This window comes from Chimaeribacter coloradensis (assembly GCF_002858715.1).
Classification (GTDB): domain Bacteria; phylum Pseudomonadota; class Gammaproteobacteria; order Enterobacterales; family Enterobacteriaceae; genus Chimaeribacter; species Chimaeribacter coloradensis.
Genome location: NZ_PJZH01000014.1, coordinates 57672 through 115342 on the forward strand (window position 1 = coordinate 57672; position 57671 = coordinate 115342).

At 59.0% G+C, this 57671-nt stretch carries 52 protein-coding genes and 3 tRNA genes (1 of these 55 only partly in view); 18 read left to right on the forward strand and 37 right to left on the reverse strand.

Features of this window, described 5'->3' with window-relative positions; genetic code table 11:
* Together tamB and tamA are read right to left on the reverse strand one after the other, a co-directional pair.
* A protein-coding gene (gene tamB, locus CYR32_RS13915) for an autotransporter assembly complex protein TamB (protein WP_101825421.1) crosses the window boundary here: on the reverse strand, positions 1 to 3411 show its 5' portion. It extends 369 nt beyond the left edge of the window; only the first 3411 of its 3780 coding nucleotides appear in the window; the start codon lies at positions 3409 to 3411; the stop codon falls past the left edge of the window.
* Positions 3408 to 5144: an autotransporter assembly complex protein TamA gene (tamA, locus tag CYR32_RS13920; RefSeq protein ID WP_101825424.1), complete on the reverse strand. Its 1737-nt coding sequence runs from the start codon at positions 5142 to 5144 to the stop codon at positions 3408 to 3410. The genes tamB and tamA overlap by 4 nt, the downstream gene beginning before the upstream one ends.
* A 217-nt stretch (positions 5145 to 5361) precedes the next feature.
* Here tamA and msrA point away from each other — a divergent pair, with 217 nt between their 5' ends.
* Positions 5362 to 5997, forward strand: a complete 636-nt coding sequence (msrA, locus tag CYR32_RS13925; protein WP_101825426.1) for a peptide-methionine (S)-S-oxide reductase MsrA — start codon at positions 5362 to 5364, stop codon at positions 5995 to 5997.
* Positions 5998 to 6182: 185 nt separating this feature from the next.
* The gene (gene paeA, locus CYR32_RS13930; RefSeq protein WP_072927063.1) at positions 6183 to 7526 is read left to right on the forward strand and encodes a polyamine export protein PaeA; all 1344 of its coding nucleotides are present in this window, start codon (positions 6183 to 6185) and stop codon (positions 7524 to 7526) included.
* 117 nt (positions 7527 to 7643) lie between these two features.
* On the opposite strand, the gene CYR32_RS13935 is transcribed toward paeA, so the two are convergent.
* Positions 7644 to 7847, reverse strand: a complete 204-nt coding sequence (locus CYR32_RS13935; protein ID WP_072927062.1) for a DUF1107 domain-containing protein — start codon at positions 7845 to 7847, stop codon at positions 7644 to 7646.
* 335 nt (positions 7848 to 8182) lie between these two features.
* Between CYR32_RS13935 and CYR32_RS13940 the strand changes: the two genes are divergently transcribed.
* The gene (locus CYR32_RS13940; RefSeq protein ID WP_101825429.1) at positions 8183 to 8743 is read left to right on the forward strand and encodes a YtfJ family protein; all 561 of its coding nucleotides are present in this window, start codon (positions 8183 to 8185) and stop codon (positions 8741 to 8743) included.
* Here the strand turns inward: CYR32_RS13940 and cysQ are convergent.
* Positions 8740 to 9480 carry a 3'(2'),5'-bisphosphate nucleotidase CysQ gene (cysQ, locus tag CYR32_RS13945; RefSeq protein WP_101825432.1) on the reverse strand — a complete coding sequence of 247 codons (741 nt, stop codon included), beginning with the start codon at positions 9478 to 9480 and terminating at the stop codon, positions 8740 to 8742. The two genes, CYR32_RS13940 and cysQ, sit on opposite strands and share 4 nt — an antisense overlap.
* A gap of 235 nt (positions 9481 to 9715) precedes the next feature.
* On the opposite strand from cysQ, the gene CYR32_RS13950 reads away from it, so the two are divergent.
* Positions 9716 to 11665: a bifunctional 2',3'-cyclic-nucleotide 2'-phosphodiesterase/3'-nucleotidase gene (locus CYR32_RS13950; protein WP_420912840.1), complete on the forward strand. Its 1950-nt coding sequence runs from the start codon at positions 9716 to 9718 to the stop codon at positions 11663 to 11665.
* 113 nt (positions 11666 to 11778) lie between these two features.
* Here CYR32_RS13950 and CYR32_RS13955 read toward each other — a convergent pair whose 3' ends face one another.
* Entirely contained in the window at positions 11779 to 12399 is a 621-nt protein-coding gene (locus tag CYR32_RS13955; RefSeq protein WP_101825435.1) for a BamJ family beta-barrel-assembly machinery protein, read from the reverse strand.
* 291 nt (positions 12400 to 12690) lie between these two features.
* On the opposite strand from CYR32_RS13955, the gene CYR32_RS13960 reads away from it, so the two are divergent.
* Positions 12691 to 13380, forward strand: coding sequence for a LysM-like peptidoglycan-binding domain-containing protein (locus CYR32_RS13960; RefSeq protein WP_101825437.1), 690 nt, complete (start codon positions 12691 to 12693; stop codon positions 13378 to 13380).
* A 91-nt stretch (positions 13381 to 13471) separates the two neighbouring features.
* Here the strand turns inward: CYR32_RS13960 and rplI are convergent, their stop codons facing one another.
* The 5 genes from rplI to yjfP form a co-directional block, all read right to left on the reverse strand.
* The gene (gene rplI / locus CYR32_RS13965) at positions 13472 to 13921 is read right to left on the reverse strand and encodes a 50S ribosomal protein L9 (protein WP_101825439.1); all 450 of its coding nucleotides are present in this window, start codon (positions 13919 to 13921) and stop codon (positions 13472 to 13474) included.
* Between the two features lie 39 nt (positions 13922 to 13960).
* A complete protein-coding gene (gene rpsR, locus CYR32_RS13970; protein WP_000135199.1) occupies positions 13961 to 14188 on the reverse strand; it encodes a 30S ribosomal protein S18 in 228 nt (75 codons plus the stop codon).
* A 4-nt stretch (positions 14189 to 14192) separates the two neighbouring features.
* The gene (gene priB, locus CYR32_RS13975; RefSeq protein WP_165698246.1) at positions 14193 to 14510 is read right to left on the reverse strand and encodes a primosomal replication protein N; all 318 of its coding nucleotides are present in this window, start codon (positions 14508 to 14510) and stop codon (positions 14193 to 14195) included.
* 5 nt (positions 14511 to 14515) lie between these two features.
* The gene (gene rpsF / locus CYR32_RS13980) at positions 14516 to 14911 is read right to left on the reverse strand and encodes a 30S ribosomal protein S6 (RefSeq protein WP_072927046.1); all 396 of its coding nucleotides are present in this window, start codon (positions 14909 to 14911) and stop codon (positions 14516 to 14518) included.
* 494 nt (positions 14912 to 15405) lie between these two features.
* Positions 15406 to 16158 carry an esterase gene (gene yjfP / locus CYR32_RS13985; protein ID WP_101825443.1) on the reverse strand — a complete coding sequence of 251 codons (753 nt, stop codon included), beginning with the start codon at positions 16156 to 16158 and terminating at the stop codon, positions 15406 to 15408.
* Between the two features lie 168 nt (positions 16159 to 16326).
* Here yjfP and CYR32_RS13990 point away from each other — a divergent pair, with 168 nt between their 5' ends.
* Complete coding sequence (locus CYR32_RS13990) at positions 16327 to 18249, forward strand: methyl-accepting chemotaxis protein (RefSeq protein ID WP_101825446.1); 1923 nt, start codon at positions 16327 to 16329, stop codon at positions 18247 to 18249.
* 69 nt (positions 18250 to 18318) lie between these two features.
* Positions 18319 to 18627 (forward strand): biofilm peroxide resistance protein BsmA, encoded by a 309-nt coding sequence (gene bsmA / locus CYR32_RS13995; protein ID WP_101825452.1) that lies wholly within the window; start codon positions 18319 to 18321, stop codon positions 18625 to 18627.
* Positions 18628 to 18667: 40 nt separating this feature from the next.
* Here the strand turns inward: bsmA and CYR32_RS14000 are convergent, their stop codons facing one another.
* The 15 genes from CYR32_RS14000 to nnr form a co-directional block, all read right to left on the reverse strand.
* Positions 18668 to 20296: an isovaleryl-CoA dehydrogenase gene (locus tag CYR32_RS14000; protein WP_165698247.1), complete on the reverse strand. Its 1629-nt coding sequence runs from the start codon at positions 20294 to 20296 to the stop codon at positions 18668 to 18670.
* A gap of 118 nt (positions 20297 to 20414) precedes the next feature.
* The gene (gene rlmB, locus CYR32_RS14005) at positions 20415 to 21155 is read right to left on the reverse strand and encodes a 23S rRNA (guanosine(2251)-2'-O)-methyltransferase RlmB (protein WP_101825455.1); all 741 of its coding nucleotides are present in this window, start codon (positions 21153 to 21155) and stop codon (positions 20415 to 20417) included.
* A 99-nt stretch (positions 21156 to 21254) separates the two neighbouring features.
* Positions 21255 to 23708 (reverse strand): ribonuclease R, encoded by a 2454-nt coding sequence (gene rnr, locus CYR32_RS14010; protein WP_101825457.1) that lies wholly within the window; start codon positions 23706 to 23708, stop codon positions 21255 to 21257.
* Between the two features lie 44 nt (positions 23709 to 23752).
* Positions 23753 to 24178: a nitric oxide-sensing transcriptional repressor NsrR gene (nsrR, locus tag CYR32_RS14015; RefSeq protein ID WP_101825459.1), complete on the reverse strand. Its 426-nt coding sequence runs from the start codon at positions 24176 to 24178 to the stop codon at positions 23753 to 23755.
* A gap of 222 nt (positions 24179 to 24400) precedes the next feature.
* Positions 24401 to 25699 (reverse strand): adenylosuccinate synthase, encoded by a 1299-nt coding sequence (locus CYR32_RS14020; RefSeq protein ID WP_101825542.1) that lies wholly within the window; start codon positions 25697 to 25699, stop codon positions 24401 to 24403.
* Positions 25700 to 25843: 144 nt separating this feature from the next.
* Entirely contained in the window at positions 25844 to 26044 is a 201-nt protein-coding gene (locus CYR32_RS14025; protein ID WP_101825462.1) for a DUF2065 domain-containing protein, read from the reverse strand.
* A 57-nt stretch (positions 26045 to 26101) separates the two neighbouring features.
* Positions 26102 to 27109, reverse strand: a complete 1008-nt coding sequence (hflC, locus tag CYR32_RS14030) for a protease modulator HflC (protein WP_101825464.1) — start codon at positions 27107 to 27109, stop codon at positions 26102 to 26104.
* A 3-nt stretch (positions 27110 to 27112) separates the two neighbouring features.
* Positions 27113 to 28354, reverse strand: a complete 1242-nt coding sequence (gene hflK / locus CYR32_RS14035; RefSeq protein WP_101825467.1) for an FtsH protease activity modulator HflK — start codon at positions 28352 to 28354, stop codon at positions 27113 to 27115.
* 57 nt (positions 28355 to 28411) lie between these two features.
* On the reverse strand, positions 28412 to 29692 hold the full coding sequence (hflX, locus tag CYR32_RS14040) for a ribosome rescue GTPase HflX (RefSeq protein ID WP_101825469.1): 1281 nt from the start codon (positions 29690 to 29692) through the stop codon (positions 28412 to 28414).
* A gap of 98 nt (positions 29693 to 29790) precedes the next feature.
* Positions 29791 to 30102 carry an RNA chaperone Hfq gene (gene hfq / locus CYR32_RS14045; RefSeq protein ID WP_101825472.1) on the reverse strand — a complete coding sequence of 104 codons (312 nt, stop codon included), beginning with the start codon at positions 30100 to 30102 and terminating at the stop codon, positions 29791 to 29793.
* Positions 30103 to 30215: 113 nt separating this feature from the next.
* Complete coding sequence (miaA, locus tag CYR32_RS14050) at positions 30216 to 31157, reverse strand: tRNA (adenosine(37)-N6)-dimethylallyltransferase MiaA (RefSeq protein ID WP_101825475.1); 942 nt, start codon at positions 31155 to 31157, stop codon at positions 30216 to 30218.
* Positions 31150 to 33060, reverse strand: coding sequence for a DNA mismatch repair endonuclease MutL (gene mutL / locus CYR32_RS14055; RefSeq protein WP_101825477.1), 1911 nt, complete (start codon positions 33058 to 33060; stop codon positions 31150 to 31152). Before mutL ends, miaA begins: the two co-directional genes overlap by 8 nt.
* Before the next feature lie 43 nt (positions 33061 to 33103).
* Entirely contained in the window at positions 33104 to 34801 is a 1698-nt protein-coding gene (gene amiB, locus CYR32_RS14060; RefSeq protein ID WP_101825479.1) for an N-acetylmuramoyl-L-alanine amidase AmiB, read from the reverse strand.
* Between the two features lie 6 nt (positions 34802 to 34807).
* Positions 34808 to 35278: a tRNA (adenosine(37)-N6)-threonylcarbamoyltransferase complex ATPase subunit type 1 TsaE gene (tsaE, locus tag CYR32_RS14065; protein WP_101825481.1), complete on the reverse strand. Its 471-nt coding sequence runs from the start codon at positions 35276 to 35278 to the stop codon at positions 34808 to 34810.
* 13 nt (positions 35279 to 35291) lie between these two features.
* Positions 35292 to 36803, reverse strand: a complete 1512-nt coding sequence (gene nnr, locus CYR32_RS14070) for a bifunctional ADP-dependent NAD(P)H-hydrate dehydratase/NAD(P)H-hydrate epimerase (protein WP_101825484.1) — start codon at positions 36801 to 36803, stop codon at positions 35292 to 35294.
* Here nnr and queG point away from each other — a divergent pair.
* A complete protein-coding gene (queG, locus tag CYR32_RS14075) occupies positions 36802 to 37956 on the forward strand; it encodes a tRNA epoxyqueuosine(34) reductase QueG (RefSeq protein WP_101825487.1) in 1155 nt (384 codons plus the stop codon). The two genes, nnr and queG, sit on opposite strands and share 2 nt — an antisense overlap.
* Before the next feature lie 297 nt (positions 37957 to 38253).
* Here the strand turns inward: queG and CYR32_RS14080 are convergent.
* The 4 genes from CYR32_RS14080 to orn all read right to left on the reverse strand — a co-directional run bounded on the left by CYR32_RS14080 (position 38254) and on the right by orn (position 39344).
* Positions 38254 to 38329: transfer RNA gene (locus CYR32_RS14080), tRNA-Gly, on the reverse strand.
* A 47-nt stretch (positions 38330 to 38376) separates the two neighbouring features.
* Positions 38377 to 38452, reverse strand: a tRNA-Gly gene (locus CYR32_RS14085).
* An 81-nt stretch (positions 38453 to 38533) separates the two neighbouring features.
* Positions 38534 to 38609 (reverse strand) — tRNA-Gly (locus tag CYR32_RS14090).
* Between the two features lie 189 nt (positions 38610 to 38798).
* Complete coding sequence (gene orn, locus CYR32_RS14095; protein ID WP_101825489.1) at positions 38799 to 39344, reverse strand: oligoribonuclease; 546 nt, start codon at positions 39342 to 39344, stop codon at positions 38799 to 38801.
* Between the two features lie 187 nt (positions 39345 to 39531).
* Here orn and rsgA point away from each other — a divergent pair, with 187 nt between their 5' ends.
* The 3 genes from rsgA (at position 39532) to mscM (ending at position 44981) form a co-directional block, all read left to right on the forward strand.
* Complete coding sequence (rsgA, locus tag CYR32_RS14100) at positions 39532 to 40572, forward strand: small ribosomal subunit biogenesis GTPase RsgA (protein ID WP_101825491.1); 1041 nt, start codon at positions 39532 to 39534, stop codon at positions 40570 to 40572.
* A gap of 167 nt (positions 40573 to 40739) precedes the next feature.
* Positions 40740 to 41618: an archaetidylserine decarboxylase gene (asd, locus tag CYR32_RS14105; RefSeq protein WP_101825493.1), complete on the forward strand. Its 879-nt coding sequence runs from the start codon at positions 40740 to 40742 to the stop codon at positions 41616 to 41618.
* A 24-nt stretch (positions 41619 to 41642) separates the two neighbouring features.
* The gene (gene mscM, locus CYR32_RS14110; protein ID WP_101825495.1) at positions 41643 to 44981 is read left to right on the forward strand and encodes a miniconductance mechanosensitive channel MscM; all 3339 of its coding nucleotides are present in this window, start codon (positions 41643 to 41645) and stop codon (positions 44979 to 44981) included.
* Positions 44982 to 45043: 62 nt separating this feature from the next.
* On the opposite strand, the gene epmA is transcribed toward mscM, so the two are convergent.
* Positions 45044 to 46021, reverse strand: a complete 978-nt coding sequence (epmA, locus tag CYR32_RS14115; protein WP_101825498.1) for an elongation factor P--(R)-beta-lysine ligase — start codon at positions 46019 to 46021, stop codon at positions 45044 to 45046.
* A 339-nt stretch (positions 46022 to 46360) separates the two neighbouring features.
* Here epmA and frdA point away from each other — a divergent pair, with 339 nt between their 5' ends.
* From frdA to blc, 5 genes are all read left to right on the forward strand, one after another.
* Positions 46361 to 48136: a fumarate reductase (quinol) flavoprotein subunit gene (frdA, locus tag CYR32_RS14120; RefSeq protein WP_101825501.1), complete on the forward strand. Its 1776-nt coding sequence runs from the start codon at positions 46361 to 46363 to the stop codon at positions 48134 to 48136.
* Complete coding sequence (locus tag CYR32_RS14125) at positions 48129 to 48854, forward strand: succinate dehydrogenase/fumarate reductase iron-sulfur subunit (protein WP_101825503.1); 726 nt, start codon at positions 48129 to 48131, stop codon at positions 48852 to 48854. Before frdA ends, CYR32_RS14125 begins: the two co-directional genes overlap by 8 nt.
* Before the next feature lie 13 nt (positions 48855 to 48867).
* Complete coding sequence (gene frdC / locus CYR32_RS14130) at positions 48868 to 49272, forward strand: fumarate reductase subunit FrdC (RefSeq protein WP_101825506.1); 405 nt, start codon at positions 48868 to 48870, stop codon at positions 49270 to 49272.
* 1 nt (position 49273) lies between these two features.
* Complete coding sequence (frdD, locus tag CYR32_RS14135) at positions 49274 to 49630, forward strand: fumarate reductase subunit FrdD (RefSeq protein ID WP_101825509.1); 357 nt, start codon at positions 49274 to 49276, stop codon at positions 49628 to 49630.
* A gap of 110 nt (positions 49631 to 49740) precedes the next feature.
* Positions 49741 to 50265, forward strand: coding sequence for an outer membrane lipoprotein Blc (gene blc / locus CYR32_RS14140; protein WP_101825512.1), 525 nt, complete (start codon positions 49741 to 49743; stop codon positions 50263 to 50265).
* 57 nt (positions 50266 to 50322) lie between these two features.
* Here the strand turns inward: blc and CYR32_RS14145 are convergent, their stop codons facing one another.
* The 3 genes from CYR32_RS14145 to efp form a co-directional block, all read right to left on the reverse strand.
* Positions 50323 to 50454 (reverse strand): entericidin A/B family lipoprotein, encoded by a 132-nt coding sequence (locus CYR32_RS14145; protein WP_072926995.1) that lies wholly within the window; start codon positions 50452 to 50454, stop codon positions 50323 to 50325.
* Positions 50455 to 50554: 100 nt separating this feature from the next.
* Positions 50555 to 50686 (reverse strand): entericidin A/B family lipoprotein, encoded by a 132-nt coding sequence (locus CYR32_RS14150; protein ID WP_101825515.1) that lies wholly within the window; start codon positions 50684 to 50686, stop codon positions 50555 to 50557.
* A 74-nt stretch (positions 50687 to 50760) separates the two neighbouring features.
* Positions 50761 to 51327 carry an elongation factor P gene (gene efp / locus CYR32_RS14155; RefSeq protein WP_101825516.1) on the reverse strand — a complete coding sequence of 189 codons (567 nt, stop codon included), beginning with the start codon at positions 51325 to 51327 and terminating at the stop codon, positions 50761 to 50763.
* 43 nt (positions 51328 to 51370) lie between these two features.
* Here efp and epmB point away from each other — a divergent pair, with 43 nt between their 5' ends.
* A complete protein-coding gene (epmB, locus tag CYR32_RS14160) occupies positions 51371 to 52399 on the forward strand; it encodes an EF-P beta-lysylation protein EpmB (protein ID WP_101825518.1) in 1029 nt (342 codons plus the stop codon).
* Between the two features lie 72 nt (positions 52400 to 52471).
* Here the strand turns inward: epmB and CYR32_RS14165 are convergent, their stop codons facing one another.
* The 4 genes from CYR32_RS14165 to CYR32_RS14180 all read right to left on the reverse strand — a co-directional run bounded on the left by CYR32_RS14165 (position 52472) and on the right by CYR32_RS14180 (position 55796).
* On the reverse strand, positions 52472 to 52816 hold the full coding sequence (locus tag CYR32_RS14165; protein WP_101825544.1) for a DUF4156 domain-containing protein: 345 nt from the start codon (positions 52814 to 52816) through the stop codon (positions 52472 to 52474).
* 273 nt (positions 52817 to 53089) lie between these two features.
* Positions 53090 to 54733, reverse strand: a complete 1644-nt coding sequence (gene groL / locus CYR32_RS14170) for a chaperonin GroEL (RefSeq protein WP_101825520.1) — start codon at positions 54731 to 54733, stop codon at positions 53090 to 53092.
* 45 nt (positions 54734 to 54778) lie between these two features.
* Positions 54779 to 55072 (reverse strand): co-chaperone GroES, encoded by a 294-nt coding sequence (locus CYR32_RS14175; RefSeq protein WP_036103188.1) that lies wholly within the window; start codon positions 55070 to 55072, stop codon positions 54779 to 54781.
* 241 nt (positions 55073 to 55313) lie between these two features.
* Positions 55314 to 55796: an FxsA family protein gene (locus tag CYR32_RS14180; protein WP_101825523.1), complete on the reverse strand. Its 483-nt coding sequence runs from the start codon at positions 55794 to 55796 to the stop codon at positions 55314 to 55316.
* 356 nt (positions 55797 to 56152) lie between these two features.
* On the opposite strand from CYR32_RS14180, the gene aspA reads away from it, so the two are divergent.
* Positions 56153 to 57589, forward strand: a complete 1437-nt coding sequence (gene aspA / locus CYR32_RS14185; RefSeq protein WP_101825525.1) for an aspartate ammonia-lyase — start codon at positions 56153 to 56155, stop codon at positions 57587 to 57589.
* Positions 57590 to 57671: the final 82 nt, after the last annotated feature.

Here is a 57671-nt window from a genome sequence, read left to right on the forward strand (position 1 = left end):
CGCCGGATCGGAGAAGATCTCCAGCTTCGGCTCATCGGCAGTGCCGGTGACTTTCACCCCGGCCACCACATCATTCTCGGTGGATTCCGGGTTACGGATCGCCTCGATGTTCAGCAGCGGTTGCGCCGGCGGGCCGGAGAAGAGCAACTGCCCTTTGCGCACCAGCAGATCCTGCCCATAGGCGTGGAAGCGGCCGGATGGGATATCGATCTGCCCGTTCAGCCCCAGCCCCTGCTGATCCTGTACCACTTTCAGCGCACCTTTCAGCTTGGCCCGCAAACCAAAGGCATCGAGCCGCACATTATCCCCGATGTTAACCGTCAGGTTGCTGTTGATCGGGATCGACGCTTTTTTGGTTTCGATCGGCTGATGTTGATCGTTGAGCATCACCTCATCCGACGAGACGCCCACCGCGCTCTCCGGCAGATCCTGCACCGTGATGCGCGCCCACGGGATGTCCACGTTGCCGCTCAGGGAAAAGAGCTGCGGCGTGGCCTCAAACACCAGATCGGGCGAGACATCCAGCCGCACCATCGGCGGCACGGTGACGCGCACCTTGTCCCCTTTCGCGGCGATGCGCGCACGCCAGGCATCAATCTGCGCCCAGTCGGCGTTACCGGCCAGCGACAGCTGACCCTGCGTGGTCTGGATCAGGCCGTTCAGCGTGGAATTATCGCCGTTGAAGGTCAGGCCCAGGCGGCCGCTGCTGATGTCGAACGGCATCCAGGCACCGTCAATATCCACATCACTCAGCGCCATCTGCCCATACACCAGCGGGCGCTGGGCCGTGCCGCCCAGCCGCAGAGTGGCGTTCAGCAGACCCTTCGCTTTCTCATCGCTTGAGAGCACCGGGTTAAGCATCGCCAGCGAAATATTATTGATGCTGACATTGCCTGAAATGCCGCGGCGGCGCTGTGGGTCAGTGATCTGCACATCCCCGGCCAGCTGGCCATTGTTGGCAATCTTAATCAGCCAGCCGAGCTGCGCCCGGCCATTCACCAGCCCGGCAGAGAGGTTGAGCGTGTCGAAGTCCACCGGCAGGGTTTTGCCCTGCACGTTCTGGCGCACTTTCACCCCTTTGCCGGAGAGGGAGACCGTGGCCTGCGGCAGCCCGCCCGTGGCTTTCCAGCTGACATCGGCCTTGCCGTTAAAGATGCCGCTGAGCTGGGTGTCATCGGTCAGGTAAGGTTTGGCTATCGCCAGATCCAGGCGGTTGAGCACCACACTGGCCTGCCCGCTGGCCCCGGCCTCGATGGTTTTCGGTACGCAGAGTTCCACATTCGGGTTCAGCCAGCAGTGCGGGCCGACGGTGACCCGTTGTTCGCTGTTGAAATACTCCAGCGCCAGGGTCCGGCTGAGGCGCACTTCGCCGACCGGCGTATCAAAGCGGGTATTGTTCAGGGTGCCCTGCCAGCGCTGGGTCTGGCGGTCAAAACTGCCTGCCAGCGCCAGCTGGCCGGAGACCGGTTTGCCGTCGATGCGCAGCTGCATCTGGTGCTGTTTCTCACTGCCTGTGGCCTCCAGCGTTAACTGGCGGATCGCCAGGGAGGCCTGCGTCAGCTGCTGCACCCGAACCGCCAGTTCGCCCTGAATCTGCTCGCCGGAGCGCACGTCCCCTTTCACGTTCACGCTGTTGATGCGCAGTTCCTGCCAGCGTAACCGGCTGGCGGTGAGATCGGCCAGCACCTGCGGTGCCTTGAGGTTACCGCGCAGTTTCAGGCTGCCCTTCGCCACGCCGCCCAGCCCCGGCAGGGCGTTATCCAGTGCAGGGGCATCGATCAGCGCGTCCAGCGCCCAGTTCTCATCCAGCTTGCCCTTCACATCCACCACGTTGCGGCCGAGCGCCAGGTGCATCTGCGGAATGTCCCACTGCCCGGCGGCGTTGCCGCTGAGCTGGCCGCGCGCCTCGACCTTGTTCTGCCGCACGTTACCGTCAAGTTGCAGTTCAGGGATGCGGAACTGCATGTTGCCGCCATAGAGGCTGCCCCGGGTCACGATCTTGCCGCGCAGGGTCGCCGGCCACTCCGGCCACTGTTTCGCGGTATTGATGCCGTCCAGCGTCAGCACGGTGTTCCAGCTGATCGCCTTGCTCCAGTCCACCACCCCGCTGAGGTCGGTATTGCCCTGAAGCGCCGCCACCCGCAGCCGTGCCAGCCGGAACTGCTCAACCGTGCCGCTGCCGTCCAGCGTGACCGTGGCAGGCGGCAGCCCGGCACCGCGGATGTCAGAACGCAGGCCAAGCCGGTAATCCACCGCCTTGCCGCTGAGGCTGAGGTCGATGTCCTTCACCTGATACTGCGGCTCCCCCACCAGCGGCCAGCGCAGTTCCTCACTCTTCAGGGAAAGCGCCAGCGGCAGCCCCGCTTCAGCCAGCTGGGTTTGCACCGTCAGCGTGCTGCGCACCGGGCCGGAGAGGTTCAGCGCCACGTTCAGTTTGTCACGCAGGCCACCGCCCACCGTCAGCCGTGCTTTCTCACCCTTGACCGGGTCGACGTTCAGCGTGCTGTTAACGTTCATCGCCAGCGGCCAGTTACCGCTGAGCGTGGCCTGGCCGCGGGCATTCAGTGTGCCCTGCGGGGAGTCCACATCCAGCGTATCCAGTTGCAGGTGCTGATCTTTGGTGCTGGCCTGCAGCAGCAGCGATGTCACCGTAACATCCGTATCGCCGGTGAGCCGCAGCTGGCGGCCGCGTATCGACTTCACGGTAATGTCCAGCGGCAGGCGGAATTCCGGCAGGTCCGGCAACAGCGGTTTGGCAAACAGCTGTTTCAGGGTCTCGCCCAATGGCGGCCCCGGTGGGGCCGGCGTGGCCGGTTCAGCCGGTTTGGTTTCAGTGACCTTCTCCAGCGCCAGCTGGGCGGCCGTCGGCAGCGCCACCAGCAGCGAGTTAATCTCTGTCGGCATCAGCGTCAGGGCGCGATCCTGCCACTGCAGCCCGGTGCGGAACTCACCCAGCGCAATGGCGGTGTTGTCTACCGTGACCTTGACGTTATTAAGCCGCAACATCCGCAGGGTCACCGGGTAAGGCGTGCTCAGGTTACTGCTGCCGGCCTCTTCTTCCGGCTGCGGGGCAGCGGGCGTCATCTCTTTGGTATTGACTGCCACATTCACATCCTGCGCCGTCACGGCGTTGACGCACAATTGGCTGCGGCGGAAACAGGAGAGATCCAGCGAGAGATGGAACTGCCCGGCGTTGACCGTGACACCCGGCATTTTATAGCTCACGCCGGTCAGCGTCAGGGAGCGCCAGCCCCCCTCCACGCGACCGATATCCAGCCCCGGCACCCAGCGGGCGGCACTGTTGATCACCAGATGCAAACCGGTTCGTGTCCCTACCAGGAAGGCCACGCTGCTCAGCAGCAGGAGCACGACGATCAGCACGCCGAGGGAAATCTTTTTCAAGCGGCTCATAATTCAGGCCCCAAACCAATGTAAAACTCCATGCCGTGCTCTTCCTGGTCGCCAATCGGGGCGGCGATATCCAGTTTCACCGGGCCGACCGGTGAGGCCCAGCGCACACCCACCCCGGCACCGGTCTTCACGTTACTCTGTTTAATGTCGTTGACCGCTTCGCCGGAATCGACAAACACCGCGCCCCACCACTTGCCGGTCACGTTGTACTGGTACTCCAGCGAGCCGGTGGCCAGCTTCGAGGCCCCGGTGAGTTTGCCTTCATCGTCCCGCGGTGAAATGGATTTGTACTGGTAGCCGCGGATGCTGCGGTCGCCCCCGGCAAAGAAGCGCAGGGAGGGCGGCACGCGTTCGAAGTCATTGGTTTCGATCCAGCCCAGATTGCCGCGCACCACAAAGCGGTGTTTCTCCGCCAGGGTACGGATCCAGACGTTTTGCGCCTGTACCACCGCAAAATCGATGTCGGAACCCCAGCCGGTATCGGAGACGTCAAGGGAGTAGCGCTGCGAGTCGCCCCAGTCCGGCATCAGCCCGCCGCGCTGGCGCGTGCGGCTGACGCTGAGACCGGGGTAGATCAGCATGGTGGTGTTGGTGACGCTGCCCTGGGTAAAGTGATCCAGGCTCCAGCGCAGGTTGATCGCTTTTTTCCAGCCGCTGGAAGCATCCCAGTAGCGCGCCACGTTGAGGGTGGTGCCGTCGGACTCGGTATCGTTGAGATCTTCGCGCTTAAAGCCGCCCTGCACCACGTAATACTGCTCGATCGGATTTTTCAGCAGCGGGATCTTGTAGCTGAGGTCCAGCTCCTGCTCCGGCCCCGACAGGTTCAGGGTGCTCTCCAGGCTGTGGCCGCGTGAGTTGAGCCACGGCTTTTTCCAGTTGGCTTTGATGCGCGGCCCGACGTCGGTGGAGTAGCCCACCCCGGTTTCCAGCGTATTCCGGGTACGCGGCGTGACCACCGCGTTTAACGGCAAGACCTTGTGCTCTTTGGCATTCTTGAATTCAGGGGCCACCACCACCGAGTTAAACCAGTTGGTGGCAGAGAGGCGGCGGTTCAGCTCAGCCAGGTCGCTGGCGCTGTAGTAGTCGCCCTCACGGAAGGGGACAAGGTTTTGCAGATAATCATCACGGATTTGCGCGCCCTCAAAGGTGACGCGGCCGAAGCGGTAACGCTGCCCGGTATCGAAGTCGATGTCCCAGAACGCCTGGTGCTGGTCCTGGATAATGCCGAGCTGGCTTTTGCGCATGGCGGCATCGAAATAGCCTTTGCGCACCGCCACGTTGGTAATGGCGCTTTTGAAACTGTCGTAGGTGCCGTGGTTAAGCTGGGTGCCTTTGACCGGGATGCTGTTTTTCTTCAGCGTCTGGTAATCCTCATCGTCTTTGCCCTGCCCTTCGATCACCACCGAGGTGCCGGCGATTCTCACCGGTTCACCGGGCGTGACACGCGCAATCAGCACCGGCCGGCCGGGCGGCGGCGTGGCACGGTATTCAAAGTCGATGGTGGGATCGTAATACCCGAAGGGCCGCAGCCCCTGGCGGACCGCCTTATCCACGCTGGCGCGGAAACGCCCATCAGCGGTGACTTCATCACTGCCGATGGCAGAAAGCCGCACCCGCACATTTTTCTCTAACTCCCCGCTTAACCCCTCTACCTGCAACCGCAGCGTCGCTGCATGTGCCAGAGGGGACGCCAGCAGTACACATAAAAAACTCAGTACCCGGTTTTGTCGCACACGTACTCCTGGGAATGTTCACTGTCCTGTAAAGCAAAACACGCTGGCATAAAAACAGCATCAGTATGGGCGAAATCATCCCGGCTGGTAGCCGTTTACCCCTGAAATTTTGATTATCGTAAGAAAATTAATCAATAAGAGCCGATGTATTGTGTGCAAAGACGCAATCAGATACAACTAACGATCCTTACCCTGCTATTGAACGGAGCGCCGCACGGTGCAAAATTTCGACAAAACTCAACCTGTTACCCCAGAAAACGCCCTGCCGGGGCGAACGACGCCGATGCCGGTCGCGCCACTGCATGCCGTCACCGGTCACGCCATGACCCACGTCCCTGACGGCATGGAAGAGGCGATTTTTGGCATGGGCTGCTTCTGGGGCGTTGAGCGCCTGTTCTGGCAACAGCCCGGCATTCACAGCACCGCAGCCGGTTACAGCGGCGGCTATACCCCGAACCCGACTTACCGGGAAGTCTGTACCGGTGAAACCGGCCATGCGGAAGTGGTGCGGGTGGTGTTTGATCCGGCGGTGGTGAGCTACCCGCAGCTGTTACAGTTGTTCTGGGAAAACCATGACCCGGCGCAGGGGATGCGCCAGGGCGGGGACATCGGCACCCAGTACCGTTCAGCCCTCTACCCGCTCTCCCCGGCGCAGCAGGCGGCGGCGGAGCAGAGCCTCGCCGCTTTCCGCCAGGCGATGCTGGCCGCAGGGGACGCCCGCCCGATCACCACGGAGATCGTGCCGGCGCTGCCCTTCTACTATGCCGAGGATGAGCACCAGCAATACCTGCATAAGAACCCGGAAGGGTACTGCGGCCTCGGCGGCATCGGCGTCTGCCTGCCGCCGCACTAAGCCCTGAACGGCCGCCTGGGTCACCTCTTCTCCGCTGGCGGCCTTCTCGGCGCTGCTGCTATACTATGCGTGCTGCAAATGTAGGCTGTTTGCAGCATTTCTGTCTGTAATTTTAGAATTTTTCACTCAGTGTTACCCCCTGCCTTAAACGCGCCGGTCGGGAACCGGAACTAAGCGGATAAACTATGCTAAACAGTATATTACTGATTCTTTTATTAATCGCCGTGAGCGCCTTTTTCTCCCTGTCGGAGATTTCGCTGGCTGCCTCACGAAAAATCAAACTTAAACTCCTGGCGGATGACGGCAGTATCAATGCCCTGCGTGTACTGAAGCTCCAGGAAACCCCCGGCATGTTCTTCACGGTGGTGCAGATTGGTCTGAACGCGGTGGCGATTCTCGGTGGTATTGTCGGTGATGCGGCATTTTCCCCAGTCTTCGAAACCTTCTTCATCCGCTTTATGTCACCTGAGCTTGCCGAGCAAATCAGCTTCATCTGTTCCTTTGTGCTGGTCACCAGCCTCTTCATCCTGTTCGCGGACTTAACCCCGAAGCGCATCGGTATGATTGCACCAGAGACGGTTGCCGTCCGGATCATCAACCCGATGCGTTTCTGCCTGGCGGTCTTCCGCCCGCTGGTCTGGCTGTTTAACGGGCTGGCGAACTGCATTTTCCGTCTGTTCAAGCTGCCGATGGTGCGCAACGATGACATCACCTCCGATGACATCTACGCCGTGGTGGAAGCGGGCGCGCTGGCCGGGGTGCTGCGCAAACAGGAGCACGAGCTGATTGAGAACGTGTTCGAGCTGGAATCGCGTACCGTGCCCTCCTCCATGACCTCGCGCGAAAGCGTGATCTTTTTCGACCTGCGCGAAAGTGAGGAGAGCATCAAGCAGAAGATCGCGACCCACCCGCACTCCAAATTCCTGGTGTGTGACGGGCATATCGATCAGGTGGTGGGCTATGTGGACTCCAAAGATCTGCTGAACCGGGTGCTGGGCAACCAGAGCCTGATGCTGAGCAGCGGTGTCCAGATCCGCTCTGCGCTGATCGTGCCGGATACCCTGACGCTTTCTGAAGCCCTGGAGAGCTTTAAAACCGCCGGTGAAGATTTTGCGGTGATCCTGAACGAATATGCGCTGGTGGTCGGCATCATCACCCTGAACGACGTGATGACCACGCTGATGGGCGACCTGGTAGGCCAGGGGATGGAAGAGCAGATTGTGGCGCGTGATGAGAACTCATGGCTGATCGAAGGCGGTACGCCGATCGACGACGTGATGCGCGTGCTGCATATCGATGAGTTCCCGCAGTCCGGCAACTATGAAACCATCGGCGGCTTTATGATGTTTATGCTGCGCAAGATCCCGAAACGTACTGACTTTGTGAAGTTCTCCGGTTACAAGTTCGAGGTGGTGGACATCGACAGCTACAAGATCGACCAGTTGCTGGTCACCCGCATCAGTGACAAACCGCTGACGCCGCTGCTGCCGAAAACGCCGGAGGAGCTGGCGCGCGAAAAGAGCCTGTAACGGCACCCTGCGCCCTCTTGTCTGCAAACAATAACGGCCCCAACAGGGGCCGTTATCTTTATCTGGGTAAGAGAACACATTACGGGGTGTTACCTGACCAGCGCTATGCGCCCGTCATTACATCTCAGCCTGCAGACTCATTACCTGGCGGTTCACTTCAGACATCACGCTGAAATGGCGCTTGTCGCGTACTTTCGGCAATAAGATTTTGCCGTTATCAAACTCAAATGCGCCTACATCTTTGATGTAGATCCGACCGCGGAACAGCGTTTTTACATATTTAGCCACTTTGAGCGGATTATAACGCTGAAAGATTCTCATTTTCTTACTCTCTCCATGGGGGGTTCGTTGCGCTCCTGCCAGATAAATAACCAGACTAGGGGCAGCTCTTCGAAACGAACGCAACGTAATAGACTTTAAAAATAGTCGTTAGTTCTGAAAATGCCACTCTGTTTTGTTACTTTTACAGAAGCTGACAGTTACTTGCGTGTAATCGATACAACGAAAATTGGGTTAACCGGTCTGGCTCCGGTTACCTTGCCGGAAAGCGATCCTTATCACGCTTACCAACAGGACAGATCACTGATTACAGCTTATGATGCTGCTTTCTACTATCAGAGCGCTCTTAAACCTGCAGCGGTCGCCAAGGAGAAAGCATGTTCAAGCATAGTCTGCTGACTATAGTGTTATTGGCTTCATCATTTATCGCCTCCGCCCACAATTTTACAATTATGCAACCTGTTCCGCCGGTCTATGTCAGTGACAAAGGTGAACTGCTGCTTGACCACGGCACCTTTCGTTACCAGCGCTGGCAAAGCGCCGCGCTGGCCGGAAAAGTGCGCGTTATCCAGCACATAGCCGGGCGCACCGCGGCAAAAGAGATGAATGCGCCGCTGGTTGAGGCCATCAAGGCTGCCAATCTACCTGCCAAATATTACCAAACGACGACAATCATCAATTCAGATGACGCCATCATCGGCACCGGTGCATTTGTGCGCAGCAGCATTAAAGAGAGTAAAGAGAGCTTCCCTTGGTCGCAGTTTGTAGTGGACGATCAGGGCGTGGTCCGCAAGGCGTGGGCGTTGAAAGAGGCCAGCTCGGCCATTGTGGTACTGGATGCCACCGGCAAGGTGCAGTTTGCCAAAGAGGGCGCGTTGACACCGGATGAAGTGCAGCAGGTGATTGCCCTGCTGCACCGGCTCATTCCGGCAACTTAATAGAGCGACACGCGGAAGCCGGGGTTGAGGAAGGATTCTCGTGGCGTGTAGGAGAGCGTCTGCCCCTGCCAGTCATGCACCTGCGCCCCGGCTGCCAGGGCCACCGCATGGCCGGCGGCCGTATCCCAGATAGAGGTTGGCCCGAAGCGCGGGTAAAGCTGCGCCTTGCCTTCGGCCACCAGGCAGAACTTCAGCGACGACCCAACCGCCACCGTCTGGTGCTCACCCAGTTGCGCCAGATAGTCCTGCAGCTCCTGGCTGCCGTGCGAGCGGCTGACCACCACCAACGGCGGGCGCGCATCCCGTACGGTAATCTGCTCCCGGCGGCCGCCCTCTTCTTTCCAGGCTTTGCCGTCTGCGGCGGAGTACATCACGCCGGTGACCGGCACATACACCACGCCCAGCACCGGTACGCCGTTTTCGATCAGGGCGATGTTGACGGTGAAATCACCGTTGCGTTTGATGAACTCTTTGGTGCCGTCCAGCGGGTCAACCAGCCAGTAACGGCTCCAGTGGCGGCGCGTCTCCCAGGCGGGCGGATCCTCTTCCGACACCAGCGGGATCTCCGGCGTCAGGGCAGTCAGCCCGCGTTTAATCACCTGATGCGCCGCCAGATCCGCCGCCGTCACCGGCGAGTCATCGCTCTTGGTCTCGACACCCAGGGGCGTATGGCCGTCATAGACATCCATAATCGCTGCACCCGCATCGCGGGCCAGCTGACAAATATGTTCCAGCATCCTCTACCTCTGCAATTTTGAACCTTATTAAGCAGACTAGTTATTTTTCCCCTGAAGATCTATAGCCGTGCCGGACAGGTTCGCCCCCCTTTGCCCCGCATGCCCGCCAGACGTGATTTCCTGCGCATTTTTAAGGGGTTAAATTCGGCATACTTCACAGTTCTTTGCGTCATCTGGTCATATTTACACGCTATTCTGCGAGCCCTGCCTGATAACTACCCCAAGGAGAACGATGATGAGGAAGCCCTGTTTTGCCCTGACACTGCTGGCCGCTGCGGTAAGCACGCATGCTGCTACCGTGGATCTGCGCATCATGGAGACCAGCGACCTGCACAGCAACATGATGGATTTTGACTACTACAAGGACACGCCGACGGACAAATTCGGCCTGGTGCGCACCGCCACCCTGATCGCACAGGCCCGCCAGCAGGCGACCAACAGCGTGCTGGTAGACAACGGCGATCTGATTCAGGGCAGCCCGCTGGGGGATTACATCGCGTCAAAGGGGCTGAAGGCCGGCGATGTCCACCCGGTCTATCTGGCGATGAACACGCTCGGCTATTCGGTGGGCAACATCGGCAACCATGAGTTCAACTACGGGCTGGATTACCTGAAGAAGGCGCTGGCCGGGGCGAAGTTCCCCTACGTCAACGCCAACCTGATTGATGCCGCCACCGGCAAACCGCTGCTGACACCCTACCTGATTGAGAAGAAAGAGGTGAAAGACCGCGATGGCAAAACCCACACGCTGAACATCGGCTACATCGGGTTTGTGCCGCCGCAGGTGATGGTCTGGGACAAGGCCAACCTTCAGGGCAAAGTCAGGGTTGATGACATCACCGAGACCGCGAAAAAATGGGTGCCGGAGATGCGTAAAGCCGGGGCGGATATTGTCGTCGCTATTCCGCACTCCGGCCTTTCCGGCGAGCCATATAAAGCGCTGGCGGAGAACTCGGTCTATTACCTCAGCCAGGTGCCGGGCATCGATGCGATTATGTTCGGCCACGCGCACGCCGTGTTCCCCAGCGACGATTTCGCCGCGATCAAAGGCGCGGACATCAAACAGGGCACGCTGAACGGCATCCCGGCCGTGATGCCCGGCCAGTGGGGCGACCACCTCGGCATTGTCGATCTGCAACTGACCAACGATCAGGGGAAATGGCAGGTAACCCAGGCGCGCGCCGAAGCGCGCCCGATCTTTGATAAAGCTACCAAAAAATCCCTGGCGGCCGAGGATGCCAACCTGGTCAATGTGCTGAGTGAGGCACACAAAGGGACCCGGACCTTCGTCAGCCAGCCGATCGGGAAAGCCAGTGACAGTATGTACAGCTTCCTGGCGCTGGTGCAGGATGACCCGACGGTGCAGATCGTCAACAATGCGCAGACCGCCTACACCCGCCATTTCATCCAGGGCGATCCGGATCTGGCCGACCTGCCGGTGCTCTCTGCTGCGGCACCGTTTAAAGTCGGCGGCCGCAAAAACGATCCGGCGAGCTATGTTGAAGTGGAAAAAGGCGAACTGACTCTGCGTAACGCCGCCGATCTTTACCTCTACCCCAACACGCTGGTGGTATTGAAAGTTACCGGCCAGGAGGTCAAAGAGTGGCTGGAGTGCTCTGCCGGGCAGTTCAACCAGATCGATCCGCACAGCAGCCGGCCGCAGAAGCTGATCAACTGGGACGGTTTCCGCACCTACAACTTTGATGTGATCGATGGTGTGAACTACCAGATCGACGTCAGCCAACCGGCACGCTATGACGGCGAATGCACGCTCATTAACAGCAAAGCCAGCCGCATCCGCGACCTTACCTATCAGGGCAAGCCAATCGACCCGGACGCCACCTTCCTGGTCGCCACCAACAATTACCGCGCTTACGGCGGTAAATTTGCCGGTACGGGTGAGCGCCATATCGCGTTCGCCTCGCCGGATCAGAACCAGGCGATCCTGGCGGCCTATATCAGCACTGAAACCCGCCAACAGGGCGAGGTGAAACCTGAGGCGGACAATAACTGGCAACTGGCACCGATTGCCGCCGCCCAGCCGCTGGACATCCGCTTTGAAACCGCCCCAACGACTAAAGCGGCCGCTTTCATCCAGCAAAAGGCGCGTTATCCGATGGCGCTGAAAGGCCAGGACGAGACCGGGTTTGCGATCTACAGCCTCGACCTCCGCCCGCAGCGGTAAACCAGGAAGGTAACGCAATAAAAAAGGCAGGGCCGGAAAACCGGCCCTGCCTTTTACTTATCTATGACGTACTACACACATGAAGTACAGCACACATGAAACGGGAAAGGGGATTACAGAATTTCCAGCAGCTCGACGTCAAAGATCAGCGCGCTGTAAGGCGGGATCGACGCACCGGCACCGCGCTCACCATAAGCCAGGTTGTGCGGGATATAGAGCTGCCATTTGGAGCCGACCGGCATCAGGGTCAGCGCTTCGATCCAGCCCGGGATCACGCCGCTGACCGGGAATTCTGCCGGCTGGCCGCGCTCTACGGAGCTGTCAAACACGTCGCCATTGATCAGGCGGCCGGTGTAGTGAACACGCACATGGTCCTGGCGGCCTGGGATCGGGCCGTCACCCTGCTGCATCACGGTGAATTGCAGGCCGGATTCGGTGCGGGTCACATCATCACGCTCCGCATTTTTTTCGAGGAACGCCTGTCCTTCGACGGCCATTGCTTTCTGTTGTTCGCGGCGCACGGCGTCTGCACGCTCGTGGACTTCGCGCAGGGCGCGGTGCAGGACGTCAACCGGAACCGCCGGCGCGTTCCCTTCGAGCGCATCGCGCAAACCTGCGGCCAGTGCTTCCGGCAGCAATCCTTCCAGGCCGGACTCCTGCAACTGCTGGCCAACCTGTAAACCGATGCCGTAGCTTGCCTGCGCTTCCACGCTGTCATAAGAAGGGGTTGTCATGCATTTTCCTCAAATCGATAAAAAGTCGAAGGCAGAGCATAACAGCGCAACAGTTTGCGGTAAAATCTTGCGTCAGGGAGGATGACATTTGTTGCTGAAACAGAAACAATACCGCCCCGGGAAATACCTGATTTACCAATCCGCTTAGTTCCCTGCTGTCTCTTTCTGCCTCAAGCAGTTATCAGACTATACTCAACAGGTAATATTGGGCTGCATAACGTCGCCTCCCGATCATTACGCCGGTACTTTTGTTTGCCCGCTGTGGCAAACCGCGTTGCAAGAGAGGTTGTCATGGGCAGAATCGCGCCCAGGAGAAGCAAAACCACCCAGGTCAATTCACCCCTGCGAAACCTGTGGACCACGCTTATGTCAAAAAGGCCGACCCGCGCCGAACATGAACATACACCCGACGATCAGGAACGCCAGCCCACGACGCGCGCCCGGCCGGCCTCATCGCGGTCATACCGCACCTGGTTACGCTCACCCTGGTTAAAAGCCGCCTGGGCATTTCCGGCCCGCCTGCACTGGATGGACCCGCTGCCCCTGCCCCATCGCCGCGGTATTCTGCTGGCGGCGCTGGTGGTGCTGCTGGCTATCCTGTGGCCCTCTGCGTCGACGCGTTACCCGGTTGAACAGCCTGTCAGCCAGGATTCGCGGGAGATTCCGTTACAGGCCAATTTGCAGGAGAGCGCCGCCCGCCCGGCGACAGCTGAAAGCGGCAGCGGCTGGCAGACTTACCGGATTCAACCCGGCCAGACGCTGGCGCAGCTCTTCCGCGACAATAATCTGATGGTCAATGATGTGTTTGCGATGGCGCAGGTTGAGGGGGATGACAAACCGCTCAGCAACCTGCAGGCTGGCCAGCCGGTCAAAATACAGCGTAATGCGCAGGGTGTGGTGACGGCGCTGGAGATTGACACCAGCACGAACCCGGTGCGGTTTATCCGCCAGCCGGATGGCAGCTACCGCCGCGTGGGGTAAGCGCGCCGGAAAACGCCCCTTCTCTTTTCCTTCCCGCCAAAAAGCAAAACGCCGGCACAAGGCCGGCGTTTCACAAGCAGCGGAGTAAAACTTACTCTGCTACTACAACGATGTTCAGCTGAGCGAACACATCGCTGTGTACCTGGAAGTGCACTTCGTGCTCACCCACAGTACGCAGGACGCCGTTCGGCAGGCGAACTTCGCTCTTAGCAACTTCAACACCAGCCGCAGTGACCGCATCAGCGATGTCACGGGTACCGATGGAACCGAACAGTTTGCCTTCGTCGCCAGATTTGGACGCGATGGTAACAGAGCCCAGCTCGTTGATTTTTGCAGCGCGCGCTTCGGCAGCAGCCAGAACGTCAGCCAGTTTGGCTTCCAGATCTGCACGGCGTGCTTCGAAGAACTCAACGTTTTTCTTGGTAGCCGGGACAGCTTTGCCCTGCGGTACCAGGAAGTTACGAGCGTAGCCCGCTTTCACGTTAACCTGGTCACCCAGGCTGCCGAGATTTGCTACTTTATCAAGCAGAATAACTTGCATTACCTTATCCTCTCAAAGTCGTTAATGGACAGTGGCCGATTACTGATGACGATCAGTGTACGGCAACAAAGACAGGTAGCGTGCGCGCTTGATAGCACGGGCCAGCTGACGCTGGTATTTTGCACGGGTACCGGTGATACGGCTCGGAACGATCTTGCCGCTCTCGGTGATGTAGTTTTTCAGCGTTGCGATATCTTTATAGTCGATCTCTTGAACGCCTTCCGCGGTGAAACGGCAGAACTTGCGACGACGGAAATAACGTGCCATTTGGCTAGTCTCCAGAATCTATCAATTCAATCTGCTCGGCATGCAGCACCATTTTGTTCAGCCCATTGCGCCCCTGAAGGCAACTAATGAAACCTGACACGGTAATCTGACTGCCGACCGTTAATCTGTGAGTTAATGCTTGTAGTGTGTGTCCGCTGGCGACCACGGGCATTCTGCACCATGCCACCCTGCTGAATCCGGCTTCCTGCTGCTGCGAGCGGTGCTCAAGCACAAACTGGCAGTGCGGTATTCCGGATGGACTGACTTTTCGCGTCGGTGTCTTGCACACTGTGCCGGTTAACACCAGGCGATTAGCCATCACGGCAATTACTCTTCAGAATCCCCAGCATCAGCATCATCAGAGGTTTCGTTGGCGAAATCTTCACGGCGGTCACGACGCTCGTCTTTCGCTTTAACCATCGGGGATGCTTCGGTAACCGCGTGCTTAGTACGCATTACCATGCTACGGATAACGGCGTCGTTGAAGCGGAAGTTAGTTTCCAGCTCATCGATCACTTCCTGAGAAGCTTCAACGTTCATCAGAACGTAGTGGGCTTTGTGCAGTTTGTTGATCGGGTAAGCCAGTTGACGGCGGCCCCAGTCTTCCAGACGGTGGATCGTGCCTTCAGCAGCGGTGATAGCACCGGTGTAACGCTCGATCATGCCTGGAACCTGTTCGCTTTGGTCAGGATGGACCATAAAAACGATTTCGTAATGACGCATCGAATTGCTCCTTACGGATTATTCAGCCTCCTGTCCGGGTCAGCCGCGGCCCATGGAGGCAAGGAACGTGTTTGTGTGCGGCTGAAAAATGACGCGCAATTATAGGTGGGCGGGCGGGGAAACACAAGGCATGAATCACGCGGGCGCGTTCTTTCCGGCATCCTGATGAAACATCAGCAAAAATGATGGGTAAACCGCGTTAACAGAGTTGAGCCGCAAAAAAAAGCGGCAAAAGCTGCAATTTTGATCAGTTTTATTGAATGTATTATTCAATAAAAGCGGATTTCTTAATGCCCTTGGTTGATTAAAATAGGGGCAGAGATGTCAGTATCAGGCGGCAATGGAAGTGATGTGCCCCATCCGTAACGATGCCCGAATACAATAAACCTATGCTGGCCGCAAAATGCAGTACCAGGGAAAATCCAAAAAATTATACGTGCGTTAAACGCCTGTTTTGCCGGCCCCCAGTGATGGGGGCCTTTTCATTTGGGCGCTCAACCCAGATGCCGGGTAAAGAATGCCACGCCCGCCTGTAACGCTGCCGGGGTGATTTTGTGCCCGATTTGCGGTTCGGTCAGGCAGGTGAGGTGCGTGTCTCTGCCTGCCTGTTGCAGCGCCCGGCGCAGCCGCGCGCTCTCCTCAGCCGGCACCAGATCGTCCGCTTCGCCATGCCAGAGCAGCAGCGGCCGGTTGCCCAGCAGTTCCAGCGCCGCGCTCATGTCATACTCCTCCAGAAAGGCGAGCCGCTGCGCCAGTGCCTCCCCACGCAAGGGCTGCCCGCCCTGCCGTGGCACGAACAGGCGGCGCGACAGGGAGTGAAAATAAGCCGAGCCCATAAAACTGGCGGCGGCATTAATCCACGGATAGCGCCCCAGCGCGCCCAGCGTGGTCATACCGCCCATCGACGCCCCGCAGACCCCGATTTTCCCTTCAATCAGTAACCCCTGCTGTTGATAAGCCGCCTTTAACCCCGGCAATTCATCGATATTGCTGCGCAGAATCTCCCAGAAGTGGCCCAGCCGCGTTTCTGCATCATTGTCATAGCGGGCACCGTGCATGGCTGCATCCGGCATGATCACCCGGAAACCGGCCTGCGCCAGTGCATACCCAAAGTAGGAGTAGACCTCTTTAGAGGAGGTAAACCCGTGGTAGAAAAATAGCGTGGGCAGGGGGATGCCCTGTTTCCCGGCCGGTGCCGCATGGATAAGCTCAATGCCGTTCACCTTCTCCTGGAACATCTCAATCATGCCGCTCTCCTGTGGTTGATGACGCAGACATTGCGTGGTTAATTCATAGAATAATTTTAATTTCCATGATCTAGATCAAGAAAAACAAGTTATTACACTTTCTGCCTAAATTTTCTCCGGCGTCTGCCGTTATTGCCAACACCTTTTCTAACCCATGAGATGAGAATAATGACGGGATTTTCCTTCCGCCAATGGGGCCTGGGCGTCAAGCTCTCTGTGCTGGCTTCACTGACTGTTGCTGCACTGTTTTTACTGTTTACGTTATCACTGACCCGCACAGCCGGGGATCAGATGAAAGCCCTGACACTGGAGGACATGAAAAATCAGGTCGAAGGCGTTGAAGACATGATTACCATGTACGACGCCAGCCTGAAAGCCGAGGTCAGCAGCTATACCCAGCTGTTCACCAGCTTTATGTCCCCGGCGTTCAGCCTGCAGACCACCGGCAACCAGACCGTGCTGAAAGCCGGTGACAGCGTCCTCAATAACAACACCGCCATCCCTGACGATTTCCTCACCCGCACCGGTGCCATTTCGACAATGTTTATGCGCCAGGGGGATGATTTTGTCCGGATTACCACCTCCCTGAAAAAAGAGGACGGGTCTCGCGCCATCGGCACGAAACTCGATCGCCAGAGTGCGGCCTATCGCGCTGTGATGGGCGGCGAGGTCTACAAAGGGCTGGCGACGCTGTTCGGTAAGAAATTCATTACCCAGTACCAGCCGGTCAAGGATCAGGCCGGCAAGATCATCGGCATCGCCTTTGTCGGGGTCGATATCACCCCGCAGTTTAACGAAATGCGCCAGACCATCCTGAGCAAGAAGATTGGCCAGAGCGGCTACTTCTTTGTGCTGGATGCCGCTCAGGGCAGCAACCGCGGTCACTACCTCTTCCACCCGCGCGCCGAAGGCCAGACGCCGGGCTGGGATGCCGCGGTGCTTGATCAGGTGCTGGCGACCCCGCAAGGTACCCAGACTTATCATGACAGCAGCCTGCCGGCCGGCAGCGGCGCGCAGATCATGGTCTACCACAGCCTGCCCGCCTGGGGCTGGGTCGTGGCCGGGACGGCCGATGAAGACGAAATCATGGCGGAGATCACCCACAGCCGGAACCTGTTCCTGGGGATTGGGGTGGTGCTTGTCGCGCTGTTTGCCGCGCTGTTTATGCTGGTGACCCGCAACTGGCTAAGCCGCCCGCTGGAGCAGGTGGTGAAAGTCGCTGAGCAATATGCCGCAGGCAACCTGAGCGCCAGCCTGAGCACGACCCGCCAGGATGAAGTGGGCCGGATGATGACGGCGATGGACGGCATCGGCCGCGGCCTGGCGCGCATTGTGTCCCAGGTGCGCGAAGCCGCCGTGGAGATCAACCAGAGCACCGCCTCGCTGGCTGCCGACAGTGAAAACATCACCGGTCAGATCTCCCGCCAGGCCAGCAGCCTGGAGGAGACCTCCGCCAGCATGGAGCAGCTGACCGCGACCGTGCAGCAGAATGCGGAGAACGTCTCAGAAGCGATGAAACTGGTCCGCCAGACCGAAACAGCCGCCCAGAACGGCGGTGAGGCGGTCACCTCTGCGGTCTCGACCATGAGCGACATCAAGGGCGCGTCCCAGCGGATTGCCGACATCACCAGCGTTATCGAGTCCATCGCGTTCCAGACCAATATTCTGGCGCTGAATGCGGCGGTAGAAGCGGCCCGGGCCGGTGAACACGGTAAAGGTTTTGCCGTGGTAGCCGCCGAGGTGCGCGCGCTGGCACAGCGCAGTGCCAAATCGGTTAAAGAGATTGAAACGCTGATTGCCGAATCCCTGGACAAGGTCGAACAGGGGAACCGCATCTCGATGCAGACCCACGAAGCGATGAATGACATCCTCAGCCGGGTGCAGCAGGTGCGGATGATCGTCAGTGATATTGACGTCGCCTCCCATGAGCAGTCCGCCGGGATCGGCCAGGTCAACATCGCCATTGTGCAGATTGGTCAGGCGACCCAGGAGAACGCCATGCTGGTCAGCAGCTCTGAAGAGACGGCCGCCGCGCTGAACCAGAAAGGGCAGCACCTGAAGAAGCTGGTCAGCATGTTCCAGCTTGATTAAAAAAACATCACACCTTCGCACCAGGCGATCCGCGCTACACTAAAGGCTGATGCTGTGAGGAGGAAAGAGATGACGTTTTCGCGTTTACTGACCGGTGCGTTGCTGGTGAGCGTTTTGAGCGGGTGCAGCACGTTGCACGACACGCCCAGGCCGCCGCCGCCGGTGACCGCCGGTGCACAGGAGATTACCCGTGCCCAGGTGGGTACGCTGCAAAAGATGGGCACCATTTCGGTCACCGAGCGCGGCAGCCCGATGGATGCCGCCCGGGCGTTGCAGAAAAAAGCGGATGCCAGCGGTGCCCACTACTACCTGGTGCTGATGAACGATGAAACCATTGTTCCCGGAACCTGGTATTCGCAGGCCATTCTCTACCGCTGAGCAACCTGATCTCTCCCAAAGGCACCTGACGGTGCCTTTTTTATGCGCCGGTTGCCCGGTTGAGCAGGTCAGTGCAGAGGCTCTCCGGCAAGGTGCTGTCACCGCGGTGATCAAACGCCATCCGGCACCAGGCCTCGGCCAGCGGCGGTGAGGCGTGGCGCAATAATTCAGCCCCGCTGCACAGCATGAAAAGTTGGCCGGTCATCTGCCGCCCCTGCGCTTCTTCCGGTTTCTGGAGCTGCTGGCTCAACTGCCGCCAGCTGCGGTCAAACAGCCGGTTCTGGCCGCGCACCTCATACATCTCCCGGTGCAGCATCTCTGCTGCGCCGGGCATCTTGTGCAGCGTGCGCAGCACATCCAGGCACATCACATTGCCCGAACCTTCCCAGATGCTGTTAACCGGTGCTTCGCGGTAAAGGCGCGGCAGTTCGCTCTCTTCGCAATAACCGATGCCGCCCAGCACCTCCATCGCCTCGGCCACAAAGGCGCTGCCGTGATGGCAGACGGCATACTTGGCCGCCGGGGTCAGCAGGCGGGTAAAGGCAAGCTGGTGCGCATCGTGCCGCTGCTCCCACGCCCGGGCCAGCCGGAACAGCAGCGCGGTCTGCCCCTCCAGACGCAGCGCCAGCCGCGCCAGCCCCTGACGCATCAGCGGCTGATCCGCCAGCACTTTGCCGAAGGCCTGCCGCTGCAAAGCGTGGTAGAGCGCCACGGAGAGCGCCCGGCGCATCAGGGCATGGCTGCCGAGGGCGCAGTCAAAGCGGGTATGCCCGCCCATGGTCAGGATCTGGCGGATGCCGTCCCCCTCCTCCCCCACCAGCCAGCCGGCCGCGTCCTGAAATTCAGCTTCACTGCTGGCATTGGAACGGTTGCCGAGTTTCTCTTTCAGCCGCTCCAGCCGGATGGCGTTGCGCGTGCCGTCCGGCAGCAGGCGCGGCAGGAAAAAGCAGGATAAGCCGCCCTCCGCCTGCGCCAGCACCAGGTGCGCGTCACTTTGCGGCACGGAGAAAAACCATTTGTGCCCCACCAGCCGGTAGCACTCTCCCGGCCCGCGCGCGCCCTCGGGCTGGGCGCGGGTGGTGTTGCTCAGCACATCGGAGCCGCCCTGTTTTTCCGTCATTCCCATGCCGATCAGCAGGCCGCGTTTCTGGCTGCCCGGCTGGCTGTGGGTGTCATAACGGTCAGAGAGCAGGCCCGGTAACCAGTCGCGGAATATACCGGGCAAGGCGCGTTGCAGCAGCGGGATGGCACCAAAGGTCATGGTGATGGGGCAGAGCGTGCCCGACTCCACCTGCCCATGCAGAATAAAGCGGGCGGCGCGGGCCGCAAACGAGCCGATGCGCGCCTCCTCCTGCCAGGGCAGATTATGCACGCGGTTGGTAATCAGCCCCTGCATCAGCAAATGCCAGGCCGGGTGAAAACGCACCTCGTCCAGCCGCTGGCCGGCGGCATCATAACGCAGCAGTTCCGGCGGGTTGGCGTTCGCCAGCCTTCCCAGCTCCAGCGACTCCGCGCTGCCGAGCTGCTGGCCCACTGACGCCAGAAGATCGGCGTCCCACCCTGCCTGAGCGCGGGTAATAGCTTCCCGCAGCGGCGTGTCGGACAGAAACAGGTTGCTGTTGCTCAGCGGTTTGGGCTGATTAAAGACGGTATGTGTTTGCCAGCGCATAGCTCTCCCCAGACGGATCAACGACGGGAATAAGTATGGCTGTTTTAGGGGGCAGTGCCGCTGGGGCGATCACAAAGACGGGAGGAAAGCGCCGGGGCAGAACGCCCCGGCGCAGGGATCAGGCTTTGGCGCTGCGCTGGCGCACCACTTCAAACAAACAGACGCCGGTCGCAACCGAGACATTCAGCGACGAGACCGAACCGGCCATCGGGATGCTGATCAGCTCATCACAGTGTTCGCGGGTCAGGCGGCGCATCCCTTCACCTTCCGCGCCCATCACCAGCGCCATCGGGCCGGTCATTTTGCTCTGGTAGACGCTGTGGTCAGCTTCACCGGCTGTGCCCACGATCCAGACATTGCTCTCCTGCAACAGGCGCAGGGTGCGGGCCAGGTTGGTCACCCGGATCAGCGGCACAGTTTCCGCCGCGCCACTGGCAACCTTTTTCGCCGTGGCGTTCAGTGCCGCAGAACGGTCACGCGGCACGATCACCGCATGGACGCCCGCCGCATCGGCGGTACGCAAACAGGCACCGAGGTTATGCGGGTCGGTAACACCGTCCAGCACCAGCAGCAGCGGGTTTTCTACGCTCTCGAGCAGCCCCGGGAGATCGTTCTCCTGGTACTGGCGGCCTTCACGCACGCGCGCCACGATGCCCTGATGCACCGCACCTTCTACTTTTTCATCCAGCCACTGCCGGTTAGCCACCTGGATCACAATGCCGGTGGCTTCTAGTTCGGCAATCAGCGGCTGAAGGCGGCGATCGTCACGCCCTTTCAGGATAAACACTTCCAGGAAACGTTGCGGGTCGCGCTCCAACAGCGCCTGGACGGCATGGATGCCGTAAATAATTTCGCTCATGATGCTCTTTAACAAGGTCAAACGGGCGGGTTCGCCCGTGGGGTATCGGGTCAGCGGGCGGGACGGCCGTCAGTGACAGCCGCCGCGCCCGCCGTGGTCTTAGCTGTTGTCCCGCTTCGGCCCGCGACGTGAGCGGCTGCCTGAGGTGCCTTTCTGATTCCGGTCAGAAGGGCGGCGGGAACGGCGTGGTTTTTTGTCATCCTGTGACGGCGCGCCGCTCTCATCCTTGCGGAAGGCGCTGTCCGGCTCGAAGTTGGTGCGCTTTTTCGTGTCACGGCGCGGGCGGCGGCCACGGCCGTCATCACGCTGGGTGCCCTGCTTGGCTTTGTCACGGGCCGTTTTGCCTGCGCCGCGCGGGCGGCGGGTGCTGGAGACCAGGGCGAAGTCAATTTTACGCTCGTCCATGTGCACGGCTTCAACGCGGATCTCCACCTCGTCACCCAGGCGGTAAACCTGCCCGGAGGACTCGCCCACCAGCCGCTGGCCGATGTTGTCGTAACGGTAGTAGTCGTTGTCGAGCGTCGAGACATGCACCAGCCCGTCGATGAACAGATCGTCCAGGCGCACGAAGAAGCCGAAACCGGTCACGCTGGAGATAATGCCGTCAAACACAGAGCCGACGTGATCCTGCATAAAGTCACACTTCAGCCAGTCAGCGACGTCACGCGTGGCTTCATCGGCCCGGCGCTCGGTCATCGAACAGTGTTCGCCCAGTTGCAGCATCTCGTCGTAATCGCTGTGCCAGCCGCCGGTCGGCGTCCAGCGCTCTTTCAGCGTGCCGTGCTGTTTGGCGAGGATATACTTGATGGCGCGGTGCAGCGACAAGTCCGGGTAGCGGCGGATCGGCGAGGTGAAGTGGGCGTACGCCGACAGCGCCAGGCCGAAGTGGCCGCGGTTTTCCGGGTCGTAAATCGCCTGTTTCATCGAGCGCAGCAGCATGGTTTGCAGCATCTCGCGGTCAGGGCGATCGGCAATCGCATCCATGACATCGGCATAATCTTTCGGCACCGGCTTCATGCCGCCGCCCATCTTCAGGCCCAGTTCATTCAGTACGCTTTTCAGCGCAGAGATATGATCGTCGCTTGGGCGGTCGTGGTCACGGAACAGCGCCGGCTCGTTGAATTTTTCCACGAAACGCGCCGCGGCCACGTTCGCCATGATCATGCACTCTTCGATCAGCTTGTGCGCGTCGTTACGTACCGTCGGCTCAACGCGCTCAATGCGGCGCTCGGCGTTAAAGATGAACTTCGCCTCTTCCGTCTCAAAGGCGATGCCGCCGCGATCGGCGCGGGCGTCATCCAGCACTTCATACATCTCATGCAGCTCTTCGAGGTTCTTCACCAGCGGTGCGTACTGCTCGCGCAACTCTTCGTTGCCTTCGATGATCTGCCAGACCTTGTTGTAGGTCAGGCGCGCATGGGAGCTCATCACCGCTTCGTAGAATTTATAGGAAGAGAGGCGGCCGGTGGCGGAGATGGTCATCTCACACACCATGCAGAGGCGGTCAACCTGTGGGTTCAGCGAGCAGAGGCCGTTGGAGAGCACTTCCGGCAGCATCGGGATCACCTGCGACGGGAAGTAGACGGAGGTGCCGCGCATGCGCGCTTCGTCATCCAGCGGGGTGCCGGGGCGGACGTAGTAGCTCACGTCTGCAATCGCGACCCACAAGCGCCAGCCGCCACCGCGTTTTTTCTCACAGTAGACCGCGTCATCGAAGTCGCGGGCGTCTTCGCCGTCGATGGTGACCAGCGGCAGGGTGCGCAGGTCAATACGCCCTTTTTTCGCCTCTTCCGGCACCTCTTCGGTCAGGGAAGAAATTTGCTTCTCCACGGCGGCCGGCCAGACGTGCGGGATCTCATGGGTACGCAGGGCGATGTCCACCGCCATGTTGGTCCCCATTTTGTCGCCCAGCACTTCGACGATTTTCCCCACGGCTTTGGTGCGGCGCGTCGGGCGCTGGGTCAGCTCGACCACCACCATGTAGCCCATGCGTGCGCCGCTTACTTCTTCCGGCGGGATCAGGATGTCGAAGCTCAGGCGGCTGTCGTCCGGCACCACAAAGCCGGTCCCGGCATCGGTAAAGTAGCGGCCGACAATCTGGCTGGTTTTCGGCACCAGCACACGCACGATGCGGGCCTCGCGACGGCCGCGGCGATCGGTGCCGCTCGGCTGCGCCAGCACCACGTCACCGTGGATGCACATCTTCATCTGTTCAGCGGAGAGGTAGATGTCCTCTTTTTTGCCGCCTTCCAGACGCAGGAAACCAAAGCCGTCGCGGTGGCCGATAACGGTGCCTTTCAGCAGGTCAAGGCGCTCCGGCAGCGCGTAACACTGGCGGCGGGTAAAGACCAGCTGACCGTCGCGCTCCATGGCGCGCAGGCGGCGGCGCAGCGCTTCCAGCTGCTCTTCGCTGGAGAGTTCCAGCTCGTTGGCCAGCTCTTCACGGCTGGCCGGGGCTTCACGTTTCGCCAGATGCTCGAGAATAAATTCCCGGCTTGGGATCGGGGAGTCATATTTCTCTGCTTCCCGTTCCAGAAAAGGATCTTGTGACATTGCGGTTCCTCCGTTGTCATCAGCGGGGTTGTGCTGAAATGTGCTTATTCAACAAGCAACAGTTTATAGAGCGACGCATTTTCAGTGACCATATCGGCCAGTGTGTATTGGTCCAGCTCGTTCAGGAAATTCTGCACAGCCTGATTGAGAACATGTTTCAGGCGGCAGGCGGGGCCGATGTGGCAAAATTCGCCGGAGCAGTTAACCAGCATGAGGGGCTCCAGCTCACGCACAACATCACCGATGCGAATTTGTGAGGCGGGCCTGCCGAGGCGGATGCCGCCGTTTTTCCCGCGTACTGCGGTGACCAGCCCTGCACGGCTTAACTGATTGATTATTTTAACCATATGGTTACGCGAGACACCATATACCGCAGTGACCTGAGAGATGTTCGTCATCCGATCCTCCGGCAGCGAGGCCATATAGATCAGTGCTCTTAAACCATAATCAGTAAAACTTGTTAACTGCACACAAACCTCTGGGCCCTGTTAGCCCTGCCTGTAGGCGTCTGATCTCACAACGCTTAACATAACTTCTGTAAGATTACTCTGTGGATGATAAACCAGCCACAAAGAATGCAGCTAATCATTTAGACCCGGAATGGAATGCGGCGTGCACAACATGGAAGGAAAAAACAATAAACCGGGCACGATGGCCCGGTTTGGCATTCAGTTCACTGAATGGTGCGGCAATCAGGCATCAAACGGATCGCGCAGGATCATGGTTTCACTGCGGTCCGGGCCGGTGGAGATAATATCAACCGGTACGTCCGTCAGCGCTTCCACACGTTTAATGTAGTCGCGGGCTGCCTGCGGCAGTTTATCAAACTCTTTCACACCAAAGGTGGAGTCGCTCCAGCCCGGCAGGGTTTCGTAAATCGGCTCGATCCCTTCCCAGTCTTCGGCGGCCAACGGGGTGGTCGTAACTTCACGGCCATCCGGCAGGCGGTAAGCCACGCAGATTTTAACCTCTTTCAGGCCATCCAGCACGTCCAGTTTGGTCATACAGAAGCCGGAAAGGGAGTTAATCTGCACGGCGCGACGCACGGCAACGGCATCCAGCCAGCCGGTACGGCGGCGGCGGCCGGTGGTGGCACCAAATTCGTTACCCTGTTTGCACAGGAACTCACCGGTTTCGTCGAACAGCTCGGTCGGGAACGGGCCGGCCCCTACGCGGGTAGAGTACGCCTTGACGATGCCCAGCACGTAGTCAACATAGCGCGGGCCGATGCCGGAGCCGGTTGCCACGCCGCCGGCGGTGGTGTTGGAAGAGGTCACATACGGGTAGGTGCCGTGGTCGATGTCCAGCAGGGTGCCTTGTGCACCTTCGAACATGATCAGCTCGCCCTGCTTGCGGGCGTTGTCCAGCAGCTCAGAGACGTCAACCACCATCGCGGTCAGGATGTCGGCAATCGCCATCACGTCATCCAGGACTTTCTGGTAGTCCACGGCTTCTTCTTTGTAGTAATGCACCAGCTGGAAGTTGTGGTACTCCACAATCTCTTTCAGCTTGGCTGCAAAGGTCTCTTTGTTGAACAGGTCGCCGACGCGCAGGCCGCGGCGGGCAACTTTATCTTCGTAAGCTGGGCCGATACCACGGCCGGTGGTGCCGATTGCTTTTGCACCGCGGGCTTTTTCGCGCGCAACATCCAGCGCGACATGGTAAGGCAGGATCAGGGGGCAGGCTTCGGAGAGCAGCAGACGCTCACGCACCGGAATACCGCGGTCTTCCAGCTGTTTCATCTCTTTCATCAGGGCGTCAGGGGCCAGAACAACACCGTTGCCGATGATGCTGGTCACGTTTTCACGCAGGATGCCAGAGGGAATTAAGTGGAGGACGGTTTTTTCACCGTTGATAACCAGTGTGTGGCCGGCGTTGTGACCACCCTGGTAGCGCACAACATATTTAGCCCGTTCAGTCAGCAGGTCTACGACCTTACCCTTGCCTTCGTCACCCCATTGGGTGCCCAGTACGACGACGTTCTTACCCATCTCAAGAATCACCAGGTTGCTTAAAAAAGGATTCTAACATCTCATTCACGTGCTTTCAGTACTTTTTAGCACACGGTTGCCTGAAAAATTTTCGTCAAACAGGCGGCGATCGCCCCCGAAACGGGCGACTTCCTGAATATGGTGTTACCCACCATTCCGGACACGCAACATGTAGTAAATCACGCACCCGGCCACCACAATGCCGCCGCCAAAACGGCGCAGCGAGGCATCGGGAAGCTGCGTCATCGCCAGGATCATTTTGCGCCATGTTTTCGGCCAGAGCATCGGCCCCAGCCCTTCCAGCACCATAACCAGCCCCACGGCCAGCCAGATTGTTGTGTTCATGTTTTCCCTTGCCCATAAAAAAGGCCCGCGTTAACGGGCCTGGAGACGATTGCCGGATTACGGCCTGATGGTTTTTTCCGGCGACTTCATAAAGCGGAAGAAATCACTGTCCGGGCTTAAGACCAGGACATCTTTATTGCTTTTAAAGCTGTTTTCATATGCACGCAGGCTGCGGATAAAGGCGTAGAAGTCCGGGTCCTGGCTGAACGCGTTGGCGAACAGTTTCGCGGCTTCAGCATCCCCTTCACCACGGGTAATCCGGGCCTGACGCTCCGCTTCTGCCAGCGTACGGGTGACTTCGTAGTCGGCCGTGGCGCGCAGTTTTTCTGCCTCTTCATATCCCTGGGAACGCAGGCGCATGGCGACCGCGCTGCGCTCGGCACGCATACGCTGGTAGATGGCATCAGAGACTTCGGCCGGCAGGTTGATCTGCTTCACCCGCACGTCGATGACCTGGATACCCAGCGCCGCCATACTGTTCGGGTTCACCTGCAACTCCTGGCCGCTGGTCTCGCGCTCAACGCGTTTCGCCACAGAGGCGATCGCGTCATCTGCTTCGGTGGTCGCAGCCGTGTCGCCATCTTCCGCCGTGCCGTTATTCAGCTGGTCACGCACATCGGCCATCAGCTGGCCGCGCGAATCGGTCACGATGTCTTTCACTTCCAGACGGCCGATCTCTGAACGCAGACGGTCACTGAATTTCCGTTTCAGCAGCACTTCTGCCTGGGAGACGTCACCGCCGCCGGTCGCCAGATAGTAGCGGCTGAAATCACTGATGCGCCATTTGAGGTAAGAATCGACAATCAGGTCTTTCTTCTCATTGGTCACGAAGCGGTCGGCCTGGTTATCCATGGTCTGGATACGGGCGTCGAGCATTTTCACTGATTCAACAAACGGAATTTTGAAGTGTAAACCGGGGGTGTAAACCTGAGGCTTGTTCTCATCATCCCGCAGAACCTTGCCGAAACGCAGCACGATACCGCGCTCACCTTCCTGTACCACAAACAGGGAAGCATAGAGCGCCACCAGCACCACAACGACGATAAATATAGCTGACTTACGCATTGGTTACTCTCTCCCTACGCGAGTGGTATCGTCACGCTGCGCATTGGCGCGGCGCTGGTCCATCACATTGCTGTCAACCGGGCGCTGGCTGTCACCCTGGCTGAGGCCGGTATTCGCCGGGTTCAGGCGGATCAGGCTGTCAGAGTCGCTGTTGCCGGCCGGGGTGTTCTGGCCGCCACGCATCAGCTGCTCCAGCGGCAGCACCATCAGGTTATTGCCCTTGTCGCTGACCAGCACTTTGCGGGTATCACTCAGCACTTTTTCCATGGTCTCGATATAGAGGCGCTCACGGGTAATCTCCGGGGCAGCTTTATATTCCGGCAACAGGCGGGCAAAACGTGCCACTTCACCCTGTGCCTCGAGCACGGTACGGTCTTTATACGCCTTGGCATTTTCCAGCACGCGCTGGGCCTGGCCGTTGGCTTTTGGCTGCACCTGGTTGGCGTAAGCTTCCGCTTCACGGATGTACTGCTGCTCGTTCTCACGCGCGGCAATCGCATCATCAAAGGCGGCTTTTACCTCTTCCGGCGGACGGGCCGCCTGGAAGTTCACATCCAGCAGCGTGATGCCCATTTTGTACGGGCGGATAGTCTCTTCCAGCACGCGTTGGGTATCGTTACGCACCACGGTACGGCCTTCCGTCAGGATACGGTCCATGGTGTATTTCCCGATCACGCCGCGCAGGGCGCTGTCGGTGGCCTGGCTCAGGCTGTCGTCAGCGCTGACCACGCTGAACAGATAGGCTGCCGGGTCGGTCACACGGTACTGCACGTTCATCTCGACCCGCACCACGTTTTCATCCGCCGTCAGCATCACGCCGGAAGCGGCCAGTTCACGCACGGACTCTACGTTCACTGCCCGCACCTGATCAATAAAGGTCGGTTTCCAGTTCAGGCCGGGCTGCACCAGGTGGCTGAACTTGCCGAAACGGGTGACGACACCGCGTTCCGCTTCTTTAATGGTATAGAACCCGCTGGCGGCCCAGATCACGACCACAGCCACGGCTGCGATCCCTACAATGCGCCCGCTGACGCCGCGCGCACTGCCGCTGCCGCCATTGCCGTTACCTCTGCCGCCGAAATTGCCCAGTTTTTTACTGAGCTTACGGAAGATGTCATCCAGATCCGGCGGCCCTTGTTCACGCCCGCCTTTATTATTATTTCCGCCAGAGTTGCCGCTGTTATTATTGCTGCTCCCCCACGGGTCGCGGTCCTGTCCGTTATTACCGGGCTGATTCCACGCCATGTTTTAGCTCCATTCTTCTATGATTGGTGTTCTTCAGGCTTGCCTTACAGGTCCGATTCACACGACATAGCCGGTGAGCTCCTGCTCTTGTTTACAGAGGCGGTGCCAGTCAACGATGGGCATACGTACCCTCAGACCCACACTGCCATCCTCTTCGATCCACTCTTTTTCAATCGCCTGAAGCTGGTAAAAACGGCTGCGCAGACGGCCTGCCTGGGGTGGGAGACGCAATTCAAATTGTGCGATTTCACCGGAAAGACGCTCCGTCAACGCCTGAAGCAACAACGGGATCCCTTCGCCTGTCTGGGCTGATAACCACACCCGCACCGGTAAGTTTTCATCGTTGCGATCGATACGCGGCACAAACTCATCCAACATATCGATTTTATTCATCACTAACAGTACAGGGATATCATCCGCCTCGATCTCCGCCAGCACCGTGTTCACCGCGTCGATGTTCTCATCGATGCGGATGTCCGCTGCGTCAACCACATGCAGCAGCAGGGTCGCCTGACGCGTCTCCTGCAGCGTCGCCTTAAACGCGGCGACCAGGTCATGCGGTAAATGGCGGATAAACCCTACGGTGTCCGCCAGCACGGTGTCACCGACATCGGCCAGGTTGAGGCGCCGTAACGTCGGGTCAAGTGTGGCAAACAACTGGTCGGCGGCGTAGACGCCGGCCGAGGTCATCCGGTTAAACAGGGTGGATTTCCCGGCGTTGGTATAACCAACCAGCGATACCGTCGGGACATCGGCCCGTGTACGGGCGCGCCGCCCCTGTTCACGCTGTTTCTCCACCCGCTCCAGGCGGTTGAGAATCAAACGGATACGATCGCGCAACAGCCGGCGGTCGGTCTCGAGCTGGGTTTCACCCGGCCCGCGCAGGCCGATCCCGCCTTTCTGGCGCTCAAGGTGCGTCCAGCCGCGCACCAGCCGTGTGGCAATATGGCGCAACTGCGCCAGCTCCACCTGCAGCTTGCCTTCGTGGGTCCGGGCGCGCTGGGCAAAAATGTCTAAAATAAGCCCGGTGCGGTCAATGACGCGGCACTGGCACAAGGCTTCAAGATTCCTCTCCTGAGCCGGAGAAAGCGCATGATCAAACAGGACAACGGATGCACCGGTGGCTTTTACGGCGTCCGCAATTTCTTCGGCCTTGCCTTCGCCGACAAAGTATTTGGGGTGTGGGGCTTTGCGACTGCCCGTGATGACCTGCAAAGATTCAACGCCCGCAGAAGAGACTAATGCCTCAAATTCACTGAGATTCTCAGTATCTTTATCCTGCGAGAAATAGATATGAACCAGTACGGCCTGCTCACCGGCTTCATAACGGTCAAACAAGCGTGCAACCTCTCAAACGGATAGGAACCGCTAAGGCGGAGGACATAAGCAGAGATTGGCTGCTTATGGCCCCCGTCATGGTTGACAAGCAATACGCTTTATTCAGCGTCATCGCTTTCCGGCTGCGGCTGTTGCTGCGCAGAGGGAGTGTTACCATGATGATAATTACTGTTCTGGCCACCGCCCGGGTTGTTGCTGTGGTGCGATACCGGACGCGACGGTACAACGGTAGAGATAGCGTGTTTGTACACCATCTGGCTGACCGTGTTTTTCAACAGGATGACAAACTGGTCAAAAGACTCAATCTGGCCTTGCAGTTTGATACCATTCACCAAATAAATCGAAACCGGAACACGTTCACGACGCAAAGCGTTCAAGAACGGATCTTGCAAAGATTGCCCCTTAGCCATTCTATCTTTTCCTTATTTGCTTGTTGTTTGTAACTAAGAGCCTGACGGCCCTAAAATAAACGACATAAAAATTTGCGCGCTGAGTACCAATCAATTGTACACAAACATCCGGCCTATGCACCAACAACCTGAAGCACGCGATCCAGCGCAGCCTCTGGTTTTTCCGTATCAAGCCAGTCTACAGAATCCCAGCCGCGCAGCCATGTCATCTGCCGCTTAGCCAGTTGGCGCGTCGCACAAATACCACGATAAACCATCTCATCGTAACTAATCTCATCCGCCAGATAAGACCACATCTGGCGGTAACCGACACAGCGAATGGCAGGCAAATCCGTATGCAAATCGCCGCGGGCAAACAGTGCCCTCACCTCTTCTTCAAACCCCGCCTCCAGCATCTGCCGGAAACGCAGTTCAATACGTTGGTGCAGCAGTTCGCGCCGGGTCGGCGCAATGGCAAACTGTTGAACGCGGTAGGGCAGCGTTTCACCCGAAATCTTTGTCAGTTCTGTTAAAGTTTTACCCGAAATAAAAAAAACTTCCAGTGCTCTGGAGAGTCTCTGGGGATCATTCGGATGAATGCGGTCAGCGGAAATGGGATCGATTTCACGTAATTGATGATGAAGCGCCTCCCAGCCCTGCTGTTGCGCCTGCGCCTCAATCTGCTGCCGCACTTTCGCATCGGCCTGCGGCAACGGGGAAAGCCCCTCAAGTAACGCTTTGAAATAGAGCATGGTTCCGCCCACCAGCAGCGGGATCTTTCCCCGCGCGGTGATTTCGGCCATCTCTTTAAGCGCATCCGCCCGGAAATCTGCGGCGGAGTAAGATTGCGCCGGATCACGAATATCGATCAGGCGGTGCGGGGCCTGTGCCAGCTCCTGCGCGGTGGGCTTGGCGGTGCCGATGTCCATACCGCGGTAGATAAGCGCTGAATCGACGCTTATCAGCTCGACCGGCAGGCGCTGATGCAGCGCCATTGCCAGGGCGGTTTTACCGGAGGCGGTCGGGCCCATAATGAAAATTGCCGCAGGGGCGGTCTTATCGTGTAAGTCAGTCATGCGTTAAAGAGGCGATGGCATCCGCGAGTTCTACTGGTTGCAAAAGGCCCGCCGGCGGTGCTTTCACCAGCTGCGGGCAGAGTCGTTCAACATCGGTTAACAGCTGGATCGCCTGCGAGGTATTCCAGGCCTCATGGTCGCTGCCGAGATGGCGTGCCAGCCAGGTCGCGACCTGCGCCGCCGTGAGATCCGGCGATGAGGCCAGATAGCCTAACAGGTCTGGTATCAACTTTTGTAAATTTTGTTGGCGTAACGGTAAAGGCACCGCCCGCAGCGTGGCGCGGCCATGCTCCATGCTGAGTTCCATACCCAGCGTCTGAAGCAACGGCTGATAGCGCCCGGCGGCGGCGGACTCCTCTTTACGCAGCGTGAGTTTCACCGGAATCAGCAGCGGCTGCGGGCGTAACCCTTCAGGCGGCGGCAGCAGCTGCGCCTGTTTCAGCCAGCGCTCCGCCACCGGCAGGTTCAGCAGCGCCAGCTGGCCGGGGCGCTCCAGCACCGCATAACAGGGCGGGAACACTGTCAGCACCCGGCCCAGGCTCTGGCTATGCCCTTGCAGCGCCTCTTCCTGTACCGGCCGGGCAGGCACCTTTGGTACCGGCGCGGCGGCCGGGGCCGCTTCCGGCTCCGCCCCGGCCGCCGGTTGCAGCAGCGTGCGGTAAAGTTCCCCTTCACGGCGGGTATACGCCGGGGTGTCTGACGGCGGACGGCCGCCATACTGCCCACCCGACGGCTCCCGGGCATGGCCGCTGCTGCGGGCAGGTGGCGTCGGCGCCGCGCGCTCACTGCGCGGCGCGGCCGGTTCGGAAAACTGGCTGGTGCCGGCGGCCTGGCGGGTTTCCGGCTGCCAGCGCGGCATCTCCGGCACCTGCGCCGGGTCTTCATTCAGCGGCAGGGCCGCGGTGCCCGCTTCCTGCAACACACTGACCACCGCCTGATAGATGAAGTCATGCACCAGCCGCGCCTGATGGAAGCGCACCTCATGTTTGGCCGGATGGACGTTTACATCCACCTGATGCGGATCAATATCGAGATAGAGCACATAGGCGGGCAGCTGATCATCTTTCAGCTGATCCTGGTACGCCTGCCGGATGGCATGGTTAATCAGCCGGTCTTTCATCATGCGGTTGTTGACGTAGCAATACTGCATCTCCGTCAACGCACGTGACCCGGCCGGGTCAGCCACCCAGCCGCGGATCGTGAGATCGCCGTGGCTCCAGGAGACGGCCAGCGCATGTTGCAGGAACTGCGGCCCACAGATAGCCCCCAGCCGGCGCTCATGCTGGGAAGGGTCTTTGGCCGCCCGGTACTGACGCATGATCTTACCGTTATGGCTCAGGGTAATGGCGACGTCGAAGCGGGCCAGCGCGATGCGCCGCACCACTTCATCGATATGGCCGAATTCAGTTTTCTCGGTGCGCATGAACTTACGCCGCGCCGGGGTGTTATAGAAGAGATCCAGCACTTCAAGCGTGGTGCCGACCGGGTGGGCCGCCGGCTTGACGGTCACCTCCATGTCACGCCCTTCTGCATACGCCTGCCACGCTTCGCTCTGATCGGCGGTGCGTGAGGTCAGCGTCAGGCGTGAGACAGAGCTGATACTGGCCAGCGCTTCGCCGCGGAACCCGAGGCTCATGATCGCTTCCAGGTCGTCGAGGGAACTGATCTTGCTGGTGGCATGGCGGGCCAGCGCCAGCGCCAGCTCTTTCTGGGGAATGCCGCTGCCGTTATCGCGGATGCGGATCAGCCTGGCCCCGCCGCGGTCGATCTCAATATCGATCCGGGTGGCCCCGGCATCCAGACTGTTTTCAATCAGCTCTTTCACCACCGAGGCCGGGCGCTCAACCACTTCACCGGCGGCAATCTGGTTGGCGAGCTGGGGAGGCAGCACCTGAATAGCCATGTACGCTCCTGATAGAAAGGATTACACCCGGACAGACGGGCGATCAGGGAATGATCAGCGTCTGGCCGAGCTGGACTTCGCCGGACTTCAGGCGGTTGGCGCGCTTGATGGCATTCATACTGACGCCGTAATGCGCGGCAATCGCGGAGAGGGTGTCGCCGCGCACGACCTTATGGCGCGCGGGGCGCGATGAGGCCGTGGAGGCGGCACTGCCTGAACCGGCCGGGATCTTCAGGCGCTGGCCTGTCCAGACGCCCGGCTTCTTCAGGTGGTTATATTGGCTCAGCGCAGTGGCAGAGAGGCCATAAGACTGGGCGATCCCGGAGAGTGTCTCCCCGCGTTTCACCACATGCACGTTGGCTTTCTTGCTGCTGGTGCCGTGTACCACCGGCTCCGCTGCGCTGCCGGCCGCTGAGGCACTCAGCGGCCGGTTTTCAACCTTTGGGCCGGTCTGGTACGGATGCGCCAGGAAATAAGTGCGCAGGCCGCCATAAATCGCCTGGGCTATCTTATCCTGGTACGCGCTGCTGCCCAGCAGCCGCTCCTCAGTCCGGTTACTGATAAAGCCGGTTTCCACCAGCAGGGACGGAATATCCGGCGAGCGCAATACGCCCAGGCTCGCATGTTCCGGGCGGCGCTTGTGCAGGGAGCCGACATGTTGCAGCTCACGCAGCACTTTTACCGCCACATCGTAGCCCACGCGCTGCGAGTGGCCAAACTGCAGGTCCAGCACCGCCTGGCTGAGGTAAGGATCGTCGGCATTGTTTGCCAGCAGATCCCCGGCACCGCCCAGCAGCTCAGACTGCTTCTCATGCTGCTCAAGCCAGTTCGCCATTTCACTGTTGGCCCGCCGGTTAGAGAGCACCCACACCGAGGCACCAGAGGCGCTGCGGTTTGGCGCGGCGTCTGCATGGATGGAGACCAGCATGCTGGCACCCTGTTTACGCGCCACGTCTGAACGGCCCATCACCGAGATAAAATAGTCCCCGTCACGCGTCAGCACCGGCCGGAACATCGGGTCACGGCTCAGCTTTTCACGCAGTTTCCGCGCAATGGCGATGGTGACGTTTTTCTCTTTCAGCCCGCTGGGGCCGATGGCACCCGGGTCCTGCCCGCCGTGACCGGCATCAATTGCCACCACAATGCGATCGGATGCGGTGGTGGGGCTGGCGGCGCGGGTGGAAGTCGAGCCGCTGGTCACCGCGGTGACTTTATTGCTGTCAAACGGGTTGTTCGCCGGTGGTTTGCTGCGCACCGGTGCGGCCGGCACACTGCGGCTGATGCTGCTGCTCCCCTGCCCGCTCAGCGTAAAGACCACGCTGGAGAGCGCGCCATTCTGCTGTGTGGTGGTGCGTGTCCGGGTTTTGCCGGTCAGCTCCACCACCAGCCGGATGCTCTGGGCATCTTTGGGCGTACTGGTGCGGATGCGTTTCACCAGATTCTGCCCGCTGAACTCCAGCGGCAACCCGGAGATCACCCCGCTCTGGTTAACATCAATCACCACCCGCTCAGGGTTATGCAGCGGGAAAAAGGCGTAAGCCGGTTTGCCGTCAAAACTCAGGGTCACCGTGGATTGCTGCGCGCCGTTGGAAACCTGAATATCTTTCAGATTGGCGGCCCAGGCCGGAAGCGGCCCTGCCAGGCTCAGCCACCCCAGGAGTACCCCCGCCACGCGCAGCATCCGGGCCGGTTGCCTGCGCGATAGTGCCCGCCGGATGACCCGGCCGATTCCCTGCATCATTGCTGGTTATCCCTGCTGCTCAGCAACATGTTGTAGTAGCCCGCGACCGTAGTCAGACACGGCATGCAATGCCGCCTGCCGCCCGCTTTCGGTGTAGGTCAGCGTCAGTTCAAGATCCGGGTCCGGCAGCACGCCGGCCCCCTGCTGCGGCCATTCGACCAGACAGACCGCATCCTGAGAGAAATAGTCACGGATGCCCATGAATTCAAGCTCTTCCGGGTCAGCCAGGCGGTAGAGGTCAAAGTGGTAAACCGACAGCGGCGACAGCATATAGGGCTCCACCAGCGTATACGTCGGGCTTTTCACATTGCCCTGATGCCCCAGCGCCTGAAGAAAACCGCGGCTGAAGGTGGTTTTCCCGGCACCCAGATCGCCAAACAGATAGATCACACTGGAACGCGTGCAGGCGCGGGCCAATTGCGCGCCCAACGCCACGGTGGCTGCCTCATCCGGCAGAGATAAAATAAGTTCTTTCATTCAGTTAGTTCGTTTATTTCAACTCTGGATTAACACTTTGCGCGATAACCGGCAGTAAGTCGGTTGCCAGCAACCCGCGGGTGCCCTGTTGGTGGGCGATCAGATCGGCCGCATGGCCGTGTACCACACACCCGGCACAGGCGGCATCAAACGGGGTTAGCTTCTGGGCCAGCAGCCCGCCGATAATCCCGGAAAGAATGTCGCCCATCCCGCCTGACGCCATGCCGGCGTTACCGACATCCGCGATAGCCTCCCCGCCCGACTCATTGGCGATGACCGTTCCCGCACCTTTCAATACCACCACGCCGCCATAGCACTCTGTCAGCTTTCTGGCTGAAAGTAAGCGATCACTCTCAATCTCTTTGACAGAGCAGCCCAGCAAGCGGGCTGCTTCGCCCGGATGCGGCGTGAGGACGCGATTCTGACGCTTATCCGGGGTGATTGCCAGCAGGTTTAGCGCATCCGCATCCCATAACGCCGGTTTGTCACTTTTCCGCAGAACGGACAGCGCTTTTTTGCCCCATTCCCCCTGCCCCAGCCCCGGCCCAATCACCAGCACGTCGGCCCAGGCTTCGGCGTCAGCCAGTGACGCCTCTGTCAGTTCCTGCACCATCAGCTCCGGGCGGGCGGTGAGCAACGGCCCGGCATGCTCCTGGTGAGTGAGCACCCGCACCAGCCCCGCGCCGCTGCGTAACGCAGCCTCAGACGCCATGCGGATCGCCCCGGCAAAGCCGTAGTCCCCACCCACCACCAGCAGGCGGCCATGTTCACCTTTATGGGAACAGGGGCGGCGCGGCGCAAGCCAGCGGGGCAGGCTCTGCGCATCCAGCCGCTCAAGGGTGACCCGTTGTTTTTCCAGCCATTGTGATAAGCCTAGCGCAGAATGGTGAAGCTGCCCGACCCAATCACGCGCCTGACCGGTCAACAGCCCCGGCTTGAGGGCAATAAACGCCAGCGTATGGTCAGCGCGCACCACGCTGCCTGGTGTCTGGCCGGTGTCGGCCAGCAGGCCGGAAGGAATATCCAGCGCCAGCACCGGCGCGTGATGGCGGTTTACCGCTTCAATCAGCGCCTCATAGGGCGCACGTGGGGCAGAAGTGAGGCCGGTGCCGAGCAGTGCGTCGATAATCAGATCGCTTTCTGTGGGCCAGGCACTGTCCGGCGCGGCGATCTCACCGCCTGCGGCCAGCCAGGCCGCTTGTGCCTGCTCCGCTTCCGGCGGCAGTGGGCGCTCACCCGGCACGGCGATCACCGTCGCCTGAAGACCGGCAGCGCGGGCCAGCGTGGCCACCACATAGCCATCACCGCCGTTGTTGCCGTGGCCGCACAGGATCAGCCAATGGCGGCGTTGGGGGTAGAGGTCACGTGCCAGCGTGAATGCCGCCTGCCCGGCCTGGGTCATCAGGCCATAGAGAGTGGTGCCGGTCTGTGCGGCGGCGCGGCTTTCTGCAGCACGAACCCAGTCTGCGGTGAACACAGAGTGTGGTAAACTGGCGTTGTTTTGTTTTTCACGTTGGTTTGCCATGACTTTCCCTCTCGATCTCCATCAGTTATCCCAACATATCAAGCAATGGGGCCAATCGCTAGGCTTCCAGCAGGTCGGTATTTGTGACACCGATCTCTCGCTGGAGGAGCCGAAATTGCAGGCCTGGCTGGATAAGCAGTACCACGGCGAGATGGCCTGGATGGCGCGTCACGGTATGCTGCGCGCCCGGCCGCATGAGCTGCTGCCGGGTACGTTGCGGGTGATCAGCGTGCGCATGAACTACCTGCCCGCCAAAGCGGCCTTTGCCAGCACACTGAAAAACCCGTCGCTGGGGTATGTCAGCCGTTATGCGCTGGGGCGCGACTACCATAAATTGCTGCGCCAGCGGCTGAAAAAGCTGGGCGACCAGATTCAGGCCTGGTGTACCGAACAGGGTGGCGGCGAAGTCGGGTTCCGGCCGTTTGTGGACTCCGCACCGATCATGGAGCGCCCGCTGGCGGCCAAGGCCGGTATCGGCTGGGTCGGCAAACATTCACTCATTCTTAACCGCGAAGCGGGTTCCTGGTTCTTCCTGGGCGAACTGCTGATCGACCTGCCGCTGCCGGTGGATTCACCGCAAGAGGAGCAGTGCGGGAAGTGTGTCGCCTGTATGACCACCTGCCCCACCGGGGCCATTGTCGCCCCGTATACGGTGGATGCGCGGCGTTGCATCTCCTACCTGACCATTGAGCTGGAAGGGGCGATCCCGGAGGAGTTCCGGCCGCTGATGGGCAACCGCATCTACGGTTGCGATGACTGCCAACTTATCTGCCCGTGGAACCGCTTTTCCCAGCTGACGGACGAAGAGGATTTCAGCCCGCGCGCCGCCCTTCATGCGCCGGAGCTGCTGGCGCTGTTTGCCTGGGATGAGGAAAAATTCCTGCGCGTCACGGAAGGATCAGCGATTCGCCGCATCGGTCACCTGCGCTGGCTGCGCAATGTGTCAGTGGCGTTAGGCAATGCCGCCTATCAGGCAGAGATTGTGCTGGCGCTGCAACAGCGCCTCGGGCAGGACGCCATGCTGGATGAACATATCCACTGGGCCATTGCACAGCAGTTGATGAAGCGGGAAGCGATGAAAGTGGATGTGCAGTTGCCCCAGCAGAAACGGCTGGTGCGTGCAGTGGAAAAAGGGCTGCCGCGGGATGCCTGAAAAACGAAGTTATCCACTGTTTCACTTATCCACTGCTTGTGCATAAAAACAAAAACGGCTTGCCAATCAAGTGGGAAAAAAACATCAAGTGATCGGTATAACGTTTTAGCACAATAAAATTAATGAGCTATATCAAGCAATTATTTTAATTCTATTTACTGTGTTTAAAAAACACGCTGATTAAAAAAAGCGCAAAAATTGTGGATAACTCTGTTCAAAACAAATTTTGGGTAAGGACAGAAGAGGGACAGAAAACCGACCCGGTGGGGCAGTGGTTAAAAATCAGGGAGAAAAATTTGGAGCGGGAAACGAGACTCGAACTCGCGACCCCGACCTTGGCAAGGTCGTGCTCTACCAACTGAGCTATTCCCGCATAGGAGGTATGTACTGCGCTTACCGTCGTTGCCGGTAAGTAAAATTTGGAGCGGGAAACGAGACTCGAACTCGCGACCCCGACCTTGGCAAGGTCGTGCTCTACCAACTGAGCTATTCCCGCGTCGCATGGGTGTGGCTGTTACTGCATAATCAGATACTGCTTTTACTGCTGTTTCATCACCTAAAAATCAGAGGATGAAATTGGAGCGGGAAACGAGACTCGAACTCGCGACCCCGACCTTGGCAAGGTCGTGCTCTACCAACTGAGCTATTCCCGCTCTGCATACTAACGAAATTCTTCATCGGTACGGGGTGCGCATTATACGAGAATTCCTTTTCGCTGCAAGCCCCTGGAATCAAAAAATCATTTTTTTTGTTCGACTGCTGCATAAAACGCCACATCGGTGAATTATGCAGCAATCCCGGTATAGTAAACCATCAACCGGTGATTTTCGTCAGGAAAAAAATTATGCCTGAATAAAATGCTGACGGTAATAGGCCAGCTCAGCCACCGATTCGCGGATGTCATCCAGCGCCTGATGCGTGTTATTTTTCTTGAACCCGGCCAGGATTTCCGGCTTCCAGCGGCGCGCCAGCTCCTTCAGGGTGCTCACATCCAGATAACGGTAGTGGAAATAAGCCTCCAGCTCCGGCATGTAGTTGAACAGGAAGCGGCGATCCTGCGCAACGCTGTTACCGCAGATCGGCGATTTCCCTGCCGGCACCCACTGTTGCAGGAATTTAATGGTTTCCACTTCGGCAGCACGGGCATCAAGGGTGCTCTGCCGGACGCGCTCCGTCAGACCGCTTTCGCCGTGAGTACGGGTGTTCCACTCATCCATCAGGGAGAGCTGGGTGTCACTCTGATGCACGGCCATCACCGGCCCTTCCGCCAGAATGTTGAGGTTGGCATCCGTGACCAGCGTGGCGATCTCAATGATGCGATCGCGCTCCGGGTCCAGCCCGGTCATCTCCAGATCGATCCAGATCAGGTGGTTTTCATTTTGCGTCATAGTCTTTCCTGCACCTGCGCCGGGCCAACACAGCGTAACCGGGGGCTGCGCCGTGTTGGGTGCCGCGCTTATTTCACGGGGGAGTCATTCACCAGCCATACGGTGAACGGTTAATTAATATAAAATAGCGTGTATCATAGTCTTTTTGGTCGCAACGAGCGATAAAAGCCGGTTTAAGTGAGGCGCAGTGAGTAAGAACAAACTGTCTAAAGGTCAACAACGTCGTGTATCGGCCAACCACCAGCGTCGTCTGAAAACAGACAATCGCAAGGAGCTGGATGATTCCCTGCATGGCGATCCGCAGGAAGGGATCGTAATCAGCCGTTTCGGTATGCATGCAGATGTTGAAGCCGCTGACGGCAGCCAGCATCGCTGCAACATCCGGCGTACTATCAAATCCCTGGTGACCGGCGACCGGGTGGTATGGCGCGCCGGGAAAGAGGAGAACACCAGCGCCAAGGGCATCGTTGAGGCGGTGCATGAGCGTGAATCCGTGCTGACCCGGCCCGATTTTTATGACGGCGTAAAACCGATTGCCGCCAACATTAACCAGATTGCGATCGTCTCCGCGATCCTGCCGGAGCTGTCGCTGAATATCATCGACCGCTATCTGGTGGCCTGTGAAACGGTAGAGATTGAACCGTTAATTGTCCTGAACAAAATTGACCTGCTGGATGACGAAGGCCGCCGCAACGTCGATAAGGCGATGGATATCTACCGCCATATCGGCTACCGGGTGCTGAGCGTCTCCAGCCAGAGCGGTGAAGGCATGGAAACGTTCAAACAGGCGCTGACAAACCGGATCAGCATCTTCGCCGGCCAGTCCGGCGTGGGCAAATCCAGCCTGCTGAATGCCCTGCTGCCGCCGGAGGAAAAGCAAATTCAGGTAAATGCCGTTTCCGATGTCTCCGGACTTGGGCAACATACCACCACCGCATCCCGCCTCTACCATTTCCAGTATGGCGGTGATGTGATTGACTCACCGGGCGTACGTGAATTTGGCCTGTGGCATCTGTCTCCGGAGCAGGTCACACAGGGATTCATTGAATTCCGTGACTACCTGGGGGGCTGTAAATTCCGTGACTGCAAACACGGCAGCGACCCGGGCTGCGCCATCCGCGCTGCGGTTGATCGGGGCGAGATCGCCCGTGAGCGCTTCGAGAATTACCACCGTATCCTGGAAAGCATGGCTGAGGTCAAAGTGCGCAAAAGCGCCGACGAGCTGTGAAACGGATCTTTCCGTCTCTTGTCTGAAGGAACAGGCTCCGTGCCGCTGCCGTAAGGCGGCGGCGCTTCACGTCTGGAGACCAGACAAATATTGAACACCATGCCCTGCGCCGCTACAATGCGCGCCCCTTACCCCTGAGGCATGTCACATCCTATTGAGAGGCATCTGTGCTGGACAGTATCAAAATCAAATTACAGTACCTTCTTCCCAAACAGTGGCTTACCCGCCTGGCTGGTTGGGGGGCAAGTAAACAGGCCGGCGCGCTGACGCAACTGGTGATTAATCTGTTTGTACGCCATTACAAAGTGAATATGCAGGAAGCGCAGCAGCCGCATATTTCCGCTTACCGCTCTTTTAATGAATTCTTTATCCGCCCGCTGCGTGACGGCGCGCGCCCGGTCGTGGCCCTGCCGCAGCAGGTCTGCCTGCCGGCAGACGGCGTCATCAGCCAGCTCGGCCCGATCGACAATGGCCAGATCTTCCAGGCCAAAGGGCACTACTACAGCCTGGAAGCGCTGCTGGCCGGCAACTATATGCTGGCGGCAGAGTTCCACGACGGGCTGTTCGCCACCACCTATCTGGCGCCACGCGACTACCACCGCGTGCATATGCCGTGCGACGGCACCCTGCGTGAGATGATCTACGTCCCGGGCGATCTCTTCTCCGTAAATCCGCTGACGGCGGCCAATGTGCCGAACCTGTTTGCGCGTAACGAGCGGGTGATCTGCGTGTTTGATACCGAATTCGGGCCGATGGCGCAGATTCTGGTGGGCGCAACGATTGTCGGCAGCATCGCGACCGTCTGGGCCGGGACGATTACCCCGCCGCGCCCCGGCATTATCCAGCGCTGGACCTACGCCCCGGCCGGGATCGAAGGGGCCGTGACCCTGGAGAAGGGCCAGGAGATGGGGCACTTCGCCCTGGGCTCAACGGTGATCAACCTCTTCCCGGCAGGGAAAGTCCGCCTGGAGCCGCAGCTGGCCAACGGCAGCGTGACCCGTATGGGTGCACCGTTCGCTGAGATCCTCCCTTCCCCACAGCCGTAACCGTTTATACCAAAGGAATTCCCCGTGCGTTTCCTCGCTGCCCTGCTGTTCAGTCTGCTGTTTTCCCTGCCGCTGTACGCGGCATCCCCCCCTGACCAGGGGCAGCTTGAGCAAGAGCTGAAACAGGCCGAGGCCAACAAGGGCGCGCCAAACCAGGCCGAGATTGTTCAGGCGCTGCAAAGCGCCCTGAACTGGCTCAGCGAGGCGCGGGTTTCCGCTGAACGCGCCGCGCAATACCAAAAAATCATTGATGATTTCCCGCGCCTGACCCAGACCCTGCGCCAGCAGGTGGCTCAGGAGAGCGAAAAGCCGCTGGACGTTAACCCCAACCTGCCTGCGGCCGACCTTGAGCAGCAGATTTTACAGGTCAGCAGCCAGTTGCTTGACCAGAGCCGCCAGTTGCAACAGGAGCAGGATGCCTCACGGGATATCAGTGACTCCCTGAGCCAGATCCCGCAGCAGCAGTCCGAAGCCAGGCGCGTACTGAGCGACATCGACACCCAGTTACAGGCACAGAGCGCCCCGGCTACCCCGCTGGCCCAGGCGCAGCTCTATGCATTGCAGGCGGAAGCCGCCGCGCGCAAAGCAAAAGTGGATGAACTGGAGCTGGCGCAGCTCTCCGCCAATAACCGGCAGGAGCTGTCGCGCATCCGGTCAGCGCTGTATAAGCATCGCCATGACCAGCTGGATGTGCAGTTGCAGGGACTGCGGAACAGCCTGAACAGCCAGCGCCAGCGCGAGGCGGAACAGGCGCTGGAGCGCACCGAACTGCTGGCGGAGCAGAGCGGCGATCTGCCGAAAGCGATCAGTACCCAGTTGCAGAGCAACCGTGAACTCTCGATGGCGCTGAACGAGCAGGCGCAGCGGATGGATCTCATCTCCTCCCAGCAGCGCCAGGCCGCTGCCCAGACGCTTCAGGTCCGCCAGGCGCTGACCACCATCAAAGAGCAGGCGCAGTGGCTGGGCTCCTCCAACGTGCTGGGTGAAACGCTGCGGGCGCAGGTCGCCCGGCTGCCGGAGATGCCGAAGCCGCAACAGCTCGACCGCGATATGGCGCAATTGCGGGTGCAGCGCCTGCATTATGAAGAGTTGCTGGACAGGCAGGCGCAGCTCCGCCAGGCGAAACAGGACAACGGCAGCGCGTTGACGGCGTCCCAGCAGCGGATCCTCGATGCGCAGCTGCGCACCCAGCGCGATCTGCTCAACTCCCTGCTCTCCGGCTGCGATACCCAGATTCTGGAACTCACCAAGCTGAAAGTCGCCAACAGCCAGCTGGTGGATGCCCTGAACGAGATCAAAGACGCCGCGCACCGCTACCTGTTCTGGGTGGCGGATGTCAGCCCGGTCGGGTTCGCTTACCCGGTGCAGGTGGCGCGTGACCTGACCCGCCTGCTGTCACTCGATACCCTGACGCAGCTCAGCGGTGCCTTCCTGATGATGGTGACCAGCCGCGAGACCCTGATGCCGATTTTCGGCGCGCTGATTCTGGTGATCATCAGCATCAGCTCCCGTCGCCACTATGCGGCCTTTATGGAGCGCGCCCATAGCCGGGTCGGCAAAGTCACGCAGGATCAATTCCGCCTGACGCTGCGCACCGTGTTCTGGTCGATCCTGGTGGCGCTGCCGTTGCCGGTATTGTGGGCGGCGCTGGGCTACGGGTTGCGTAACGCCTGGCCCTACCCGGTGGCGGTGGCGATTGGCGACGGCGTGACCGCCACCCTGCCCCTGCTGTGGGCCTTTATGATCTGCGCCTCCTTTGCGCACCCGCGCGGGCTGTTTATTACCCACTTCGGCTGGCCGCAAAAGAGTGTGTCGCGCGCCATGCGCTACTACACGCTCTCCATCTGGCTTATCGTGCCGCTGATCATGATGCTGATCACCTTCGATAACCTGAATGACCGGGAATTCTCCACCACGCTGGGGCGGCTCTGTTTCATTCTGGTGTGTGTGGCGCTCAGCGTGGTCACCAGCAGCCTCAGCCGGGCCGGCATTCCGCTCTACCTGAATAAAGAGGGGTCGGGTGACAACCTCTGTAACAAAGCGCTGTGGTGGTTCTTCCTCTCCGCACCACTGATTGCCGCGCTGGCCTCGGCCGTGGGTTACCTGGCCACCGCCCAGGCGTTGCTGGCCAGGCTGGAGACCTCGGCGGCCATCTGGTTCCTGCTGCTGGTGGTCTACCACATCGTGCGCCGCGGCATGCTGATTCAGCGCCGCCGCATCGCCTTTGACCGGGCAAAACAGCGCCGGGCGGAGATTCTGGCCCACCGCGCGCGCGGGGAAGAGGAGCCTGCCCACACCACCAGCAGCGAAGGGACGATTGAGATCGACGAGCCGGTGGTGGATCTGGACGCGATCAGCGCCCAGTCCTTGCGGCTGGTGCGATCGCTGCTGACGCTGGTGGCGTTGATCTCGGTGATCGTGCTCTGGTCTGAGATCCACTCCGCGTTCAGTTTCCTGGAAAATATCCACCTGTGGGATGTGACCGAAACGGTGAAAGGGGTGGAGAATGTTCACCCGATCACACTGGGATCGGTGTTGATCGCTATCCTGGTGTTGATCATCACGACCCAGCTGGTACGCAACCTGCCTGCGCTGCTGGAGCTGGCCCTGCTTCAGCATCTCGATCTCTCGCCCGGCACCGGTTACGCCATCCTGACCATCACCAAATATCTGCTGCTGTTCTTCGGCGGCCTGACCGGCTTCTCGATGCTGGGTATTGAGTGGTCAAAACTGCAATGGCTGGTGGCGGCGCTGGGTGTCGGGCTGGGCTTTGGTTTACAGGAGATTTTCGCCAACTTTATTTCCGGCCTGATCATCCTGTTTGAAAAGCCGATCCGCATCGGCGACACCGTGACCATCCGCAACCTGACCGGCAGCGTGACGAAGATCAACACCCGCGCCACCACCATTTCAGACTGGGATCGCAAAGAGATCATCGTGCCGAACAAGGCCTTTATCACGGAGCAATTTATCAACTGGTCGCTCTCTGACTCCGTGACCCGCGTGGTGCTGACGGTGCCCGCCCCGGCGGAGGCGAACAGCGAAGAGGTGACGAATCTGCTGCTGGGTGCCGCCCGCCGCTGTAGTCTGGTGCTGGATAACCCGGAGCCGGAAGTCTACCTGGTTGATCTTCAGCAGGGCATCCAGATCTTTGAGATGCGTATGCACGCCGGGGAGATGGCGCACCGTATGCCGCTGCGCCATGAGATCCACCAGCTGATTCTGGCCGCCTTCCGCGAGCACGGTATCACCCTGCCTTTCCCGCCGTTCCAGGTGCGGACGGAAACGCTGCACCGCAGCCAGCAGGGCAGCACCACCGTCAGCTCCGTCAGCCGCCAGCAACGCTCGACCGGCGACCTCTGATCCTGACCTGCTGACCATAAAAAAGGGGCTGAATCTTCAGCCCCTTTTTCTTTGCTTACCGGTCAGGCGCGTTCAACGGAGAACGCGATCACGTCACTCAAACGCCCGGCGCCCAGCGCCAGCATGATCAGGCGATCCACGCCCAGCGCCACCCCGGCGCATTCCGGCATCCCGTGCGTCAGTGCATCCAGCAGGTTGTTATCCACCGGGTGTACCGGCAGGCCGCGGGCCGCGCGGCGGCGGTTATCCTGCTCAAAGCGCTGGCGCTGCTCGTTGCTGTCCGTCAGCTCGCGGAAACCGTTCGCCAGTTCCATGCCTTTGTAATAGACCTCGAACCGTTCCGCGACCCGGTGATCTTCCGTGCTGATTTCAGCCAGCGCGGCCTGGCTGGCCGGGAAGTGGTAAACAAACGCCGGGCGATCCAGCCCGATATGCGGCTCAACCCCGAAGGTGAACAGCATCTGCAGCAGGGTATCGCGGTCTTCTTCCACATCCGCGATGTTGCTCAGATCGAGCTTTTTCGCCGCCTCCCGCAACTGGGCTTTATCCGCGGAGAGCGGGTCGACGTCCAGGTGGCGGGTAAACGCCTGCTGATAGGAAAGCGACTCAGCGCTGTCACAGTCCAGCACCTGTTGCAGCAGGTCGTCCACCTCGTTCATCAGGCGGTACATATCATAGTGCGGGCGATACCACTCCAGCATGGTGAATTCCGGGTTGTGATGGCGGCCGGACTCCTCGTTACGGAAGCTGCGGCAGAGCTGGAAAATCGGGCCGCTGCCGGCCGCCAGCAGGCGCTTCATATGGTATTCCGGGCTGGTCATCAGGTAGAGCGGCAGGCCGCCGGCAGCGCCCGGCCCGACGAATTCTGTTTTGAACGGAACCAGATGGATATCGGTGACCGTTGCCTGGCTCATGGCCGGGGTCTCGACTTCCAGTACACCGCGGTCGCTAAAGAAACGCCGGATTTCAGCCATGATCGCGGCACGTTTTAATAAATTGGCGACAGGAGCGCTGGGTTGCCAGCTTGCCGTTTCGCTCATGGTCATTCACTCCGAATTTAAAAGGGGTGCAGTCTACCTGTAACCCAGGCAGCAGACAAATGCGGCTTTTTACGCCGGTCTGGTGAGCTGGCAGGCACCCACTATACGGCGGCGGCACAGGGCTTTCGAGAGAGGTTTCCGCTTTTACGATCTCTTACGCAAAAACGCCGGCGGCGATCGGGATAAACCCTCGATCACATCAACATTTACCCAATTTCGCTTCGTTATACTCGTTTCCCTTATAAAAAGCAGGCCTATATCGCCGGCGTTGATGTGTCATCCCACCGGTACGCCCGCCCGCGGGCAGGCCGCCGTTTTCATTCAGAATGGAGGAGTGCCGTGCAAACCTTTAATGCCGATCTGGCTATCATCGGTGCCGGTGGCGCAGGGTTACGCGCCGCGATTGCCGCAGCGGAAGCCAACCCCACCCTGACGATTGCGCTGGTTTCCAAGGTCTACCCAATGCGCAGCCACACCGTGGCAGCCGAAGGCGGGGCCGCCGCCGTTACCCAGCCCCATGACACCGCAGACTCCCATTTCCACGATACGGTCGCCGGCGGTGACTGGCTGTGCGAGCAGGATGTGGTTGAGGCGTTCGTCCGCCGCTGCCCGCAGGAGATGACGCAGCTGGAGCTGTGGGGCTGCCCCTGGAGCCGCAAGCCGGACGGCAGCATCAACGTCCGCCGCTTCGGCGGCATGAAGATTGAGCGCACCTGGTTTGCCGCCGACAAAACCGGCTTCCATATGCTGCACACCCTGTTCCAGACCTCGCTGAAATACCCGCAAATCCGCCGCTTCGATGAGCACTTTGTGCTCGACATTTTGGTGGATGAAGGCCAGGTGCGCGGCCTGGTAGCCCTGAATATGATGGAAGGCAGCCGGGTACAGATCCGCGCGAACGCCGTCATTATGGCCACCGGCGGCGCAGGCCGGGTTTACCGCTACAACACCAACGGCGGCATCGTCACCGGGGACGGCATGGGTATGGCGTTCCGCCACGGCGTGCCGCTGCGGGATATGGAGTTCGTGCAATACCACCCCACTGGCCTGCCCGGTTCCGGCATTTTAATGACCGAAGGGTGCCGCGGCGAAGGCGGTATCCTGGTCAACAACGCGGGCCACCGCTATCTGCAGGATTACGGCATGGGGCCGGAAACGCCGCTCGGCCAGCCTAAAAATAAATATATGGAGCTTGGCCCGCGGGATAAGGTCTCGCAGGCGTTCTGGCATGAATGGCAGGCCGGGCGCACGATTTCTACGCCACGGGGTGAGGTGGTTCACCTCGACCTGCGCCATCTGGGCGAGAAGAAATTGCGCGAGCGGCTGCCGTTTATCTGTGAACTGGCAAAAGCCTACGTCGGCGTTGACCCGGTTACCGACCCGATCCCGGTTCGCCCTACCGCGCATTACACCATGGGCGGCATAGAAACCGATGCCCACTGTGAGACGCGCATCCGTGGGCTGTTTGCCGTGGGGGAGTGCTCTTCTGTCGGGCTGCACGGTGCCAACCGCCTCGGCTCCAATTCACTGGCTGAACTGGTGGTATTCGGCCGCATCGCTGGTGAGCAGGCCGCGTTGCGCGCGCTGGAGAGCACCCCGGCCCCGGTGCAGGCGCTGGACAGCCTGGCGAATGACGTTGAGCAACGCCTGACCGCGCTGATGAACCAGCAGGGAAATGAAAAATGGTCCACCCTGCGGGACGAAATGGGCATGGCGATGGAAGAGGGGTGCGGCATCTACCGGACACCGGCGCTGATGCAGAAAACCATCGATAAGCTGGCGGAGCTGAAGGCGCGCTTCTCCCGCATTGCCATTACCGACCGCTCCGGCGTGTTCAATACCGATCTGCTCTATACGCTGGAGCTGTCACACGGGCTGGATGTGGCGGAATGCATGGCCCACTCTGCCCTTGCCCGCCGTGAATCACGCGGCGCCCACCAGCGGCTGGATGAGGGCTGTACCGAACGTGATGATGTGAATTTCCTTAAGCATACGCTGGCGTTCCACACCCCCGGCGACGCGCCGCGGCTGGCTTATAGCGCGGTGAAAATTACTGCCCTGCCGCCGGCTAAACGGGTCTATGGCGCAGAGTCTGAGGAGAAAACCCATGGCTGACATCACCCTGACTATCATGCGTTACCACCCCGAATATGACAGTGCGCCCCATCCTGAAACCTATAGCGTCCCTTATGATGAGCAGACGTCACTGCTTGATGCCCTTGGCTACATCAAAGATAACCTGGCACCGGATCTGGCCTACCGCTGGTCATGCCGGATGGCGATCTGCGGCTCCTGCGGCATGATGGTCAACCGCGTACCGAAACTGGCCTGCAAAACCTTCCTGCGTGACTATCCAACGGGCATGGAGGTGGAGGCGCTGGGCAATTTCCCGGTTGAACGCGATCTGGTGGTGGATATGACCCACTTTATCGAAAGCCTGGAGGCGATTAAGCCCTATATCATCGGCAATGACCGGCAACCGGCGCACGGCCCCAACACACAAACCCCGGCGCAGATGGCCAAATATCACCAGTTCTCCGGCTGCATTAACTGCGGGCTTTGCTATGCCGCCTGCCCGCAGTTCGGCCTGAATCCTGAATTCCTCGGCCCCGCTGCCATTACCCTGGCCCACCGCTATAACCTCGACAGCCGCGATCGCGGCAGAGCCGCCCGGATGCCGCAACTCAACGGCGAAAACGGCGTCTGGCGCTGCACCTTTGTGGGCTACTGCTCTGAAGTATGCCCTAAACATGTTGACCCGGCAGCGGCGATCCAGCAGGGCAAGGTGGAGAGCAGTAAAGATTTTATGATCGCCATGCTGAAGCCACGTTAAGGAGAGCACCGTGATGACCACGAAACGTAAACCGTACATCCGGGAGATGGCACCCAGTTGGTGGCAGCGGCTCGGTTTCTACCGCTTCTATATGCTGCGTGAGGGCACGGCCCTGCCCGCCGTCTGGTTCAGCCTGCTGTTGATCCACGGGCTTTACCGCCTGAAGGCCGGGCCTGCGGGGTGGGAGAGTTTTATTCACCTGCTGCAAAACCCGGTGGTCATGCTGCTTAACCTGATCGCGCTGGCCGCTGCGCTGTTGCACAGCAAAACCTGGTTCGATCTCGCGCCCAAGGCGGCCATCGTGATCATCAAAGGGGAGAAACTGGGGCCGGCGCCGGTAGTGCGCCTGCTGTGGGCCGCCATGATCGCCGTTTCATTGATCATTCTGACTATTACGCTCTATTCATCGGGAGGTTGAGATGCACCACGATCCTAAACGATCTGACGAGCCGCTGTTCTGGGGGCTGTTTGGTGCCGGTGGCATGTGGGCGGCGCTGTTCGCCCCGGTGGTTATCCTGCTTATCGGTATTTTGCTGCCTCTGGGCTTCGCGCCGGAGGGCACCTTCAGTTATGCCCGGGTACTCGCGTTTTGCCAGAGCCTGCCCGGCCGCCTGTTTCTGTTTCTGATGGCAACGCTGCCGCTGTGGTGCGGCCTGCACCGCCTGCACCATATGACGCACGACCTGAAAATCGCGCTTCCGGCCGGGAAGTGGCTGTTTTACGGGCTGGCGGCCATTCTGACGGTGGTCACCGCCATCGGTGTAATTACCCTCTGAGCCTGCTTTTCCCCTCAACGGCCCAGCCGGGCCGTTTTTCCTCCGCTACCCCTCTCTTATTCATTTTTATTACCTACACTTAGGAGAGATGGATGATAAAAGGAAAGGCTATGCATCTTTGGTCAAAACTCGGCGTCATGATGACAGCACTGTTCTCGGTAGCATGCAGCGTAAAGCCGCCACCGGACGTTAAAGTGGTAGAAAACTTTGAGCTGCCGCGCTACCTCGGTACCTGGTATGAGATCGCCCGGATGGATCACGGCTTCGAGCGTGGGCTGGATCATGTGACGGCGAACTACAGTACCCGTCCGGATGGCGGCATCAAGGTCATTAACCGCGGCTACAACCCGAAAAAGAAATCCTGGCAGGAGAGCGAAGGCAAGGGCTACTTCCTGGGCACACCGGTACGCGCCGCGCTGAAAGTCTCTTTCTTCGGCCCGTTTTATGGCGGGTATAACGTGATTGAACTCGACAGGAATTATCAGTACGCGTTGGTCTGCGGCCCGAATAAAAAATATTTATGGATCCTGTCACGCACCCCGATGCTGGATGAGGTGGCGCGCACGCGACTGCTGGAGACAGCGAAACGCTATGGGTTCAATACCAGCAAGCTTATCTGGGTTAACCAGTCCTGACTGCGGGATCAGGTACGGCCACTGGCGACAGCGTGCCCGTACCTTCCCTGCTTCTCTTTATTGCGCACTGCGCTGAATAGCTTCACCGCCTGCGGATACGTCTTCGCCGACGCCGCGCGTGGTGTTGCATGCCGTCAGTGACGAGAGAAACAGCAAAGAAAACACCACCAGAATAGATTTCTTCAACATAAAAATTTCCTTCTTTTAAGGGAATGGGTGCTTAAGCCCTTTTAGTTTAGACAAGAAAAGCAAGGAAGTAGAAAGAAGTGGGGTATTTTTTAAGCGGGTATTAACTGGCGATATGGGAAATGGTGCTGCCCAGATGTTGCACATCTTCACCAAAGCCACGTGCGGTATTACAACCGCTTAATGCTGCCAGCATCATAAACGAGAACACTGCCAGCCAGATTTTCTTCAGCATCGTTAACAGATCCCTGAATAGCTGCTGCAACAGGGCGTTGCAGCAGCATGACACACGGGGCGTCAGAACAACTTTTATTTCACGCGGGAGACGTATTCGCCGGAGCGGGTGTCAACTTTGATCACTTCGCCACGCTGCACGAACAACGGCACTTTCACCACGGCACCGGTAGACAGGGTCGCCGGCTTGCCGCCAGTCCCTGCGGTGTCGCCTTTCAGGCCCGGGTCAGTTTCGGTGATTTCCAGCTCAACGAAGTTCGGCGGGGTAACGGCGATCGGCTGGCCGTTCCACAGGGTCACGATACATTCAGCCTGGTCCAGCATCCATTTCGCGCTGTCACCCACGGCTTTGGCATCTGCTGCCAGCTGCTCGAAGGTTTCGTTGTTCATGAAGTGCCAGAACTCACCGTCGTTGTAGAGGTAAGTCAGGTTCATATCGATAACGTCTGCGCCTTCGGCGGAGTCGGTGGATTTGAAGGTTTTCTCAACGCGGGTGCCGGTCAGCAGGCGACGCATTTTAACACGTGCAAACGCCTGGCCTTTGCCCGGCTTAACGAACTCGCTGGATTCAATTGCGTAAGGTTCGCCTTCGAACATGATTTTAAGACCGGAACGGAAATCGTTGCTAGAATAAGTCGCCATGGTGGCCCTCTGAAAAAATGTATACTGGTAGCTTAGCCAAAAAATGGCACATATTATAACCCAAAACTTGGCGATGAGAGAAGATTGGTTGCAGCAACTCGCCGATGTTATTACTGACCCGGACGAACTGCTGTCGCTGCTGGCACTCGACACCCACCCGGAATTGCAGGCAGGCCGTGATGCCCGCCGCCTCTTCCCTCTGCGCGTCCCACGCGCCTTTGTCGCCCGTATGCAGCCCGGCGATGCCGCCGACCCGCTGCTGGTACAGGTACTCACAGCCCAACAGGAGTTCCTTGCGGCTCCCGGTTTCACCACCGATCCGCTGGATGAACAGCAGAGCGTGGTGCCTGGCCTGTTGCACAAATACCGTAACCGCGCCCTGCTGCTGGTAAAAGGCGGCTGCGCGGTTAACTGCCGCTATTGCTTCCGCCGCCATTTCCCGTATCAGGAAAATCAGGGCAACAAGGCAAACTGGGGCAAGGCGTTGGAGTATATCCGCCTGCACCCGGAATTGGATGAAATTATTTTCTCCGGCGGCGATCCGCTGATGGCCAAAGATCATGAACTCGACTGGCTGATTGGCGAACTGGAGGCGATTACACATATTAAGCGGCTGCGCATCCACAGCCGGCTGCCGGTGGTCATTCCCGCCCGCATCACCCCTGCCCTGTGTCAGCGGCTGGCCGCGTCACGGTTACAGGTTCTGATGGTGACCCACATCAACCACCCGAACGAGATTGATGACGCCCTGCGCCACAGCATGACCCAGTTAAAACGTGCCGGTGTGACGCTGCTGAACCAGAGCGTACTGCTGCGTGGCGTGAATGATGATGCCGACGTGCTGGCAGAGTTGAGCAATGCGCTGTTTGATGCCGGGATACTCCCTTACTACCTGCACGTGCTGGACAAGGTGCAGGGCGCAGCCCACTTCATGGTCGAAGATGAGGAAGCGCGGGCATTGGTAAAAGCGTTGCTGACCAAGGTGTCCGGCTATATGGTGCCGAAGCTGGCGCGTGAGGTAGGAGGAGAGCCGAGTAAAACGCCGCTCGATCTCTATCTGAAACAGGCCTGAGGTGAACGTTGACAGGCGAGGTACGCCTCGCCCGGATAAGCGAGACCTATCCCTGCCGGCAACACATTGCCGTTATGGACACTTATAGACCTGCCCCATCATTTTGCTGTCTTTTGGCACAAAGCTGGACCAGAAATCTTCGCTCGGGCTGGTCGCGCCGTAAATGACGTTGCCGCCCATTGCGGCCGCTTTATTGCGCAGGTCATTTGCAGCGCCGCGCATGGAGCTGCCGTCGCCGCTGGTGCCGGAGAACCAATTGCTCTGCGTGCCGGTCACTTCACCCACCAGCTGGCATTCGCTGCCGGGTTGGGCATCAGTAAACTTAACCTGCTGGCCGGTGCTGCTCAGCTGGTGGGTAGAACTGCACCCTGCCAGCAGCAACGCGGCTGAAAGTCCAAGAAACACGTTAATCCGCATCTTTTTCCCCATTTGGTTGAGAATCTCGCAAACCTTATCAACATGCGCGACATGCTGGTTAAGCATCCGTTGCCATAGTGAGATGAAACCTGCCATCCCGCTGATAAGTGACGCGCCGGTAGTTTACCGTTTATACGTTAATTCAGCGAGACAATGATAGATATATAGCAGCAACAATCAATTAGATGCGAATTATTCTGTACCCATAATAAAAAACCCCGGCCGGAGCCGGGGTTTTCTGCCTGCAGACTGTGAGAGACAGTCAGCGGATGATTACATCATGCCGCCCATGCCACCCATGCCGCCCATACCGCCGGCGCCCAGGTCTGCTTTCTCTTCTTTCGGCAGGTCGGTGACCATGCACTCGGTGGTGATCATCAGGCCAGCCACAGAAGCCGCGTACTGCAGGGCAGAACGGGTCACTTTGGTTGGGTCCAGGATGCCCATGCCGATCATGTCGCCGTACTCTTCGGTTGCGGCGTTGTAACCGTAGTTACCTTCACCCGCTTTCACGCTGTTGGCAACCACAGACGGCTCTTCACCGCAGTTCAGAACGATCTGACGCAGCGGTGCTTCCATTGCGCGCAGCGCAACTTTGATACCGACGTTCTGATCTTCGTTCTGGCCACGCAGATCGCCCAGTTTGGACGCAGCACGAATCAGTGCAACACCACCACCGGCAACCACACCTTCTTCAACCGCAGCACGGGTGGCGTGCAGGGCATCTTCAACGCGGGCTTTCTTCTCTTTCATTTCAACTTCAGTTGCTGCGCCCACTTTGATGACAGCGACGCCGCCAGCCAGTTTAGCCACACGCTCCTGCAGTTTTTCGCGATCGTAGTCAGAGGTCGCTTCTTCGATCTGCTGACGGATCTGGGTCACACGGCCCTGAATGGTGGTTTCGTCACCCACGCCATCGATGATGGTGGTGGTGTCTTTGTTAATCACCACGCGTTTTGCCTGGCCCAGGTCTTCCAGGGTCGCTTTTTCCAGCTCCAGACCGATCTCTTCAGAGATCACGGTACCGGCAGTCAGGGTTGCGATGTCCTGCAGCATGGCTTTACGACGGTCGCCGAAGCCCGGTGCTTTCACCGCAGCCACTTTCACGATGCCGCGCATGGTGTTGACCACCAAGGTCGCCAGCGCTTCGCCTTCCACATCTTCAGCGATGATCAGCAGCGGTTTGCCTGCTTTGGCAACGGCTTCCAGCACCGGCAGCATTTCACGGATGTTGGAGATTTTCTTGTCAGCCAGCAGGATGAACGGGCTTTCCAGCTCAACAGCACCGGTTTCCGGCTTGTTGATGAAGTAAGGGGAGAGGTAACCGCGGTCGAACTGCATACCTTCAACCACGTCCAGCTCGTCTTGCAGGCCGGTACCTTCTTCAACGGTGATCACGCCTTCTTTACCGACTTTTTCCATCGCTTCGGCAATCAGTTTGCCCACGGTGTCGTCGGAGTTAGCGGAGATGGTACCTACCTGAGCAATGGCTTTGGAGTCAGAGCACGGTACGGAGAGTTGTTTCAGTTCTTCAACCGCAGCGATAACAGCTTTGTCGATCCCGCGCTTCAGATCCATCGGGTTCATGCCCGCGGCAACGGCTTTCAGGCCTTCAGTAATAATGGACTGTGCCAGAACGGTAGCGGTGGTGGTGCCGTCGCCTGCTGCGTCGTTCGCTTTGGAGGCCACTTCTTTCACCATCTGCGCACCCATGTTTTCGAACTTGTCTTCCAGTTCGATTTCACGGGCAACAGACACGCCGTCTTTAGTGATGGTCGGTGCGCCGAAGGATTTGTCCAGCACCACGTTACGGCCTTTCGGGCCCAGGGTCACTTTTACCGCATCAGCCAGCACATTCACGCCGCGCAGCATTTTTACACGAGCGTCATTACCGAATTTTACGTCTTTAGCTGCCATTTTACTTTCCCTTAAATTCGTTCAGTTCAGTGATATACGCGTGAATTACGCTTCAACAATCGCCAGGATGTCGCTTTCAGACATGATCAACACTTCTTCATTGTCGATCTTCTCGGCTTTCACACCGTAGCCATCGTTGAAAATGACGATGTCGCCTACTTTCACATCCAGCGGCTTCATTTCGCCGTTTTCCAGGATGCGACCATTGCCCACAGCCAGCACTTCACCACGGGTAGATTTACCCGCCGCGGAGCCGGTCAGAACGATGCCGCCAGCAGATTTAGACTCAACTTCTTTACGCTTGACGATAACGCGGTCATGCAATGGACGAATTTTCATTGATAGCTCTCCTTTGAGAAGGTCCATATCTGATTCAGGATAAGATGCCGTATATGCCGTGCATACCGGCCTCGTGGTTTTCTAGATGGGGGCATTAGCCCCCCCTTCAAGGGACACCCACAAAAATTTTTTTGTTTTGTCGTGTCACCGCATAACAAACAGCTAACAAAAAAGGTCAGCCCGCACTCTATCCTGCCGGGGCGGGTACGGCTACCCCAGCGAAACGTTTTTCTGCACGGCGTTACTGATCATCTTTGTAAGAAGAAGAATCGCGCTGCTCCAGCCGGGGGGCCGGATCATCTTTGCGCTGATACTCCCCCTCAAACGTGGAGCCGCCGCCCTGCCCCGGCTGGAAACCGCCGCGCGCCGTAAACGACAGATGCGGCAGCAGTTTCAGCGTCAGGTGCTTTTGCACCGGCGGCAACAGCAGCAGCAGGCCGAGGAAGTCCGTAAAGAAACCGGGCAATAGCAGCAGGAAACCCGACAGCACCAGCGAAACGCTTTTCACCATCTCGGCCGCCGGGCTTTCGCCCTGCGCTAGCTTCTGCTGCATCTGCATAAAGGTCTTCAGCCCTTGTGCACGCACCAGCGAAATACCGAGGCCGGAGGTAAAGATCACCAGCAGCAGGGTCAGGAAGACGCCCAGCACATGGGCGACCTGAATAAACAGTGATATTTCAATGTAGGCCAGTAAAAATATCACCAGCAACGGTAACAAACGCACCGTACTCTCCTTTCAGCAAACGCGCCGGCAAGCGGTGCACCAACGCGTAAAAATGGGTGCCCGGCGGATCATTTCACTGGGCTGACCTTACTGAGATGGAGTTACCATGAGGTGAATTCAACCACAGCGTGTATTTTTATTCCGTGGGGCAATGAAATGTGAAACCCTTCACAGTTATTGAATCATCCCGGCGTGAGCGCGCCACACGTGATCGCGCCGCGTGCATTTCCTGGAAAGCAGCATATGATCGTGCCCGGCAAGACGCCGGCGGTTTATCCTGTGGTGTGCCCTTACGCCCGCATCATGTCTACTATTTATTCAGTCATCCATTTACGGCATCAAATAGAGAAGGTTCTATGTCAAACACTATTCGTATCGAAGAAGACCTGCTCGGCACCCGTGAAGTGCCGGCAGAAGCTTACTACGGGATCCATACCCTGCGTGCGATCGAAAACTTCTACATCAGCAATACCAAAATCAGTGATGTCCCTGAATTCGTGCGTGGCATGGTGATGGTCAAGAAAGCGGCTGCGCTGGCAAACAAAGAGTTAAAAACGATTCCGCGCAACCTGGCTGACGTGATTATCCGGGCCTGTGATGAGGTGCTGAATAAAGGCAAATGCATGGATCAGTTCCCGGTGGACGTTTTCCAGGGTGGCGCAGGCACCTCACTGAACATGAATACCAATGAAGTGCTGGCCAATATCGGGCTGGAGCTGATGGGCCATCAGAAAGGGGAATACCAGTACCTGAACCCCAACGATCACCTGAATAAGTGCCAGTCCACCAATGACGCCTACCCCACCGGGTTCCGTATTGCGGTCTACGCCTCTGTGCTGAAGCTGATCGACGCCATCAACCAGCTGGGTGACGGCTTTGAGCGTAAAGCCAAAGAGTTTGAAACCATCCTGAAGATGGGCCGCACCCAGTTGCAGGACGCGGTGCCGATGACGCTGGGCCAGGAGTTCCATGCCTTCAATGTGCTGCTGAAAGAAGAGACCAAAAATCTGCTGCGCACCGCAGAGCTGCTGCTGGAAGTCAACCTCGGGGCGACGGCCATCGGCACCCGCCTCAATACGCCGGAAGGTTACCAGCAGCTCGCCGTACAGCACCTGGCGGCGGTGAGCAACCTGCCGTGCGTCCCGGCGGAAGATCTGATCGAAGCGACTTCTGACTGCGGCGCTTATGTCATGGTTCACAGCTCGCTGAAACGCCTGGCGGTCAAGCTGTCGAAAATCTGTAACGACCTGCGCCTGCTCTCCTCCGGCCCGCGCGCCGGGCTCAATGAGATCAACCTGCCGGAACTTCAGGCCGGTTCCTCCATTATGCCGGCCAAAGTGAACCCGGTGATCCCGGAAGTGGTGAACCAGGTCTGCTTCAAAGTGATCGGCAATGACACCTGCGTCACCATGGCGTCAGAGGCGGGCCAGTTGCAGCTGAACGTGATGGAGCCGGTGATCGGCCAGGCGATGTTTGAGTCCATCCATATCCTGACCAACGCCTGCTACAACCTGCTGGAGAAATGCGTCAACGGCATCACCGCGAACAAAGCGGTCTGTGAGGCGTATGTGTTCAACTCCATCGGCATCGTCACCTACCTGAACCCGTTCATCGGCCACCATAACGGCGATATCGTCGGCAAGATTTGCGCCGAGACCGGCAAAAGCGTGCGGGAAGTGGTGCTGGAGCGCGGCCTGCTGACGGAAGCGGAGCTGGATGACATCTTCTCGGTGCAGAACCTGATGTTCCCGGCGTATAAAGCCAAACGCTATACTGACGAAAATGAACAGTAACCCTGTTCAGACCTGACACCAGGGCACGTTACTCCAGTGGGTAACGTGCCCTTTTCTTTTGGTAGGTACAAAAAAATAACAA

Coding starts and splice junctions, on each gene's coding strand:
- rplI (WP_101825439.1), bottom strand. CDS start 13,921: ATGCAAGTTATTCTGCTTGATAAAGTAGCAAATCTCGGCAGCCTGGGT.
- nnr (WP_101825484.1), bottom strand. CDS start 36,803: ATGGCAAACCAACGTGAAAAACAAAACAACGCCAGTTTACCACACTCT.
- CYR32_RS14150 (WP_101825515.1), bottom strand. CDS start 50,686: ATGCTGAAGAAAATCTGGCTGGCAGTGTTCTCGTTTATGATGCTGGCA.
- efp (WP_101825516.1), bottom strand. CDS start 51,327: ATGGCGACTTATTCTAGCAACGATTTCCGTTCCGGTCTTAAAATCATG.
- CYR32_RS14175 (WP_036103188.1), bottom strand. CDS start 55,072: ATGAAAATTCGTCCATTGCATGACCGCGTTATCGTCAAGCGTAAAGAA.
- CYR32_RS13960 (WP_101825437.1), top strand. CDS start 12,691: ATGGGCAGAATCGCGCCCAGGAGAAGCAAAACCACCCAGGTCAATTCA.
- cysQ (WP_101825432.1), bottom strand. CDS start 9,480: ATGCTGGAACATATTTGTCAGCTGGCCCGCGATGCGGGTGCAGCGATT.
- amiB (WP_101825479.1), bottom strand. CDS start 34,801: ATGATGCAGGGAATCGGCCGGGTCATCCGGCGGGCACTATCGCGCAGG.
- bsmA (WP_101825452.1), top strand. CDS start 18,319: ATGACGTTTTCGCGTTTACTGACCGGTGCGTTGCTGGTGAGCGTTTTG.
- CYR32_RS13955 (WP_101825435.1), bottom strand. CDS start 12,399: ATGACAACCCCTTCTTATGACAGCGTGGAAGCGCAGGCAAGCTACGGC.
- hflC (WP_101825464.1), bottom strand. CDS start 27,109: ATGCGTAAGTCAGCTATATTTATCGTCGTTGTGGTGCTGGTGGCGCTC.
- blc (WP_101825512.1), top strand. CDS start 49,741: ATGCATCTTTGGTCAAAACTCGGCGTCATGATGACAGCACTGTTCTCG.
- CYR32_RS13950 (WP_420912840.1), top strand. CDS start 9,716: ATGAGGAAGCCCTGTTTTGCCCTGACACTGCTGGCCGCTGCGGTAAGC.
- groL (WP_101825520.1), bottom strand. CDS start 54,733: ATGGCAGCTAAAGACGTAAAATTCGGTAATGACGCTCGTGTAAAAATG.
- paeA (WP_072927063.1), top strand. CDS start 6,183: ATGCTAAACAGTATATTACTGATTCTTTTATTAATCGCCGTGAGCGCC.
- hfq (WP_101825472.1), bottom strand. CDS start 30,102: ATGGCTAAGGGGCAATCTTTGCAAGATCCGTTCTTGAACGCTTTGCGT.
- frdC (WP_101825506.1), top strand. CDS start 48,868: ATGACCACGAAACGTAAACCGTACATCCGGGAGATGGCACCCAGTTGG.
- tsaE (WP_101825481.1), bottom strand. CDS start 35,278: ATGAAAGAACTTATTTTATCTCTGCCGGATGAGGCAGCCACCGTGGCG.
- CYR32_RS14025 (WP_101825462.1), bottom strand. CDS start 26,044: ATGAACACAACAATCTGGCTGGCCGTGGGGCTGGTTATGGTGCTGGAA.
- queG (WP_101825487.1), top strand. CDS start 36,802: ATGACTTTCCCTCTCGATCTCCATCAGTTATCCCAACATATCAAGCAA.
- orn (WP_101825489.1), bottom strand. CDS start 39,344: ATGACGCAAAATGAAAACCACCTGATCTGGATCGATCTGGAGATGACC.
- rpsF (WP_072927046.1), bottom strand. CDS start 14,911: ATGCGTCATTACGAAATCGTTTTTATGGTCCATCCTGACCAAAGCGAA.
- hflK (WP_101825467.1), bottom strand. CDS start 28,354: ATGGCGTGGAATCAGCCCGGTAATAACGGACAGGACCGCGACCCGTGG.
- mutL (WP_101825477.1), bottom strand. CDS start 33,060: ATGGCTATTCAGGTGCTGCCTCCCCAGCTCGCCAACCAGATTGCCGCC.
- epmB (WP_101825518.1), top strand. CDS start 51,371: ATGGCACATATTATAACCCAAAACTTGGCGATGAGAGAAGATTGGTTG.
- CYR32_RS14145 (WP_072926995.1), bottom strand. CDS start 50,454: ATGTTGAAGAAATCTATTCTGGTGGTGTTTTCTTTGCTGTTTCTCTCG.
- rnr (WP_101825457.1), bottom strand. CDS start 23,708: ATGTCACAAGATCCTTTTCTGGAACGGGAAGCAGAGAAATATGACTCC.
- CYR32_RS14020 (WP_101825542.1), bottom strand. CDS start 25,699: ATGGGTAAGAACGTCGTCGTACTGGGCACCCAATGGGGTGACGAAGGC.
- CYR32_RS13940 (WP_101825429.1), top strand. CDS start 8,183: ATGTTCAAGCATAGTCTGCTGACTATAGTGTTATTGGCTTCATCATTT.
- CYR32_RS14000 (WP_165698247.1), bottom strand. CDS start 20,296: ATGCGCTGGCAAACACATACCGTCTTTAATCAGCCCAAACCGCTGAGC.
- aspA (WP_101825525.1), top strand. CDS start 56,153: ATGTCAAACACTATTCGTATCGAAGAAGACCTGCTCGGCACCCGTGAA.
- rlmB (WP_101825455.1), bottom strand. CDS start 21,155: ATGAGCGAAATTATTTACGGCATCCATGCCGTCCAGGCGCTGTTGGAG.
- yjfP (WP_101825443.1), bottom strand. CDS start 16,158: ATGATTGAGATGTTCCAGGAGAAGGTGAACGGCATTGAGCTTATCCAT.
- rpsR (WP_000135199.1), bottom strand. CDS start 14,188: ATGGCACGTTATTTCCGTCGTCGCAAGTTCTGCCGTTTCACCGCGGAA.
- CYR32_RS14165 (WP_101825544.1), bottom strand. CDS start 52,816: ATGCGGATTAACGTGTTTCTTGGACTTTCAGCCGCGTTGCTGCTGGCA.
- miaA (WP_101825475.1), bottom strand. CDS start 31,157: ATGACTGACTTACACGATAAGACCGCCCCTGCGGCAATTTTCATTATG.
- CYR32_RS14125 (WP_101825503.1), top strand. CDS start 48,129: ATGGCTGACATCACCCTGACTATCATGCGTTACCACCCCGAATATGAC.
- epmA (WP_101825498.1), bottom strand. CDS start 46,021: ATGAGCGAAACGGCAAGCTGGCAACCCAGCGCTCCTGTCGCCAATTTA.
- CYR32_RS13990 (WP_101825446.1), top strand. CDS start 16,327: ATGACGGGATTTTCCTTCCGCCAATGGGGCCTGGGCGTCAAGCTCTCT.
- frdD (WP_101825509.1), top strand. CDS start 49,274: ATGCACCACGATCCTAAACGATCTGACGAGCCGCTGTTCTGGGGGCTG.
- CYR32_RS13935 (WP_072927062.1), bottom strand. CDS start 7,847: ATGAGAATCTTTCAGCGTTATAATCCGCTCAAAGTGGCTAAATATGTA.